The organism is Pseudoxanthomonas beigongshangi, from assembly GCF_016820515.1.
Classification (GTDB): Bacteria; Pseudomonadota; Gammaproteobacteria; order Xanthomonadales; family Xanthomonadaceae; genus Pseudoxanthomonas_A; species Pseudoxanthomonas_A beigongshangi.
In genome coordinates, this window is the sequence record NZ_JADHDV010000007.1 from 113,336 (window position 1) to 171,006 (window position 57,671).

The 57,671-nt window shown below is 65.8% G+C and carries 48 protein-coding genes and 1 riboswitch (2 of these 49 running past the window's edge); of the genes, 27 read left to right on the top strand and 21 right to left on the bottom strand.

Features of this window, described 5'->3' with window-relative positions:
• Positions 1-527: the 3' portion of a TetR/AcrR family transcriptional regulator gene (locus IQ458_RS07310; RefSeq protein ID WP_183643979.1), read on the top strand. It extends 73 nt beyond the left edge of the window; the window shows 527 of its 600 coding nt (coding positions 74-600); the start codon falls outside the window, past its left edge; its stop codon occupies positions 525-527.
• 70 nt (positions 528-597) lie between these two features.
• Here IQ458_RS07310 and IQ458_RS07315 read toward each other — a convergent pair whose 3' ends face one another.
• Both IQ458_RS07315 and IQ458_RS07320 read right to left on the bottom strand, forming a co-directional pair.
• A complete protein-coding gene (locus IQ458_RS07315) occupies positions 598-1,410 on the bottom strand; it encodes a DUF2145 domain-containing protein (RefSeq protein WP_203322371.1) in 813 nt (270 codons plus the stop codon).
• Between the two features lie 4 nt (positions 1,411-1,414).
• Positions 1,415-1,855 carry a hypothetical protein gene (locus IQ458_RS07320; RefSeq protein ID WP_203322372.1) on the bottom strand — a complete coding sequence of 147 codons (441 nt, stop codon included), beginning with the start codon at positions 1,853-1,855 and terminating at the stop codon, positions 1,415-1,417.
• Between the two features lie 108 nt (positions 1,856-1,963).
• Here IQ458_RS07320 and IQ458_RS07325 point away from each other — a divergent pair, with 108 nt between their 5' ends.
• From IQ458_RS07325 to IQ458_RS07375, 11 genes are all read left to right on the top strand, one after another.
• The gene (locus tag IQ458_RS07325; protein ID WP_203322373.1) at positions 1,964-2,707 is read left to right on the top strand and encodes a helix-turn-helix domain-containing protein; all 744 of its coding nucleotides are present in this window, start codon (positions 1,964-1,966) and stop codon (positions 2,705-2,707) included.
• 214 nt (positions 2,708-2,921) lie between these two features.
• The gene (locus IQ458_RS07330) at positions 2,922-4,709 is read left to right on the top strand and encodes a phosphoenolpyruvate carboxykinase (GTP) (protein WP_203322374.1); all 1,788 of its coding nucleotides are present in this window, start codon (positions 2,922-2,924) and stop codon (positions 4,707-4,709) included.
• A gap of 264 nt (positions 4,710-4,973) precedes the next feature.
• On the top strand, positions 4,974-7,985 hold the full coding sequence (locus tag IQ458_RS07335; RefSeq protein WP_183643963.1) for a TonB-dependent receptor: 3,012 nt from the start codon (positions 4,974-4,976) through the stop codon (positions 7,983-7,985).
• A 95-nt stretch (positions 7,986-8,080) separates the two neighbouring features.
• On the top strand, positions 8,081-9,661 hold the full coding sequence (locus IQ458_RS07340) for a tetratricopeptide repeat-containing sulfotransferase family protein (protein WP_203322375.1): 1,581 nt from the start codon (positions 8,081-8,083) through the stop codon (positions 9,659-9,661).
• Between the two features lie 250 nt (positions 9,662-9,911).
• Positions 9,912-12,935, top strand: coding sequence for a TonB-dependent receptor (locus IQ458_RS07345; protein WP_203322376.1), 3,024 nt, complete (start codon positions 9,912-9,914; stop codon positions 12,933-12,935).
• Between the two features lie 252 nt (positions 12,936-13,187).
• Entirely contained in the window at positions 13,188-16,226 is a 3,039-nt protein-coding gene (locus tag IQ458_RS07350) for a TonB-dependent receptor (RefSeq protein ID WP_203322377.1), read from the top strand.
• 342 nt (positions 16,227-16,568) lie between these two features.
• Positions 16,569-19,613: a TonB-dependent receptor gene (locus IQ458_RS07355; protein WP_183643948.1), complete on the top strand. Its 3,045-nt coding sequence runs from the start codon at positions 16,569-16,571 to the stop codon at positions 19,611-19,613.
• 67 nt (positions 19,614-19,680) lie between these two features.
• Positions 19,681-21,252 (top strand): tetratricopeptide repeat-containing sulfotransferase family protein, encoded by a 1,572-nt coding sequence (locus IQ458_RS07360; protein WP_203322378.1) that lies wholly within the window; start codon positions 19,681-19,683, stop codon positions 21,250-21,252.
• A 59-nt stretch (positions 21,253-21,311) separates the two neighbouring features.
• Positions 21,312-21,875, top strand: coding sequence for an RNA polymerase sigma factor (locus IQ458_RS07365; protein WP_183644831.1), 564 nt, complete (start codon positions 21,312-21,314; stop codon positions 21,873-21,875).
• Positions 21,872-22,372: an anti-sigma factor gene (locus IQ458_RS07370; RefSeq protein WP_183643942.1), complete on the top strand. Its 501-nt coding sequence runs from the start codon at positions 21,872-21,874 to the stop codon at positions 22,370-22,372. The genes IQ458_RS07365 and IQ458_RS07370 overlap by 4 nt, the downstream gene beginning before the upstream one ends.
• A 20-nt stretch (positions 22,373-22,392) precedes the next feature.
• Positions 22,393-23,283: a DUF4097 family beta strand repeat-containing protein gene (locus IQ458_RS07375; protein WP_183643939.1), complete on the top strand. Its 891-nt coding sequence runs from the start codon at positions 22,393-22,395 to the stop codon at positions 23,281-23,283.
• 97 nt (positions 23,284-23,380) lie between these two features.
• On the opposite strand, the gene IQ458_RS07380 is transcribed toward IQ458_RS07375, so the two are convergent.
• Both IQ458_RS07380 and hslO read right to left on the bottom strand, forming a co-directional pair.
• Positions 23,381-24,211 (bottom strand): XOO1806 family protein, encoded by an 831-nt coding sequence (locus IQ458_RS07380; RefSeq protein ID WP_203322408.1) that lies wholly within the window; start codon positions 24,209-24,211, stop codon positions 23,381-23,383.
• A gap of 153 nt (positions 24,212-24,364) precedes the next feature.
• A complete protein-coding gene (hslO, locus tag IQ458_RS07385) occupies positions 24,365-25,261 on the bottom strand; it encodes an Hsp33 family molecular chaperone HslO (protein ID WP_328805112.1) in 897 nt (298 codons plus the stop codon).
• A 74-nt stretch (positions 25,262-25,335) separates the two neighbouring features.
• Here hslO and mtgA point away from each other — a divergent pair, with 74 nt between their 5' ends.
• The 3 genes from mtgA to IQ458_RS07400 are packed head-to-tail and all read left to right on the top strand — an operon-like array spanning position 25,336 to position 27,528.
• Positions 25,336-26,109 (top strand): monofunctional biosynthetic peptidoglycan transglycosylase, encoded by a 774-nt coding sequence (gene mtgA / locus IQ458_RS07390; RefSeq protein WP_203322379.1) that lies wholly within the window; start codon positions 25,336-25,338, stop codon positions 26,107-26,109.
• 5 nt (positions 26,110-26,114) lie between these two features.
• On the top strand, positions 26,115-27,140 hold the full coding sequence (locus tag IQ458_RS07395; RefSeq protein ID WP_203322380.1) for a glycosyltransferase family 2 protein: 1,026 nt from the start codon (positions 26,115-26,117) through the stop codon (positions 27,138-27,140).
• A complete protein-coding gene (locus tag IQ458_RS07400; protein WP_141453858.1) occupies positions 27,100-27,528 on the top strand; it encodes a CBS domain-containing protein in 429 nt (142 codons plus the stop codon). Before IQ458_RS07395 ends, IQ458_RS07400 begins: the two co-directional genes overlap by 41 nt.
• Before the next feature lie 3 nt (positions 27,529-27,531).
• Here the strand turns inward: IQ458_RS07400 and IQ458_RS07405 are convergent, their stop codons facing one another.
• The 5 genes from IQ458_RS07405 to IQ458_RS07425 all read right to left on the bottom strand — a co-directional run bounded on the left by IQ458_RS07405 (position 27,532) and on the right by IQ458_RS07425 (position 34,057).
• Positions 27,532-29,475 (bottom strand): AsmA family protein, encoded by a 1,944-nt coding sequence (locus IQ458_RS07405; RefSeq protein WP_203322381.1) that lies wholly within the window; start codon positions 29,473-29,475, stop codon positions 27,532-27,534.
• 86 nt (positions 29,476-29,561) lie between these two features.
• Positions 29,562-30,233, bottom strand: a complete 672-nt coding sequence (gene trhA, locus IQ458_RS07410; RefSeq protein ID WP_183643927.1) for a PAQR family membrane homeostasis protein TrhA — start codon at positions 30,231-30,233, stop codon at positions 29,562-29,564.
• Positions 30,234-30,325: 92 nt separating this feature from the next.
• Complete coding sequence (locus IQ458_RS07415) at positions 30,326-31,930, bottom strand: peptide chain release factor 3 (protein ID WP_203322382.1); 1,605 nt, start codon at positions 31,928-31,930, stop codon at positions 30,326-30,328.
• A gap of 46 nt (positions 31,931-31,976) precedes the next feature.
• A complete protein-coding gene (locus IQ458_RS07420) occupies positions 31,977-32,972 on the bottom strand; it encodes a peptidoglycan DD-metalloendopeptidase family protein (RefSeq protein WP_328805113.1) in 996 nt (331 codons plus the stop codon).
• Positions 32,969-34,057 carry an NHL repeat-containing protein gene (locus IQ458_RS07425; RefSeq protein ID WP_203322383.1) on the bottom strand — a complete coding sequence of 363 codons (1,089 nt, stop codon included), beginning with the start codon at positions 34,055-34,057 and terminating at the stop codon, positions 32,969-32,971. The genes IQ458_RS07420 and IQ458_RS07425 overlap by 4 nt, the downstream gene beginning before the upstream one ends.
• A 112-nt stretch (positions 34,058-34,169) precedes the next feature.
• Positions 34,170-34,288, top strand: a riboswitch (SAM riboswitch).
• Between the two features lie 78 nt (positions 34,289-34,366).
• Between IQ458_RS07425 and metX the strand changes: the two genes are divergently transcribed.
• From metX to IQ458_RS07440, 3 genes are read left to right on the top strand one after another with little or no spacing between them, the layout of a single operon-like run.
• The gene (gene metX / locus IQ458_RS07430; RefSeq protein ID WP_235996654.1) at positions 34,367-35,413 is read left to right on the top strand and encodes a homoserine O-succinyltransferase MetX; all 1,047 of its coding nucleotides are present in this window, start codon (positions 34,367-34,369) and stop codon (positions 35,411-35,413) included.
• Entirely contained in the window at positions 35,410-36,630 is a 1,221-nt protein-coding gene (locus tag IQ458_RS07435; protein WP_192197353.1) for an O-succinylhomoserine (thiol)-lyase, read from the top strand. Before metX ends, IQ458_RS07435 begins: the two co-directional genes overlap by 4 nt.
• Positions 36,627-37,706, top strand: coding sequence for a homoserine dehydrogenase family protein (locus IQ458_RS07440; protein WP_203322384.1), 1,080 nt, complete (start codon positions 36,627-36,629; stop codon positions 37,704-37,706). The genes IQ458_RS07435 and IQ458_RS07440 overlap by 4 nt, the downstream gene beginning before the upstream one ends.
• An 81-nt stretch (positions 37,707-37,787) precedes the next feature.
• Here IQ458_RS07440 and IQ458_RS07445 read toward each other — a convergent pair whose 3' ends face one another.
• On the bottom strand, positions 37,788-39,170 hold the full coding sequence (locus tag IQ458_RS07445) for an L-serine ammonia-lyase (RefSeq protein ID WP_203322385.1): 1,383 nt from the start codon (positions 39,168-39,170) through the stop codon (positions 37,788-37,790).
• Positions 39,171-39,243: 73 nt separating this feature from the next.
• Between IQ458_RS07445 and IQ458_RS07450 the strand changes: the two genes are divergently transcribed.
• Positions 39,244-39,474, top strand: coding sequence for a glutaredoxin family protein (locus tag IQ458_RS07450; RefSeq protein ID WP_183643909.1), 231 nt, complete (start codon positions 39,244-39,246; stop codon positions 39,472-39,474).
• Between the two features lie 315 nt (positions 39,475-39,789).
• Here IQ458_RS07450 and IQ458_RS07455 read toward each other — a convergent pair whose 3' ends face one another.
• The 4 genes from IQ458_RS07455 to IQ458_RS07470 are packed head-to-tail and all read right to left on the bottom strand — an operon-like array spanning position 39,790 to position 42,586.
• On the bottom strand, positions 39,790-40,743 hold the full coding sequence (locus IQ458_RS07455; protein WP_203322386.1) for an alpha/beta hydrolase: 954 nt from the start codon (positions 40,741-40,743) through the stop codon (positions 39,790-39,792).
• 10 nt (positions 40,744-40,753) lie between these two features.
• Positions 40,754-41,317, bottom strand: a complete 564-nt coding sequence (locus IQ458_RS07460; protein ID WP_203322387.1) for a YceI family protein — start codon at positions 41,315-41,317, stop codon at positions 40,754-40,756.
• On the bottom strand, positions 41,314-41,913 hold the full coding sequence (locus IQ458_RS07465) for a cytochrome b (protein WP_203322388.1): 600 nt from the start codon (positions 41,911-41,913) through the stop codon (positions 41,314-41,316). Before IQ458_RS07465 ends, IQ458_RS07460 begins: the two co-directional genes overlap by 4 nt.
• Positions 41,891-42,586, bottom strand: a complete 696-nt coding sequence (locus IQ458_RS07470) for a YceI family protein (protein ID WP_203322389.1) — start codon at positions 42,584-42,586, stop codon at positions 41,891-41,893. The genes IQ458_RS07465 and IQ458_RS07470 overlap by 23 nt, the downstream gene beginning before the upstream one ends.
• Before the next feature lie 107 nt (positions 42,587-42,693).
• On the opposite strand from IQ458_RS07470, the gene IQ458_RS07475 reads away from it, so the two are divergent.
• Both IQ458_RS07475 and IQ458_RS07480 read left to right on the top strand, forming a co-directional pair.
• Positions 42,694-46,236 carry an ATP-binding protein gene (locus tag IQ458_RS07475; RefSeq protein WP_203322390.1) on the top strand — a complete coding sequence of 1,181 codons (3,543 nt, stop codon included), beginning with the start codon at positions 42,694-42,696 and terminating at the stop codon, positions 46,234-46,236.
• A gap of 145 nt (positions 46,237-46,381) precedes the next feature.
• Positions 46,382-47,368: a hypothetical protein gene (locus tag IQ458_RS07480; protein ID WP_203322391.1), complete on the top strand. Its 987-nt coding sequence runs from the start codon at positions 46,382-46,384 to the stop codon at positions 47,366-47,368.
• Between the two features lie 218 nt (positions 47,369-47,586).
• Here the strand turns inward: IQ458_RS07480 and IQ458_RS07485 are convergent, their stop codons facing one another.
• The 4 genes from IQ458_RS07485 to IQ458_RS07500 form a co-directional block, all read right to left on the bottom strand.
• On the bottom strand, positions 47,587-48,234 hold the full coding sequence (locus IQ458_RS07485; RefSeq protein WP_192197362.1) for a hypothetical protein: 648 nt from the start codon (positions 48,232-48,234) through the stop codon (positions 47,587-47,589).
• Between the two features lie 23 nt (positions 48,235-48,257).
• Positions 48,258-49,331 carry a uroporphyrinogen decarboxylase gene (gene hemE, locus IQ458_RS07490; RefSeq protein ID WP_203322392.1) on the bottom strand — a complete coding sequence of 358 codons (1,074 nt, stop codon included), beginning with the start codon at positions 49,329-49,331 and terminating at the stop codon, positions 48,258-48,260.
• Between the two features lie 114 nt (positions 49,332-49,445).
• Complete coding sequence (locus IQ458_RS07495; protein ID WP_183643884.1) at positions 49,446-49,697, bottom strand: WGR domain-containing protein; 252 nt, start codon at positions 49,695-49,697, stop codon at positions 49,446-49,448.
• Positions 49,698-49,726: 29 nt separating this feature from the next.
• Positions 49,727-50,680 (bottom strand): GlxA family transcriptional regulator, encoded by a 954-nt coding sequence (locus IQ458_RS07500; protein ID WP_203322393.1) that lies wholly within the window; start codon positions 50,678-50,680, stop codon positions 49,727-49,729.
• Between the two features lie 93 nt (positions 50,681-50,773).
• On the opposite strand from IQ458_RS07500, the gene IQ458_RS07505 reads away from it, so the two are divergent.
• A complete protein-coding gene (locus IQ458_RS07505) occupies positions 50,774-51,400 on the top strand; it encodes a cysteine hydrolase family protein (protein WP_203322394.1) in 627 nt (208 codons plus the stop codon).
• Between the two features lie 122 nt (positions 51,401-51,522).
• The gene (locus IQ458_RS07510) at positions 51,523-51,834 is read left to right on the top strand and encodes a cupin domain-containing protein (RefSeq protein ID WP_203322395.1); all 312 of its coding nucleotides are present in this window, start codon (positions 51,523-51,525) and stop codon (positions 51,832-51,834) included.
• Positions 51,835-53,095: 1,261 nt separating this feature from the next.
• Here IQ458_RS07510 and aroB read toward each other — a convergent pair.
• Together aroB and IQ458_RS07520 are read right to left on the bottom strand one after the other, a co-directional pair.
• Positions 53,096-54,205, bottom strand: coding sequence for a 3-dehydroquinate synthase (aroB, locus tag IQ458_RS07515; protein ID WP_203322396.1), 1,110 nt, complete (start codon positions 54,203-54,205; stop codon positions 53,096-53,098).
• A complete protein-coding gene (locus tag IQ458_RS07520; protein ID WP_203322397.1) occupies positions 54,202-54,744 on the bottom strand; it encodes a shikimate kinase in 543 nt (180 codons plus the stop codon). Before IQ458_RS07520 ends, aroB begins: the two co-directional genes overlap by 4 nt.
• A gap of 102 nt (positions 54,745-54,846) precedes the next feature.
• Between IQ458_RS07520 and IQ458_RS07525 the strand changes: the two genes are divergently transcribed.
• The gene (locus tag IQ458_RS07525) at positions 54,847-55,050 is read left to right on the top strand and encodes a dodecin family protein (RefSeq protein WP_141453826.1); all 204 of its coding nucleotides are present in this window, start codon (positions 54,847-54,849) and stop codon (positions 55,048-55,050) included.
• 142 nt (positions 55,051-55,192) lie between these two features.
• Here the strand turns inward: IQ458_RS07525 and IQ458_RS07530 are convergent, their stop codons facing one another.
• Positions 55,193-56,008 (bottom strand): kinase, encoded by an 816-nt coding sequence (locus IQ458_RS07530; RefSeq protein WP_203322398.1) that lies wholly within the window; start codon positions 56,006-56,008, stop codon positions 55,193-55,195.
• A 62-nt stretch (positions 56,009-56,070) separates the two neighbouring features.
• Here IQ458_RS07530 and pdxH point away from each other — a divergent pair, with 62 nt between their 5' ends.
• The 3 genes in view from pdxH to IQ458_RS07545 are tightly spaced (at most 3 nt apart) and all read left to right on the top strand, a layout consistent with a single transcriptional unit that may run on beyond the window.
• Positions 56,071-56,673 carry a pyridoxamine 5'-phosphate oxidase gene (gene pdxH / locus IQ458_RS07535; RefSeq protein WP_203322399.1) on the top strand — a complete coding sequence of 201 codons (603 nt, stop codon included), beginning with the start codon at positions 56,071-56,073 and terminating at the stop codon, positions 56,671-56,673.
• On the top strand, positions 56,670-57,125 hold the full coding sequence (aac(6'), locus tag IQ458_RS07540; RefSeq protein ID WP_203322400.1) for an aminoglycoside 6'-N-acetyltransferase: 456 nt from the start codon (positions 56,670-56,672) through the stop codon (positions 57,123-57,125). The genes pdxH and aac(6') overlap by 4 nt, the downstream gene beginning before the upstream one ends.
• Positions 57,126-57,128: 3 nt before the next feature.
• Positions 57,129-57,671 carry the 5' portion of a cobalamin-binding protein gene (locus IQ458_RS07545; RefSeq protein WP_203322401.1) on the top strand. Its footprint extends 252 nt past the window's final position, so the window shows 543 of its 795 coding nt (coding positions 1-543); it begins with the start codon at positions 57,129-57,131; the stop codon falls past the right edge of the window.

Sequence of the window (57,671 nt, forward strand, 5' to 3'; positions counted from 1 at the left end):
CGCAGGCCGCGCTCGATCTCATCGCCGAACAGGGTGTCTCCGCGGTGGCGGTCGAACCCCTGGCGCGTCGTCTCGGCGTGACCAAGGGCAGCTTTTACTGGCACTTTCCTTCCCGCGACGCCTTGTTGCAGGCGGCGCTGGAGCGCTGGGAAGCGGTGGAGCAGGAAAGCGTGTTCGGCAACCTGGAGAAAGTGCCGGATCCGCGCGAGCGCCTGCGCGCGCTGTTCCAACTGGTCGGACACGAGGTCAAACCGCACATCATCTACAGCGAGTTGCTGAAGGCGCTGGATCATCCGGCGGTCCAGCCGGTGATCGATCGTGTGTCGCAGCGTCGACTCGAATACCTGATGGCGTCGTTCCGTCAGGCGGGGCTGGCGCGCCAGGACGCGATCCATCGTGCCCGCCTGACCTATGCCGCGTATGTAGGCTTCCTGCAGCTGTCACTGCAACTGCAGCAGCCACGCATGACCCACGACGAGTTCGAAGCCTATCTGGAACACGTCATCTCCACCCTCATTCCCACCTGAGCGCAGGCGTACCTCGCTCGCGGAAAGCAGGGCGGCGAGCATGAGCGGGCACAAAGCCGCCTCGCGGGAATCATGCGGGACCGGGTGCGCTCATCAATCGGCCATTGCGCCATTCCCGCACGTGCTCGGTGTATCCCGCGCTGTCCAGATAGCGGAAGATCGAGCGTACGGTGACCACGGGATAGTCGCCTGACAGGCGGGTGGCGACCGGATGGTCGGTGAAGTCGACGTTGGCGGTGAACAATCCGCCCAGCACGCGCTTGGTGTACGGAACATGGATGGTATCCGGGATGAAACCATCGCCGCGCGCGAAGGCGTACGCCGTGGCGCGGTCGTATGCCGGCTTGTCGGCGATCGCGCTGGCCATCATTTCGACCAGCCAGGCGGTCGAGTTCTGATAGTTGCGGCCGCCGGGACGCGCGATCAGGTTGTAACGCGGATGGTGCAGGCTGTGGCGCGGCAACTGTTGCAGTCGCCCGGCCAGCCGCTGCGCGAAATCCGGCTTGAACCAGACGATGCGCAGATCCTGGTTGACCAGATCGTCGGAGAAGAAATTCACCAGCCCCTGCGCGTACAGTCCCGAACGATCGCTGCCGCAGTCGTTGAGCAGGTGCACCACCGTCCAGTGTCCCCGGGGATGATCGCGGACGACAAAGCCGGCATGGCTGTAGACCAGACCCTGCTTGGACAGATCCGTACCCACCCGCGCAATCAGTGCCACCGGCGCATCCCTCTGATCCAGCGCGGCGGCGGCCAGCAGCGCGGTCTCCGCCGCCGAGGCGACCTTGGCCGGCGACAGTTGTTGCTCCCGGCAATCGTTGCCGGCGTGGGCCGCCAGCGGCAGGCACAACAGCCACGCGCAGCGCATCAACAGGCGGTTCATCGGCTCAACTCCCGTAGCGATGGCTGTGGATGTGCGGACGGACGCTGTCGTTGGCGATGAAGCACAGCGTCTCGCCGGCAGCGCTCAGCAGCCAGCCGGTGGCAATGGCGGTCACGCTGATCGCGGTTCCCACCGCGATGCCCAGCCGGCGAACCGCTTCCACCGACAGGTAGACCACGAACGAGGCGCCGGCGGCGGTGGCCGACACGGTCACCGCCACACTGCCGCCCACGACGGCGACCCCCGACACCACGGCCGACGCGCCATGCGCCAACGCGTGCACGACGGCCACGGGCACTTCGACGGAAGCGGCGAGGCTGGCCTGCGAGTGCCGGCTGGCGCCATCGGACTGGACGGCGGCCAGGGCGGGAACGGCATCGGCGAACAGTGCGGTCGCCAGCAGCAGGGCACGGAAGTACGGGACGGGGGATTTGGACAGGGTCATCGGCAGGTCTCCTTGCGCAGCGCAAGGTGGGCGCAGACGCCGTCCGGATTCAACTAACTTTGACGAGGTAAGCTTCCGGAGGACGAAAGGTATAGGAATCCGCTACCCATGGCCGTATCCCTCGAACTGGTCGACGCGCTCAAGCGCTGCCTGCGCGGGCAGGGCATGACCTACCGCGATCTGGCGGCGCAGATGAAGATGAGCGAGGCGGCGATCAAGCGCATGTTCTCCCGTCGCGCCATGAGCCTGCAGCGGCTGGAGCAGATCTGCGAGGTCCTGGATGTTGGCCTGGCCGAGCTCAGCGCCGAGGCGTCGCGCGGGCGCAAGCCGATGGTCCAGTTGGAGGCGGCGCAGGAACAGGCGCTGGTGAAGGAGCCCGCGCTGCTGATGGCGCTGTTCCTGACCCTCAATCGATGGCGGCAGGAAGATGTGCTGGAACACTTCGGCTTCACCTCCGCCCAGTGGACCGGCCTGCTGGTGAAACTGGATCGCCTCGGCATCATCGAGCTGATGCCCGGCAACCGCACGCGCACCCTGACCGCGCGCAACTTCCGGTGGCGCGCCGATGGGCCGATGGAACGCTATTTCCGCCACACCCTGCTGACGGATTACTTCGCCGATGCCTTCGACGGCGAGCAGGATGCGTTGCTGCTGCTCAGCGGCAGCCTCAGCATCGAAGGCATCAAGCAATTGCGGCAAAGGCTGGAGGAAGTGGCGCGCGAGTTCGATGCCCTGTTGGCGCGGGATGCGACCCTGCCGGCGTCCGAGCGCATCGGGGTGAGCCTGGTGCTGGCGCAGAAGCCCTGGCTGCTCCAGCTCTTCAACCCCTACCGGCGATCGCGCACCGGCTGAGCCCGCCCCCGGAACTCCTGGCCTGCCGCGAGGGGGAGCCTGCCGGCGCCGCGTCTACATATGTATGTGGACCGCTGCCTCTGACGCCGATTCCGGGAGGCCCGGGCGTGCCCTCCGGGACAAGTCCTGACCTTCCTGAATCCGATTCGGCGTTCTCCTCGTCATCGGGACCGGACATTGGTATCATTTTGGTCTCATTTTTCGAGGGCACGGCATGAACGCAGCGGTCGACGTTTTCAAATCGCAGGACTCCCAGGGGTGCAGGCTGGATGCGCTGAACGCCTGGGTCGCGGAAGTCGCCGCGCTGACCCAGCCCGACCACATCCATTGGTGCGATGGCAGCGATGCCGAAAACGCCGCGCTCATCGCCCGCATGCAGGCCGACGGCACCCTGCTGCCGCTCAACCGCGAAACCGATCCGCACAGCTGGCTGCACCGTTCCAGCCCCAGCGACGTGGCGCGGGTCGAGCATCTGACTTTCGTCTGCACCCCGGAGCGCGACGACGCCGGCCCGAACAACCACTGGATGGCGCCGGCCGAGGCACACGCCAAGATGGACGCGCTGTTCGCCGGCTGCATGCGCGGTCGCACCCTGTACGTGGTGCCGTATTGCATGGGCCCGATCGATTCACCGCTGGCGCGTTGCGGTGTGGAAATCACCGACTCGCCCTACGTGGTCGCCAACATGCGCATCATGACCCGCATGGGCGCGGCGGCACTGGCGCGGATCGAACGCGAGGGCAGCTTCGTCAAGGGCCTGCACTCGATCGGCGAACTGGATCCGGAGCGCCGCTTCATCATGCATTTCCCGGAAGAGTTGACCATCAAGAGCTACGGCTCCGGCTACGGCGGCAACGCGCTGCTCGGCAAGAAGTGCCACGCGCTGCGCATCGCCTCGCACCAGGCACGCCAGGAAGGCTGGCTGGCCGAGCACATGCTGATCGTCGGCATCGAGAACCCGCAGGGCCAGACCCACTATGTCGCCGCCGCGTTCCCTTCCGCCTGCGGCAAGACCAACCTGGCCATGCTGATTCCGCCGGAGGGCTACCGCCAGGCCGGCTGGAAGGTGTGGACCGTCGGCGACGACATCTGCTGGATGCGTCCGGGCGCCGATGGCCGGCTGTACGCCATCAATCCGGAAGCCGGCTTCTTCGGCGTCGCTCCGGGCACCTCGGACAGTTCCAACCCTAACGCGCTGGCCACCATCAGTCACCACACCATCTTCACCAACGTCGCGGTGACCGACGAGCAGGAACCGTGGTGGGAAGGCCTGGACGGACGCACGCCGGCGCTGGACTGGCAGGGACGCCCGTACGATCCCGCCAACGGCCCGGCCGCGCATCCGAACTCGCGCTTCACCGTGTCCGCCCGCCAGTGCCCCAGCTACTCGCCGCGCGCCGAAGATCCGCAGGGCGTCCCGATTTCGGCGATCGTGTTCGGTGGCCGCCGGGCATCGCTGGTTCCGCTGGTGTTCGAAGCCCGCGACTGGCCCCATGGCGTCCTGGTCGGCGCCGCGATGGGGTCGGAAACCACCGCCGCCGCCACCGGCGCGGTTGGCGTGATGCGTCGCGACCCGATGGCGATGAAACCGTTCTGCGGCTACAACTTCGCCGACTACTTCGCCCATTGGCTGTCGTTCGACCAGCCCGGCGCGAAGCTGCCCAAGATTTTCCACGTCAACTGGTTCCGCAAGGGCGACGACGGCAAATTCCTATGGCCGGGTTTCGGCGAGAACCTGCGCGTGCTGGAGTGGATGATCAAGCGGGTGGAAGGGCAGGCGGACGCTGTGGAAACGCCGATCGGCCATCTCCCGCGGCCCGCTGACCTCAATCTCGAAGGCGTGGCGCTTTCGCAGGAAGCCGAGGCCAAGCTGTTCGGCTTCGACCGGGACGGCTGGCGGTCCGAGGTGGAAAGTATCGGGGCCTATCTGGAGGAGTTCGGTGGGAGGATGCCGGGGGCGTTGAAGGGTGAGCAGGAGCGCATTGCCAGCCAGTTGGGTTAAATCTGACCTTCGTCCAACGGAAACGGCTGCTTCTGCAGCCGTTTTCTGTTTCTGGTGGCGCTGAATGCGGGATGCCACAAACGTATTTTTACTTACAGTTCATCAAAATGAATAGGGCAAGTGTTTGATTTATAAGGGCGCATAACTCTTTCTTAATAAAGAAATTTGCGTTACTCTTGGGTTCACAGGCTATGTGAGGCCTGTCACTTCGGATTCCGGCGCCGCGTTGGCACCGGCCGTTTACAACTCAAGAGAGAGAGACAAATGGGTTCCAGTTACTTGTCGAAAGGCATCAAGCGCACGGCCCTGAGCCTGGCCCTGGGTGCCTGCTTCGTGGGTGGGGTACAGGCGCAGTCGAACTCGGCCGGTGCCATCACCGGTCGCGCCGTCGACGGCGACACCATCACCATCGTCAGCCCGGACACCGGATTCACCCGCACCATCAACGTCAGCGGCGACGGCAGCTATCGTTTCTCCGCGCTGCCGACCGGTAAGTACACGATCACCCGCAAGGCTGCGGACGGCGCTTCGTCCAGCCGCGATATCACCGTGACGGTGGGTACGGCCGCGAATGTGGATTTCGCCCGTGCGGCCGCCGCTTCGGGTGGTGCCACCACGTTGGATGCAGTGCAGGTCGTCGGCACCAATGCCATCAACCCGATCGACGTGTCCTCCGTGGAATCCACCACGGTGCTGACCGCTGAACAGATTGCCAAGATTCCGGTTGCCCGCAACATCACTGGCGTCGCGCTGCTGGCTCCCGGCACCATCAAGGGTGATGCCGCGTTCGGAAACCTGGCGTCGTTCGGCGGATCTTCGGTGTCGGAGAACCAGTATTACGTCAACGGCTTCAACATCACCAATACCTTCAAGAACCTCAATTTCGCGCAGATCCCCTTTGAGGCGATCGCCGAGCAGCAGGTCAAGACCGGCGGCTACGGTGCCGAATTCGGTCGTTCCACCGGTGGTGTGATCAACCTGATCACCAAGCGTGGTTCGAACGAGTTCCACGCCGGCGGCAACATCTTCTGGGAACCGGAATCGCTGCGCGAGAGCACGCCGAACCTGTACTACCGCAATGGTCGACTGGTTTCGGATAATTCCAAGGATCTGGGCTGGGCCGCGACCGCTTCGGTCTGGGCCAGCGGCGCGCTGGTGAAGGACAAGCTGTTCGCCTATGCGCTGCTGCAGTATGGCCGCACCGACGAAGCCGCCTATCCGAATGTGCTGAGCGGCGGCAAGAACACCCAGGAAGAGCAGAAGTCGCCGTCCTGGCTGGTCAAGCTGGACTGGAACATCACCGATGACCACCTGCTGGCGCTGACTGCGTTCTCGGACAAGCGCAAGACCAACACCGCGTATTACTACACGACCTTCGAAGGTGATTCGGTCAAGCCGAATCGTGGTACCTATCTGGGCACGCTGCATGAAGAAGATGGCGGCGAGAACTATGCGCTGAAGTACACCGGCTACCTGAGTGAAAATTTCACCTTGACGGCGCTCGCGGGCCACGGTGAATTCTCGCGTTCGAACCACGCCATCCAGGCCGACGGCAGCCGCATCTCCTATGACGGCAATCTCAACAGCGTGGTGGGCGGTTGCCCGATCGTGCGTGACAACCGTCCCAGCGCCCGCAAGGATGCCACCGGCATCTACTCCGGTTGCGACTTTGCGACCTCCCTGAACCGCTCCGATGCCAAGGACACTCGCGACCAGTTCCGCATCGACGCCGAATGGTTGCTGGGCGATCACGTGGTCAAGTTCGGTTACGACCTGGACGACTTCGAGACGGTGGATGGCACTGCGTATTCGGGCAACTACTACTACCAGTACAACAACAACCCGAACACCGGAAACGATTTCGTTCGCCGCATCAACATCCGCCAAGGTTCGACGGTGAAGGTCGAGCAGCGTGCGTTCTATGTGGAAGATACCTGGAACGTCACCGACAATTTCCTGGTCTACGGTGGCTTGCGCTGGGACAGCTTCGAGAACAAGAACGGACTGGGCCAGAGCTACGTCAAGATCGACAATCAGTTCGCTCCCCGCCTTGGCTTCTCGTGGGACGTGAATGGTGATTCGTCCTTCAAGATCTTCGGTAATGCCGGTCGTTTCGCTCTGCCACTGACCGCGAACGTTGCCGTCCGTGGGGCGAGCGCGTCGATCTACGAGATGCAGGACTTCATCTACACGGGTGTCGATCCGGTTACGGGCGTGCCCATCAACATGACGCCGGGTGGCGGCCCGTTGGTGGAACCCTATTATGCGAATGGCGAAACCGGTCAGAACAAGAACCCGGCCTCCATCGCGTCGACCAACCTGAAGCCGATGTATCAGGATGAATTCATCCTCGGCTTCCAGGCCCAGATCACCGAGCACCTGTCCGCCGGTGTTCGCGGTGTCTACCGTGAGCTCAAGCGTGCGATCGACGATACCTGCGACATCCGTCCGATCGAGGATTGGGCTGAAGCGAACGGGTATACGGACGTGGCCGTCGGCAATCCGTCGTTCCCGTACTGCCGCCTGTACAACCCCGGCAGCGATGGCATCTGGAACATCGACGTTGATGGCGACGGCACCACCGAGCGCGTCTCCATCGCCGCGAACGCGTTGGGCCCGGAAGCCAAGCGTACCTACTCCGCACTGGAGTTCTTCTGGGAAGGCGCGTGGGACAAGTTCTTCCTGCAGGGTTCCTACACCTACGGCAAGAGCAAGGGCAACACCGAAGGCGGCGTGAAGTCCGACATCGGCCAGGGTGATACCGGCACCACGCAGGACTTCGACTATCCGGAGCTGATGCTGGGTTCTTTCGGTTACCTGCCGAACGACCGTCGCCACACCCTGAAGATGTTCGGCAACTGGGACATCACGGATGAGTGGTCCGTGGGTGGCAACCTGCTGGTCCAGTCGGGACGTCCGATCAACTGTTTCGGTGTCTACGGCGACGACCCGGTCGGCTACCGCGCGGCGTACTTCTCCTGCGATCCGATTGGCCAGCATGGCGGTACCACCGTCGTGGACCGCGGCACCGCCGGACGCACCTCGTGGACGACGACCTTCGACCTCAATGTCGCCTATCGTCCGGCATTCGCCGACGGCAAGCTTGCCTTCAAGGTCGACGTGTTCAACGTGTTCAACGCGGACAAGGCCATCGCGGTCAACGAGGAAGGCGAGAACGACGCGGGTGACCCGATCGTGCAGACCGAAACCTACAAGACCCCGCTGTCCTGGCAGACCCCGCGCTCGGTCCGCTTCATGGTGCAGTACGACTTCTAAGCAATATCGGGAAGTCAGCGTGAAAGAGACGGCCGCCCTTGGGCGGCCGTCTTGTTTTTGCACTATCCTTTTTGCTTTGCCCCTCGGAGCCCAGTGTGCAAAATCCCGACATCGGTGCCTACGTCCAGCGTGGCCGCCAGGCAATGATGGAACGTCGTTTCGACGATGCACGCGAGATCTACCAGCAGATTCTCGCGCTGGATCCCGCGCAACCGCGTGCTTGGCTGGCGTTGTCCGCGTTGGCCCAGAGCCAAGGCGATTTCCGTGAATCGGTGCGCGCGGTCCGTTCTGCCGTACCTGCCTGGAAGCGAAGCGGAAGCCAGCAGTTCATCACCGAACTGAGCATGCGGTTGCTCGTGCTGGGAGAGTACAAGGAAGCGAGGGATCTCATTTCATCGGCCGACTGGTCCGATCCGATTGTCCTGCGCTACAGCATGGGCCTCGTGCAGTATCTTGGTCTGGCCGAGGCACACCAGGAAGCGTTGGATCTGGCGGACTACGCAATTTCCAAGGCGGGGAACCCGCCGGCGGCGCTCCTGCTGGCTCGCGCAAACGCACTGAGGTATCTGGGACGTATGCAAGAGGCAACGGAAGCCTATGAGCGCTGCATCGCGCTGGATCCCTTGAATGCGGAAGCGCACTGGACGCTCGCGCACCATGCCGTCGACAACACGCCGGGAGGACGGCTACCCCGGATAAGGAAGGCGATATCGCATACTCAGCCATCATCCGAAGATGCCATCTATCTTCACTACGCGTTGTTCAAGGAATTGGATGATGCGGGTAATGTCGAGGACGCCTGGCGGGCATTGCGAACGGGATCCACCATGAAGCGGGCAAGGCTACGGTATGAGGACGCAGCCTGGGCAACCAGCTTCGAAAAGCTCCGGCAGGTCTGCGACAAGGGATTCCTTCATGGGACACAAGCGCCGCAGGAAAATGGGCATTTCCAACACACGCCTATCTTCATCGTAGGCTTGCCGCGCAGCGGAACTACTTTGCTCGAGCGGATGCTTGGCAATCATCCCGGTGTCGTGTCCGCCGGTGAGCTGAATGATTTCCCATCGCAGTTGGCGTGGGAAATCAATGCCTTCATCGGCGAACTGCCTGGACCGGAAGCGCTGAACGCCTACCGCGATTTGAACTATGCGTCGCTGGGGAGCGGCTATCTGCGACGAACGGGTTGGCGCGTGCGGGACGCGGATTTTCTGGTTGACAAGCTGCCTAACAACTTCATCAATGCAGGCTTCATCCACAAGGCGCTGCCCAATGCCAAGATCATCTGTCTCCGGCGCGGTGTGGCGGACAGCTGTTTCTCGACATTCAAGCACCTCTTTTCGGGAACCGCATATCCCTTCAGTTACGACATTGCAGAGATGATCGCGCATTATCGGCGTTTCGATCAGCTGGCGAATCATTGGCAGGAAGTCATGCCGAGTGCGTTTCTCTGCGTGGACTACGAGCGCTTGGTCAACGACACGGATGACGCTCTTCGCCAAGTGTCTGATTTCTGCGGCCTTCAAGACCATGCAGGCCTCGCCGCAGTGGAAAGGAATACCTCGCCTTCGGCGACTGCGAGCACTTCCCAGGTTCGCGACCAGGTGCATACCCGCAACATCGGCAGCTGGTTGCGTTATCAGGAGCACTTGGGCGAGTTGATGGACGCCGTCTCGTGATGGACCGCGCTGATCGTAGGGTGTCCGGTGGACTAGGCGGCCGCGGTCTTTCGCCGCGTAGTCATTACGGCTTTGTTGCTAACTATTTGAAAAATATTGGTTTGTTGTCGTAAAAGTGTAATTTCTGTTCTGCTCCCAAGCGTGAAAGTTACGTTATTCTCGAGTTACCAGGCGTTTATGTTCGGCGTCTGACATTCGGACCGGATCACTTTGTTTCGGTCTTTTTTTGACTTGAGAGAGAGAGCACACGATGACTACCCAGAAGGGACGGAACTTCCTGTCCGTCGGTATCAAGCGGACGGCACTCAGCCTTGCGCTGGGCGCTTGCTTCGTAGGGGCCGTACAAGCGCAAAGCGCGGTCGGTTCCATCTTCGGTGACACCAAGGCGGGGTCGACCGTTACCATCCAGAGCGGCCAGACGGGTGTGACGCGCACCATCACGTCCGACGCGACGGGCCGGTTTACCTTCGGCCAGCTCCCGCCAGGTTCGTACAAAGTGACCTCTGACGGCGTGACCCGCGACGTGGTCGTCAAGGTCGGCACCGGTTCCCCGGTCAGCTTCGCTGCGGCTGCTTCGGGGTCGGCGACGACGCTGGACACCGTGCTCGTGACGGGCAGCGGCGCAATCAACCCTATTGACGTGTCGTCGGTGGAATCCACCACCGTTTTCACGGCTGAACAGATCAATGCACTGCCGGTCGCGCAGAACATCACGGCAGTCGCCTTGCTTGCCCCTGGCACCGTCAAAGGCGACAGCGGTATTGGCAACGGAAACCTGGCTTCGTTCGGTGGTTCGTCGGTGGCCGAGAACGGCTACTACATCAACGGTTTCGACGTCACCAACATCCGTAACTTCATTTCTTATGCGGACCTGCCGTTCCAGGCGATCGCACAGCAGCAGGTGAAAACGGGCGGCTATGGCGCCGAATACGGCCGCTCGCTGGGTGGCGTGATCAACCTGGTCACCAAGCGCGGCAGCAACGAGTGGCATTACGGCGGCGGCGTGTTCTATCAGCCTAGCTGGGGGCGTGACTCCGGCAAGGACGTGATTACCCGCAGTCAGAGCGCGCTGGAGAATGGCGATATCTATTCTGCGTATCGTAGCGACAACGAATACGAAAGCCTCAACTACAATGCGTATGCGAGCGGTCCATTGATCAAGGATCGGCTGTTCTTTTTCGCGTTGGTGGAAGGCCGTGGTGACCAGGACGATGTGTATGGCACCGAAACGTCATACCGCGACCGCAACAACAGCCCGACCGGAATGCTGAAGCTAGATTGGTACATCACCGACGACCACCTGCTCGAATTCACCGGCATCTACAACAAGACCAAGACCAAGCGCACCACCTATAGCTATTCCTCCGGCAAGTACGTCGGCGTCCACCAGGACAAGAATTCCGATCTGGAATTTGAGAATGGCGGCAAGGTCGGCATCCTGAAGTACACCGGTTATCTCACCGACAACTTCACCCTGTCGGCTCAGGCGGGCTACCTGAAGAGCACCGACAACTATCAGACCCCCGAAGGTCTGCCGGGCTCCGAGTGCGTTCGCGCGTTCGACAGCCGCGTTTCCGCCGGTACCACGACCTACATCGGTTGCTGGAATCAGGACCAGACCTTCATCCGCGACGCGGATTTCGGCCCGGACGAAGACGAGCGCAAGGCGTACCGCCTGGACGCGGAATGGCAGCTGGGTGATCACCGCCTGCGCTTCGGTTATGACACCGAAACCTTCACGTCGTCGCATGCTGGCCAGACCTACACCGGCGGCGCCTACTGGCGTCACTTCCGTACCGGCGCCGCTGAAACGCGCCAGGTGAATGGCGTGGCCATCGGTCCGAACACCAACTATGCGCGTCGCTGGGACAGTCGCACCACTTCCGCCGCATATGACGTCGAAAACGTCGCTTACTACGTGGAAGACAGCTGGCAGGTCACCGACAACTTCATGGCCTACTTGGGCCTGCGTTCCGAGCAATTCGAGAACAAGAACGCAGCTGGTGTGGCCTTCGTGAAGTCCGATCACGAAATCGCTCCTCGCCTGGGCTTTGCCTGGGACGTGAACGGTGATTCGACCTTCAAGGTGTTCGGCAATGCGGGTCGCTACTACATCCCGGTCGCAGCCAACACCAACATCCGCGCATCCGGTGGCGAGGTGATCATCGAGGATTACTTCATTTCCACTGGCGTCGACCTGGCAACCGGCCTGCCGGTCGGTCTGGGCGCCCAGATCGGCCCCACCAACGTCAACGGCACGCTGGATCCGCCGAACCCGGCCTCGATCGCCACGACCAACCTGAAGCCGATGTACCAGGACGAATTCATCCTGGGCGGTCAGATTGCCCTGAACGATTCCTGGACCGTGGGCCTGCGCGCCATCATGCGCGAAGTGAAGAGCGGCATGGACGACTACTGCTCGCACCAGCCGTTCCTGTCGTGGGCCGAGGACAACAACAAGCCGGACATCGATCTGGATTCCATCCCGGGTTGCTTCATCATGAATCCGGGTAGCGACGTTAGCCTGGCGTTCGATTCGGACGGCGATGGCGTGGTGGAAGTCAACAACATTTCCTCCAGCTACTTCGGTCTGCCAAAGTACCGCCGCAAGTACAGCGCGATGGAGTTCTTCTGGGAAGGCAGTGGCGGCGACAAGTGGTATGTCCAGGGCTCGTACACCTACGCCAAGAGCAAAGGCAACGTGGAAGGTTATGTCAACTCCACGCTCGAGCAGGACGACGCCGGCCTGACCCAAGACTTCGACCACAAGCTGTTCGAGGATGGTTCGTTCGGCTACCTGCCCAACGACCGCCGCCATACCGTCAAGATGTTCGGTACCTACCGCATCACCGATGAGTGGCGCATCGGCGGCAACCTGTTGATCCAGTCGGGTCGTCCGGTCAACTGCCAGGGCTTCATTCCGTTGGATGACCCGAGCGTGGGCATCGATGCCGGCAACCTGGCGCTGTACAGCGGATCGAGCTTCTACTGCCTGAAGCCCGATGGCGTGACCCGCGAACTGAGCCGCCGCGGTGAGTTTGGCCGCACCCCGTGGATCTGGACCTTCGATGCCTCGGTTGCCTATACGCCGAACTGGGCAGACAAGCGCCTGACCCTGCAGGTCGACGTGTTCAATCTGTTCAACCGCCAGCAGGTCACTGAGTACTCGGAAGGCACGGAAAGCAGCCGTGGCATCTATAATCCGAACTTCCTCAATGACCTGAACTACCAGGCGCCGCGCCAGCTGCGTTTCAGCGTGCGCTACGACTACTGATCCCGTATCAGCGTTCCGCCAAGAACCACTCCTCCCTAGGGAGGAGTGGTTTTTTTTACCCGCTTGAATTCGTATTACGCGACTCAAAAAACAGTAACTAATTGATATAAAAAGAAAAAATAAGAGAAAAGATAATTTCAGTTACGGTTCAGGCTGTGAAAATTGCGTTACTCTCACTGTCAGCCGGCTCATAGAAGCCGGCAATCCTTTTGGCTTCCAAACATTTCTTGGAACAACAGAGAGAGAGAGTCAATGCGTAATCGAAAGTCCAGTCTCGTTCATGCCAGCATCAAGCGGACCGCCCTCAGCCTCGCACTCGGCGCCTGCTTCGTGGGCGGCGTTCACGCGCAGTCCAATACCTCGGGTGCCGTCGTCGGTCAGGCCGCCTCAGGCGATACCATCACCGTCGTCAACCCGAGCACCGGCTTCACCCGCACCATCACGGTCGGTGGAGATGGCTCCTATCGCTTCTCTGCATTGCCAACGGGCAAGTACACGGTGACCCGCAAGGCGGCCGATGGCAGCACCTCGAGCCGCGACATCTCCGTGAACATCGGTACCGCGGCCACGGTGAGCTTCGTCAGCGCCGGCGGCGGCGATGCGACCACCCTGGGTGCGGTTACGGTGACCGGTACCGGTTTCATCAACCCGATCGATGTCTCCTCGGTTGAGTCCACCACCATCCTGACCTCCGAGCAGATCGCCAAGCTGCCGGTGCCGCGCGATATCACCAGCGTCGCATTGCTGGCGCCCGGTACCGTCCGCGGCGACGCCGCGTTCGGCAACCTGGCTTCCTTCGGCGGTGCCTCGGTCGCTGAGAACGCCTACTTCATCAACGGCTTCAACGTCACCAACTCCTTCCGCAACCTCAACTTCGCCCAGGTCCCGTTCGAAGGCATTGCGGAGCAGCAGATCAAGACCGGCGGTTATGGCGCCGAGTTCGGCCGTTCGCTGGGCGGCGTGATCAACCTGGTCACCAAGCGCGGTAGCAATGAGTTCCATGCCGGTGGCAATGTGTTCTACAGCCCCGACAGCATGCGTTCGGCGGTGCCGAATGCCTACCTGCGCAACGGCACCCTGCGTTCTGACAATTCCAAGGATTCCGAGGAGAACGCGACCGTGGCGGTGTGGGCCAGCGGCGCGCTGGTCAAGGACCGCCTGTTCGCTTACGGCTTGCTGCAGTACGGCCGTACCGAAGCCGATTCCTGGGGCAACGTCCTGGCCTTCAACAACACCTACAACGAGACCAAGACGCCGACGTGGCTGGCCAAGTTGGACTGGTACCTGACCGACAACCACGTCCTGGAACTGACCGCGTTCTCGGACAAGACCGAGACGGATTCGGACGTGTACGGCAATACTCCCGGCGTGCTCAATCGCACGGGCAAGATTGGTACCGTGTTCACCGAGAACGGTGGCGAGAATTACGTTCTGAAGTACACGGGTTATCTGACCGACAACTTCACCCTGTCCGCCTTGTACGGTCATGGCGAGTTCTCGCGCTCGGTCCGCATGCGTACGGCAAGTGGCCTGGACGTTTCCTACGGCGGTGACCTGAACGTACCGGCGACCGGCTGCCCGGTGATCGTGGATGCACGTCCCGGCTATCGTCGTGCGCTGACGGGCACTTACGGCAGCACCTGCAACATCAGCGCCAACATCCCCTCGCTGGCCGGCGCCATCGATCGCGTTGACTCGGGCGATACCCGCGACCAGTTCCGTATCGACGCGGAATGGCAGCTGGGTGACCACTTGGTGAAGTTCGGCTTCGACCTGGATGATTACGAGTCCATCGCTGGTACCTCCATCGAAGGCGGTCGTGCATGGCGCTATTCGACGATCGACCCCGATACCGTTGCCAACAGCGGTGACGAAACCGACATCGTGCGCGAGCAGATCGTCAACCAGGGCGCCACGGTCAAAGTCGAGCAGCGGGCGTTCTACATCCAGGACAACTGGAACATCACCGACAACTTCATGGCGTATGTCGGCCTGCGCTGGGACAGCTTCAACAACAAGAACGGTGCCGGCCAGAGCTTCGTCAAGATCGACAACCAGTTCGGCCCGCGCCTGGGCTTCTCCTGGGACGTGAATGGCGACTCGACCTTCAAGATCTTCGGTAATGCCGGTCGCTACGCGCTGCCGCTGACCCCGAGCGTGGCCGTGCGTGGCGCCAGTGCCTCGCTGTTCACCCGTCAGAACTTCAACTACATCACAGTTGACCCGGTGACGGGCGCGCCGATTGATCCGGTGGCCCGTGGTCCGTTGAGCTACATCAACGGCGAATTCGGCGTTGGCAAGAATCCGGCGACCATTGCCGCGAAGAACCTCGATCCGATGTATCAGGACGAGTTCATCCTGGGTTTCCAGGCGCAGCTGACCGACCACTTCTCGCTGGGTGTCCGCGGTATTTATCGTGACCTGAAGCAGGCGATCGACGATACCTGTGACTACTCTCCGATCATGGCGGCCAACGGCTTCGAGCTGACGGATGATGGCTGGGTGAACGCGAACGGCGACGTCGCCAATATCCCGGGTGCGGGTTTCCCGTACTGCCGCATGTTCAACCCGGGCAAGGACGCGGTGTTCGTGACCGATCTGTTGGGCAATGGTCAGCTGACCACCAACACGATCGATGGCGCCCTCCTGAGCCCGAAGGCCAAGCGTACCTATTCCGCGATGGAAGTCTTCTTCGAAGGCAGCTGGGATAACTTCTTCCTGCAGGGTTCGTACACCTACGCCAAGAGCAAGGGCAACACCGAAGGTGGCGTTAAGTCGGATATCGGCCAGGATGACACCAGCGTCACGCAGGATTTCGACTACCTGGAGCTGACCACCGATACCTATGGCTACCTGCCGAACGATCGTCGCCACAGCCTGAAGGTGTTTGGTAACTATCAGTTCAACGAAGAGTGGTCACTGGGTGCGAACCTGCTGATCCAGTCCGGTCGTCCGGTGAACTGCCTGGGCGTTCTGACGCTGCCGGACGGCTCGCTGCACGGCTATGGCGCGTCCTTCATGCGCTGCAATAACGAGGCGGTTCCGCGCGGTACCGCAGGTCGCCTGCCGTGGACCAACTCGGTTGACCTGAATCTGGCCTACCGTCCGTCGTGGGCGGAAGGTCTCCAGTTCAAGGTCGACGTGTTCAATGCGTTCGGCTCGGACAAGTACACCTCGGTGAACGAGATCGGCGAAGACGGCACCACCGGTGCCCGTTCGGAAACCTATCTGCTGCCGGCGTCGTTCCAGGCTCCGCGCTCGGTACGCTTCATGGTCCAATACGACTTCTAATCAAAGTCAGAAAAAATAGAACCACAGAGTTGCTTGAAGGCCACCCCTAGGGGGTGGCCTTCTTTTTTGCATTGCACCATTGAGAATCCAGGTTACGTACTGAATGGCCTTTCACAGAAAGGATGCAAATATTAATTAAAGCGATTTGATGCGTGAGCGGGGCATACCAGGCGTAATTCGGAACAAAAACGACGGATTAATTCGGCTTTGTACGTGACTGATGAAGAACGAAACGGCCAGCGCTTTTAAAACCTTAAATAAGCGTTATTCTCGCCGCGCCAGATGTACGTGGCATGGGTTGGGTAGGCCAAGTCTTTAATTCATCTTCGCGGAGAGAGAAGCATGGTTGCCAAAACGAATATCAGCAAAATGCGTATGAAAAGAACCACGCTCGCACTTGCCCTCGGCTTGTGCGTCGTGGGTGGGGTCAATGCGCAGTCAAATACCGCCGGCGCGATCGCGGGACGAGCCAACGCCGGGGACACCATAACCGTTACCAACCCGAACACCGGTTTCTCGAGAACGATCACGGTGGGGTCGGATGGGCTCTATCGCTTCTCGGCGCTTCCAACCGGCCAGTACACAGTCACCAGCAGCGCGGGAGGTTCCCGTAATGTTTCGGTCAACGTGGGCGTGGCAGCCAATGCGGACTTCGTTAGCCGCGGGGACGGAAGTGCCACGACGCTGGACGCGGTGACCGTGGTCGGAAGTGGCTTCGTCAACCCGATCGACGTTACGTCGGTGGAATCGACCACCATCCTGACTTCGGAGCAGATCGCGCGTATTCCTGTTCCGCGAGATACCACCAGTGTCGCGCTTCTTGCACCGGGCACGGTGCGTGGCGATGCGGCGTTCGGCAACCTGGCTTCGTTCGGCGGTGCATCGGTTGCGGAAAACCAGTACTTCGTCAACGGCTTCAATATCACCAATTCGTTCCGAAGCCTGAATTTCTCACAGGTTCCTTTCGAAGCGATACAGGAACAGCAGATCAAGACGGGCGGTTATGGCGCTGAGTTTGGCCGATCGCTGGGCGGCGTGGTCAACCAGATCACCAAACGTGGTACCAATGAGTTTCATGCGGGTGCCAACGTCTTCTATACGCCGGAAAGCCTGACTTCCAATCCGCGCAACGTCTATCTGACTAACGGAACGCTGCGCGCAGACAACTCACGCGATGAAACCTGGAACGCAACCACCGCGGTTTGGGCCAGTGGCGCGCTGATAAAAGACAGGCTCTTTGCGTATGGCCTGGTCCAGTATGGTCGTACCGAGGCCGAGGCATGGGGCAATATCCTGGCTTCGACCAATACCAGCACGACAACCAAGAATCCGAACTGGTTGTTGAAGATGGATTGGAACATTACCGATAACAGTTTGCTGGAATTCACTGCTTTCTCCGACAAGCAAAAGCAGGATGCCGATACCTATCTCAATACCGTGGGGAGGGTGGATCGAAAGAACTACATCGGAACACTGCACAGCGAGCAAGGCGGCGAGAACTACGTGCTGAAGTACACCGGGTACTTCACCGACAATTTCACATTGTCCGCTCTCGCCGGACACGGTGAATTTTCGCGTAGTCAAAGCATCAAGACGGCGAGCGGGGAGAACGTCAGCTACAACGGCAACCTCAACCAGCCCGTCGGTGGTTGCCCGTTCATTCTCGATGTCCGCCCGGCCTATCGGCGTGCAGCTACCGGTGGGGCATACAGCAGCCAATGCAACATCGGCGCAGGCGCTTTGCTGCAGGCTGAAAATTCAAAGGACACCCGTGATCAGTTCCGTCTGGACGCCGAATGGCAGTTGGGCGATCACCTGTTGCGCTTTGGTTATGATCTGGACGACTACGAGTCCGTGGCGGGCCAGGCAAATGAGGGCGGCCGCCTCTGGCGCTACTCGACGGTCGATCCCACCCCGGGCGTGGACGGTGCGAACTCCGGCGATGAGTTCGATATTGTCCGTGAGCAAATCACCACGTCGGGAGCAAAGCTGAAGGTCAAGCAGCGCGCGTTCTATCTGCAGGATAGCTGGAACATTACCGACAACTTCATCGCCTATCTTGGTGTTCGCTGGGACAGCTTTGAGAACTTGAACGGTAGCGGACAGACATATGTCAAGATCGACAACCAGTTCGGCCCACGCCTGGGTTTCTCTTGGGACGTGAATGGCGACTCGACCTTCAAGCTGTTCGCCAATGCCGGTCGCTATGCACTCCCGTTGACGCCGAGCGTTGCCTTGCGTGGCGCGAGCGCATCCTTGTTCACGCGGCAGAACTTCAACTTCACGGGTGTTGACCCCGTCACGGGTGCGCCGCTGGGATTGACTCCGCGCGGAACCACCGGCCCTGCTTTCATCAATGGCGAAGATGGCCGCGGAAAGAACCCCGCGACGATTGCATCGAAGACGCTGGATCCGCAGTACCAGGATGAATACATCATTGGTTTCCAGGCCGCATTGACCGAGAACCTGACGTTGGGCGCTCGCGGTATTTTTCGTGAGTTGAAGCAGGCGATCGATGACAACTGCGACTACACGGCGATTCTGGAATACGCGGAAGCCAACGGCCTGGATCCGGTGATCCCGAATCCCGGCTTCCCTTATTGCCGCATGTTCAATCCGGGTGAGGATGCGGTGTTCGTGACTGACATCGAAGCCGACGGCACCCTGCGCACCATCACCATCCCCGGCGACCGTCTCAGCCCCAAGGCAAAGCGTACCTATTCGGCCCTGGAAATTTTCGCCGACGGCAATTGGGAAAAGTTCTTCCTGCAGGGTTCCTATACCTATGCGAAGAGCAAGGGCAACACCGAGGGTGGCGTGAAGTCGGATATCGGTCAGGCGGACACGAACGTGACGCAGGACTTCGACTACATCGAGTTGACGGAAAATACCTATGGCTACCTGCCGAACGATCGCAGGCATAGCCTGAAGCTGTTCGGCAACTACCAGATCACCGAAGAGTGGTCGGTGGGCGGCAACTTGCTGATCCAGTCGGGTCGTCCGTACAACTGCATTGGCGTCCTCGATCGTGACCCGAACCGTGCAGCCGGCGACCCGCCGAGCCTGCCGGCGCCGGACGGTACCTACAATCCGCACCCATACGGAGCCTCGTTCTTCCGCTGCAACAATATTCCTGTGCCGCGTGGTACTGCGGGGCGGTTGCCTTGGACCAGTACATTCGATTTGAACGTGGCCTATCGGCCATCGTTCGCCAAGGGGCTGCAGGTCAAGGTCGATGTATTCAACCTGTTTGACACGCAGAAAGTGGTGGCGGTGAACGAAATTGCCGAAGATCAGGCATCCGGCCTGCCCGTTGAAACATACCTGGCGCCTGTGACGTTCCAGGCACCGCGTTCGGTCCGCTTCATGATTCAGTACGACTTCTAAGGTCTTCAGGCCTTTCTCAAACAGGAGGCGGCCACCTCGGGGTGGCCGCCTTTTGTATGATCAAGGCATGAATCCATCGATTTCCGAGTTATCCCAGCGTGCCGAACAACTGGCCGGACAGGGCAATTGGCATGCGGCGCGGGAAGCCTACAAGGCGATTCTCGCGCGGCAGCCCGGACATGCAGGGGCATTGACCCAGCTTTCATATGTCGAATCCCTGCAAGGTCACTACCGGGCTGCGCGGGAATATGCATTGGGCGCGGCTGCGGCGAAGCCCAGAGAACTTCCGGTGCTGGCCGAACTCGCCAAGCGCCTGCGCACCTTCAACGAGGCCGAGGTCTTGCAGGACTGCCTGCGTGGGCTGGGTGGCCTGGATCGGGTTCCGATCCCCTTGCTGCTGGCCTTTGCCGCCCAGCTGAGCTACCTCAATCGGCAGGAAGATGCCCTGCGGCTGCTGGACGAAGCCAAGCGCGCGGATCCGGATTATCCGCCGACGCTGATGGCGCGCGCGCAGATCCTGACCTATCTGGGTCGGTTCCAGGCGGCAGAACAAGACCTCCAGTACTGCCTGCGGCGCGCACCGGAAATCGCCCAGGCCTGGTGGCTGGTCTCCCGCCTGCGCAAGCAGAGCAAGGATACGAACCATGTGGAGCGGTTGCGCCGCCTGCTGGCCGCGCCGGGCAAGCGCCCGGACGAGGTGGCGCTGCTGGCCTATGCGCTGCACAAAGAGTTGGACGACATTGGTGATTTCGCCGGCGCGGGCGAGGCATTGACGCTGGCCTGCCGGGCCAAGCGGTCGACACTGAAATATCAGAGCGAGGAATCGCGGCGGCTGGTGGATGCGCTGATCGCGCTTCCCACGGGAACGGGCGATATGCGGACGCCAGGCGAATCCGATGCGGGACGCGTGCCGATCTTCATCGTCGGCATGCACCGCTCCGGGACCACCCTGCTGGAGCAGTTGCTGGACGGGCATGGCGACATCCACGGTGTCGGCGAGTTGTACGACTTCACCAGTCAGATGCGCTGGGCGACCGACTACCACTGCCGAGGCGTCATCGACGAGATGCTGGTGCGGAAGGCGGCGGCGGGCGTGGACTATGCCGCGGTGGGGCAGGGCTATCTGCAGAAAATGGAATGGCGGCTGGGGAAGGAGCGCTTCTTCACCGACAAGCTGCCCTCCAACTTCCTCAACATCGGCTTCATCTGCCAGGCGTTGCCGCAGGCGAAGATCCTGCATATGGTCCGCGACCCGGTGGAGACCTGTTTCTCCAATCTGCGCGAGCTGTTCTCCGACGCCAATCCTTATTCCTACGACCAGGACGAACTGGCGTACTACCATCGGCAGTACGAGCGCCTGATGGCGCATTGGCGCCAGGCTTACCCCGGCCGGGTGCTGGACGTGGACTATGGCCGGCTGACCCGCGATACCGAGACGGTGCTGCGGGAAGTGGCCGATTTCTGCGGCTTCGAATTCGAGCCGGGCATGCTGGCGCTGCAGGAGCGGACCCGCGGGGTCGCGACGGCCAGCGCCGTGCAGGTGCGTGACCGGGTGGTCGCGCTGGAACGGCCCAAGTGGGCGCCCTACGAGGACTACCTGCAGCCGCTGATTCGCGGTCTGAGGGCGGAAACGGCTTAAACCTTTCCCGTCGGTGGCACATCCAAAGGGATATGCTGAACGCCGCCGTGACCGACCTGATGACCGACACGACCGCCCTGGCGGCCGCCGAGACCGACAATGGCCTGGTCCGGGCCGCCGTCGGCGGCGACATGCGCGCCTTCGAAGCAATTTACCGCCGGCATGCCAGCCGCATCCATGGCGTCATCCAGCGCCTGGTCGGTGGCCAGGGCGTGCGTGCGGATGACCTGACCCAGGAAGCCTTCGTGCGTGCCTGGCAGGCACTGCCAAAGTTCCGTTTCGAAAGCGCTTTCAGCACCTGGCTGCACCGGTTGGCGGTCAATACCGCGCTGATGGAACTGCGCTCGCGCCGGTCGCAGCCGCTGTTCGATGAAGACGAGGACCGCCTGGACGATCTGGGCATGGCCGATTCCGCGGGCCACCAGACCGCGCTCTCGCTGGATCTGGAACGGGCGGTGGCGACGCTGCCGCCACGCGCGCGCGCGGTGTTGGTGCTGTACGACGTGGAAGGCTGGAAACATGAGGAAATCGCCAGCGAACTGGGCATGGCGGTTGGCAGTTCCAAGGCGCAACTGCATCGCGCCCGGCAGCTGCTGCGCGAAAGATTGGGAGTAGAAGCATGAACGAAGAAAACGATCGCCTGCGCTGGCAGTTGAAGGGCCTGCGCCAGGATGTTCCACCGTCCCGCGACCTGTGGCCGGGGATCGCCGCCCGCATTGCGGAGCTGCCGCAGCCGTCCACCGGGTCTTCGGCAGGCCGGGAACGAGTTGCCAGCCTGCCTTTGCGCGCGCGCCGGCTGGTGCCCTGGGCGATGGCGGCCTCCGTCCTGTTGACCGTGGGCTTCCTGTGGCAGGCCACGCATCTGACATCGCCCCAGGAGGAGCCCCTGATCAGGCAGGAAGCGGTGCAGCTGACCCGCGACTACCAGGGAGCGCTGGCGCAGATCCAGGGAGCAGAGGCCCATCCGGAACTGGGGGGCGCCCTGCAGGAGCTCGATCGCAGCGCCGAGGAAATCCTTGCCGCGCTGGACCGCGCACCCAACACGCGCTTCCTGCTCGAGCAGTTGCGCCGCACCTATGCCAAGCGCCTGGCGTTGACCCAGCGCGCAATGATGAGTTGACCAAGGAGCCTCCCATGTACATGTTCAGAACTTCCGTGCTGCTGCTGTCGCTGGTCATGGCATGTCCGGCACTGGCCGGTACGCCCATCAACGAGAGTCGCCCGCTGGACCCGCGCGGGCGCGTGGACGTCAGCAACCTCAAGGGGCGGATCCAGGTCCGCACCTGGGACCGGCCCGAGGTCAAAATCACCGGTACCCTGGGGGCCGGGGTCGAAAAGCTGGAGATCGACGGCGGCGGCGAACACCTGAATGTCTCAGTCGAGTACCCGAATGGCGGTGGCTGGGGGGAGCGCCGCAGCGAACCGACCGATCTGCAGCTCATGGTGCCGCTGCGCGCGGACCTCGAGATTGATTCGGTGTCGGCCGACGTCGATGTCGAGGGCGTGGCGGCGGGTTCGCTGTCGATCGAAGCGGTCAGCGGCCAGGTGGTGGCGATCGGCGCGCCGCGGAGCGCGGACATCAGTTCGGTCAGCGGCGATGTCCGCCTGACCCTCAACAGCGCGGAAGTCGATGCCCAGACCGTCAGCGGCAGCCTGACCCTCAATGGGCGCCTGAATGGCGAGGTCACCGTTGAGAGTGTCTCCGGCAACGTCAATGTCGCCGTCAAGGATGAGCGCCTGCGCGAATTCAAGGCCAATACGGTCAGTGGCGATCTCCGGGTCAGTACCGGTGTGGCGCCCAAGGCGGAGTTCCACATGGAGACGGTCAGCGGCAACGTGCTGTTGATCGTGCCCAAGAACCTTTCGGCCTCGGTCCGGGGTGAAACCTTCAGTGGCGATCTGCGTGCGCCGGGGGTGAAGGTCGAGCGTGGCGCCGGGCCGGGCGCCAGTTTCCAGACCCGCTACGGCAGCGGCGATGGCGACATCAGCCTGGAGACCTTCTCCGGCAATGCGGAGCTCCGCTTCGAGTAAGCCGCATCGGTATCCGGAAAGCAGAAAGGCCGCGGAAATCGCGGCCTTTCCTGTATCCGGGTTTTGTTGCGAGGAACCGTTCCGGGAGCCCGTTGAATCAGAGATCCTGCTCGTAGCGCACGTAGGGCACCGTGCCTTCGTCAGCCTTGTCGTTGCTCAGCGAGAACGGATTCTTGCCGCGGCTGATGACGTTTTCCGCGCCCACGGTCAACTGGCCGCTCCACGGGGTTCGCCAGGTGAAGCCCAGGCCCAGGCCTTCCCACTTGCCTGGCTGGCCCGGCACATCGATGACGCGGCCGATGATGTTGGCACTGAAGGGACCGTAGCCGCCGCCAACCGTGAAGGTCTTGCTGTTCCAGTGACCGGCGATCGCCGGCAGGTCCGACGCCGGCACCAGGCGGGCGCGGGCGACCGCGCCGCCGATGGAGACGAAGCCTTCGCGTCCGATGTTCTTCTCGCCGAACACCGCCAAATCGTTCTGTTCGACGCGTCCGCCGGAAACCTTGCCACCGGACAGCCAGACGGGAAGGGTGTCGCGACCGGTGCCGGCCGACAGGCCGAGACGGCCGCCGGGACGGCTGAGGGTCGCACCGGCGCTGATGCGCTGGCCGTTGGCTTCATCGCTGTCCAGTGCCGCCAGCATGCAGTGGCTGGCCAGGCTGCCGATGTTGCCGACGATGCCGCTCTGCCGGTTGCACACCAGGCCCAGCGAATCGCCGGCTTCCAGGCCGAAGGCCGCGCTCAGCGTGTTGCTGCCGAAACGCCAGCGCGCGCCCGCGGAGGCTTCGCCGGTGGGCTCGAGCAGCAGCACGGCTTCGACTTTGCCGTTGGCGTTGTTCAGGATAGGGAGTGCGGTCGGCGCGGCGCGCTCGGCCTTCTTCTGCTTGGTCTGCGCAGCCGCGCCCGTCGCCACGCCAAGGGCGAGCAGAACGGCTAACGGTAGTCGCAGATGACGCAGTTTCATGGCTCGCTTCAGACCCCGATCGTTGACGCGGAGTTCCCCTCCCGAAGGGGAACTGATGCTATGCCGTTTATGTTTCTTTAACAAGTCCCCAGGACCCGCCTGCTTCCAAAAATAACGCTACTGGAGCCTGGCCGGGGCCTCGATTCCGACCGGCGGTTGGACAAAAAGTTCCGCGATCTGATTGGTATTGAATTGGTATTTTTGACCGCAGAACTCGCAGCGGACTTCCGCCGTCCCGTCCACCAGCGCGGCGTGGGCTTCTTCTTCCCCCAGCGACTGCAGCATGGCCGCGACCCGATCACGGGAACAGGAGCAGCCAAAGCGCAGTGGCCGTTCGGCCATCCGTTCGGGAGCTTCCTCATGGAACAGGCGGTGGACCAGCAGATGAGGAGCGGTGGCCAGCAGTTCGTCCTCGGACAGGGTGTCGAACAGCGCGCCGACCCGGTGCCAGCCGTCGGCGTCGCCCTCGTCGCCGGGCAGCTTCTGCAGCATCAGGCCGGCGGCGCGTTCGCCGTCGCTGGCCAGCAGCAGGCGGGTTGGCAACTGCTCCGACTGGCGGAAGTAGTCCTCGAAGGCCCCGGCCAGCGATTCGGCGTCCAGCGACACCAGGCTCTGGTAGCGCTGCGGCTCGCGCGGGTCCAGGCCCGGGTTCTCGATGGTGATGGCCAGCAGGGCGTCCTCGCCGAGGTCGCGCAGGTCGCGCGGGGCGTCGTGGCCGTCCTCGAGTTGGGCGATGCCGCGCAGCGTGCCCGCCGCCGTGCATTCGGCGAACAGGGTGCGCAACGACGCGCGGCTGCGCAGCTGGATGGAGAGGCGGCCATCCACCTTGGTGTGTCCGGTGAACAGCACCGCCGCCGCGCTGGCTTCGCCCAGCAATGCCGCGGCGGCGGGCGGATAGGCCTGGTGCGAAAGCAGTTCGCGCCACGACTGATCCAGGTGCACGGTCACGCCGCGCACGCCGGCCTTGGGCAGCAGGAAACGGATCTGGGTGTCGTTGTCGGGGCTGGGGTTCACGAGGACTCCGGGATGCGGGAAAACCGGCCGCATCGGCATAATGCGGCATTGCGATGGCAAAGGATGGTGTGACGATGGGGGCGAATCCGGCCTTCCTCAAGACGGCGGGCCAGGAAGGGGGCGGGAAACCGATCCGCCGCCGCCGCCGCTGGGGCCGATGGCTGTTGGCGCTGCCGTTCCTGTTCGCGGCGGCGAGCGTCCTGCAGGTCGTGGTCCTGCGCTTCGTCGACCCGCCGCTGTCGGCCTTCATGGTCGCGCGCCAGATCGAAGCCTGGTCCGAGGGCGACTGGGGTTTCCGCATCCAGCATGCCTGGCGGGATCTGGACAGGATTGCACCGAGCCTGCCGCTGTCCGTGGTGGCGGCCGAGGATCAGAACTTCGCCGGGCACAACGGTTTCGATTTCAAGGCCATCGAGAAGGCGCGCGCGAGCAATGCCAAGGGGCGCCGGCTGCGCGGCGCCAGCACCCTCAGCCAGCAGGTCGCCAAGAACCTGTTCCTGTGGCAGGGCAGCAGCCGGCCTTCGCGCTGGGTACGCAAGGGATTCGAGGTCTGGTACACCTTGCTGATCGAGACCTTCTGGCCGAAGTCGCGTATTCTGGAAATGCACGTGAACATCGCCGAGTTCGGCGATGGCGTCTATGGCGCACAAGCTGCTGCCCGCCGTTATTGGGGCAAGGACGCATCACGATTGTCGCCGGCCGAGAGCGCGCGGCTGGCAGCCGTGCTGCCGGCACCGCGCCGTTACAACGCACGCAGCCCGGGACCTTATGTGCAGCGCCGGGCCAACTGGATCCAGCGTCAGGTGAGGCAGATCGGCGGCGTGGCCTATCTTGAGCAATTGGATTGAGTGGCATGAGCGATGAACTGCTGACCGTAGTAATTGCGGCGCGTAACGAAGCCGAGGCGCTGCCGCGGCTGCATCCCCGTATTACGGCGACGCTCGACGGGATCGCCAGTGTCCAGTGGCGTGTTCTCTATATCGATGACGGCAGCACGGATGACACCTGGAACGTCATGCAGCGTCTGGCGACCGAGGATGGGCGAGTGTCGCTGTTGAGGCTCTCGCGCAACTTCGGCAAGGAGGCGGCGCTTACCGCTGGACTGGATCAGGTGGTCAAGGGTGCTGCCGTCATCCTTGATGCTGATGGACAGGATCCACCGGAACTGATTCCCCGCTTCGTGGAACTGTGGCGACAGGGCTATGACAACGTTCACGGTACCCGCATCGCTCGCGAAGGAGAAGGCTGGCCCAAACGCTTGACCGCGCACCTGTTCTACCGCGTCATCGGCCGGCTCTCCAAGACGCCCATCCCGGCCGACACCGGTGATTTCCGCCTGCTGTCGCCGCGCGCGCTGGAGGCGTTGCGCGGGTTGCGTGAGCGCCACCGCTTCATGAAGGGGCTGTTCGGCTGGGTGGGCTACCGCCAGACCGCCATCGCCTACCGGCGCGAGCCGCGGCTGGCGGGCGACACCAACTTCGGTTTCTGGAAGCTGTGGAACTTCGCCCTGGAGGGCATCACCAGCTTCTCCACCGCGCCCCTGCGGGCGGCGACCTACCTGGGTGTACTGACCGCACTGCTGGCGTTCCTGGCCGCGCTGTGGGTGGTGGTCAAGGCGATGCTGTGGGGCGACCCGGTGGCCGGCTGGCCGACGATGATGGCGGTCATCCTGTTCCTGGGCGGCGTGCAACTGGTCGCGCTGGGCATCATCGGCGAGTACCTGGGCCGGCTTTACGAGGAGTCCAAGCAGCGCCCGCTGTACTTGGTCGATGTATGGCAACCCGGCGCCGCAGGAGTATCCTTGGGCCAGCCCTCTCGACCATCCGATGGAGGCAGTCATGCGCACGGTTCGCCAGTTGTTGGGGGCCAAGAGCCCTGAGGTTTTCGCGGTTTCCCCGGACGATTCGGTACTCGACGCCATCAAGCTGATGGCGCAGAAAAGCGTGGGCGCGGTGCTGGCCATGCAGGGAGCCAGACTGTGCGGAATCGTTTCCGAGCGTGACTACGCACGCAAGGTGGTGCTGCAGGGGCGTTCCTCGGCCAACACGCCGGTGCGCGACATCATGACCGGGCGGGTGATCACCGTCGGCCCGGACGACACGGTCGATCGCTGCATGCAGATCGTCACCGAACACCGCATCCGCCACCTGCCGGTGCTGGAAGGCGATCGCGTGGCCGGCGTGATCTCGATCGGCGATCTGGTCAAGGCGGTGATCGAGGACCAGCAACTGGAACTGGACCAACTGCAGCGCTACATCGCCAGCTGACGCTCAACGCGCGTACTGGCCGCCGCAGCCGGCGTCCTTGCCCGGACCCAGTTCCAGGGTGGCCAGCAGCGCGGCCGGCGGCGCGATGCTGCCCAGCGCCAGCGCGGTCGCGCCGCGCAGGCCCAGGCGCTTGAAGTCGGGACGGAACGAGGGATCCCGGAAGGTGCCCTGCACCACCAGCGGAGAACGCAGGGCCAGGATGCTGCGGTCCTTCGGTCGCGGCCGCAGTTCCAGATCCAGGGTTTCCTCCTTCAGGCTGATATCGCCCTTGCCGACGATCAGCGTGTCGGTGGTATCGAAGGCCAGCGTGCGCGCGTGCATCACGCCGTCCTGCACGGCGAAGTCGCCGAACGCGCAGCGTACCGGAACGGTCTTGTCCCTGGTCAGCAGGAACTTCAGCGACTCGGCGACGTCCAGTCCGGCGAGTTCCATCAGCAGGTTGCTGATCCGGCCCTGGCCCATGCCGATCGCGATGTCGCCGTCGGCGCTGCCGAGGATGCGCGCGACCGAGTTGCCGGTGCCGGTGATGGCGACATCGCCGCCGATGCGGCCGATGGCCGTGCGGGTGATTTCGGCATCCGGGAACAACCGCGCCAGGTTCAGCCGGCGCAGCGAGATGTCGGCGCGGGTACGGATGGTGTCGGTGCGCGCATCCATGCGGATGTTCGAGCGGATGTCGCCTTCGGCGACGCCGAAGTTGAGCGGATCCAGGTGCAGCAGGCCGCCGTCCAGGCGCAGGTGCGCGTCCATGTCGTCCAGAGGCAGTTTCGGCGCGTTGATGCGATGTGCCTTCCAGCGCACGTCCGCATCCATCGCGCGCAGCTTGGCCAACTGGTAGGGCGTGTCAGGAAGCACGCGCGCATCGGCGCGCTGCTCGGCCGCTTCGGCCTTTTGTTCGGCGTTGCTGGTTTCCGCGCCACCGGTCTGCGGCGCCGCGCCCACGAAGCCCGCCAGGTCATCGAAGTCGAGGCGTCGCGAGACCAGATCCGCTTTCAGCAATGGACGCGCGCGGCCGACCGTCACGCTGGCCGAACCGCCAAGATCGCTGTCGCCGACCTGACCGGTGAAGCCGTCGTAGCGCCAGGTATTGCCGTCGCGGGTGAAGCGTCCGTCCAATCGGTATGGGGGCGTGGGTGGGATGGCGATGCCGAGCAGCGGATACAGATCCTGCATGTCGCGGCCGGCCAATTGCAGCTTCAGATCGAAGCCGCGCAGGCGCAGTGGATCCAGCAGGCTGCCACGGGCGTGGGCGCGGGTGGCGCCGGCCTGCGCGCGCAGGTCGATGCGATAGGGTTGGCTGGCATCGCGCAGCGCCAGCGGCGAGGCGGCCTGTCCCTGCAGCCGGAAGGGCTCGCCGCTCCAATGGCCGCCTCCATCGATGGCCACCGATGGCGCATTTTCCTTGCCGGGCGACGCCACGCTGTTCAACCGGATATCGATGTCGGTTTTTTCCGGCGCGTCGAGATAGCGCAGGCGACCGTCGCGGACCCAGAGGCGATGGAAGCGCAGATCCGTCTCGCCGGAAGCCCCGAAGTCCCAGTTGCCCTTGTCACCCGGTCCGGTTTCCAGGCGCAGGGTGGGTTCGATCAGGCGGATCTCGGGAATGCGGACCTGTCCCCGCAGCAGCGGCCAGATTTCGATGTCCAGTTCCGCCCGCCGCGCCGCCGCCATGGTCGGTTCCCGCGACCATGCCGCGTTGCCGAAACGCAGCGCGTCGCCGCGCACGGTGGTGACGCGCCCAAGGTCCACGTCCAGGTTGCCGCCAATGCGGAATTCGCGGCCGGTACGGGCCTGGACCTGCCGTTCGAGCGGACCCTTGAACCAGTTCCAGTCGAACAAGGCGATCAGCACGGCCACGAGCGCCACCAGCAGCGCGAGGACCATGCCCGTGCGGCGTGAGGGCCGGGGCCAGCGGAATGGCGTCTTGCGGGCAGGGACGCGATTCATGCGTCCACTTAGCCAGCGCGGTTGTTCAGGCCATGCGAAAGCCGGGTCAAGCCGGGTTTCGCGTGTTCAGCCGGCGTGCGGCGCGCTCAGCCGCCGGCCAGGCGCGGCCGCAGGACCTGTTCGGTGACCGCGATGTAGTGGCAGACGCTGCCGGCGATCACGAACAGGTGCCAGATCGCGTGCGAATAGCGGATCGACTCGCGATGGTAGAAATAGGTGCCCAGGGTGTAGAAGAGGCCGCCTGCCAGCAGCCAGCCCAGGGTCCAGGCATCGAGCGAGGTCAGCATCGGCTTGATGGCCACCATCACCAGCCAGCCCATGGCGATGTAGATCAGCGTGGACAGCAGCTTGAAGCGGCCGGTGTAGAACAGCTTGAAGATCACCCCGCCCACCGCCAGCGTCCAGATCGCCGCGAACAGGCTCCAGCCCCAGGGACCGCGCAGGCCGATGAGGGTGAACGGCGTGTAGGTGCCGGCGATCAACAGGTAGATCGCGCAGTGATCGAACACCTTCAGGCGGCCCTTGGCGACCGGGTGCTGGATGGCGTGGTAAAGCGTGGAAGCCGTGTACAGCAGCAGCAGGGTCACGCCGAACACGATCGACGCGCCGAGTTGCCAACCGTCGCCGTAGATGGCGGCCAGGGTGATCAGCACCGCGCCACCGGCCAGGGCGGCCATCGCGCCCAGGCCATGGGTCAGGGCGCTGGCGATCTCGTCACGGATGTGCGCGGCGCGCGGATGGGAGTGTTCGGCGGTCATGCGCGGACGTTACCGCAATGCAGCAAGCGCTGCATCCATACGCCGCCCGTGTCTTCAGCATGGAGCCGGAAAACACGGGCGGCGCGCGGCGATCAATCCACCGCGGCGGCGTGCGCGTGTTCGCGGGTGGCCAGGAACTGCACGGCCGGCGCGCGTTCCTGCGCCAGTTGCAGGTTGACCCGCGTCGGCGCGAGGTAGACCAGTTGCCCGGCGGCGTCGACGGCCAGGTTCATCGCGTTCTTGTCGCGGAACTCTTCCAGCTTCTTCGCGTCGTCGCAGCGGATCCAGCGGGCGGTGGCGACGCTGACGTTCTCGAAGCTCGCGTCCACGCCGTACTCGTCCTTCAGGCGGTAGGCGACCACGTCGAACTGCAGCATGCCGACCGCGCCGAGGATGAGGTCGTTGCTCATCAGCGGGCGGAAGAACTGGGTCGCGCCTTCCTCGCTGAGCTGGGCCAGGCCCTTCTGCAACTGCTTGAGCTTGAGCGGATCCCGCAGGCGCGCGCGGCGGAACAGTTCCGGCGCGAAGTTGGGGATGCCGGTGAAGCCCAGCGATTCGCCCTCGGTGAAGGTGTCGCCGATCGAGATGGTGCCGTGGTTGTGGATGCCGATGACATCGCCCGGCCAGGCCTCGGCGGCGATCTCGCGATCGCTGGCCATGAAGGTCAGTGCGTTGGCCAGCTTGATGTCCTTGCCGCTGCGCACGTGGAAGGCCTTCATGCCGGCTTCGAAACGACCCGAGCACACGCGCATGAAGGCGACGCGATCGCGGTGCTGCGGATCCATGTTGGCCTGGATCTTGAAGACGAAGCCGGTCAGCTTGTTCTCGGTCGGTTGCACGTTGCGGCCGGTGGTGGCGCGGGCCTGTGGCGAGGGCGCGTGCTCGACGAAGAAGTCCAGCAGCGGCTGCACGCCGAAGTTGTTCACCGCCGAACCGAAGAACACCGGGGTCTGCCGGCCTTCGCGATAGGCCTGCAGATCGAAGGAATGCGAGGCGCCCTGCACCAGTTCCAGTTCGTCGCGCAGGCTGGCCAGCATCTCGGCGCCGATGCGCGCTTCCAGCTGCGGATCGTCCAGCGAGGCGAAGATGGTCGAATCCTGGCGGGTGAAGTTGCGGCCCTGCTCGTACAGGTGGACCTCGCCGGTCAGCAGGTGTACCACGCCCTTCAGGCGGCTGCCCATGCCGATCGGCCAGGTCACCGGCGCGCACTGGATGCCGAGCACGCGCTCGACTTCGTCCAGCAGTTCGATCGGCTCGCGGCCTTCGCGGTCGAGCTTGTTGATGAAGGTCATGATGGGGGTGTCGCGCAGGCGGCACACTTCCATCAGCTTGATGGTCCGCTCTTCCACGCCCTTGGCCACGTCGATGACCATCAGCGCCGAGTCCACTGCGGTCAGCACGCGGTAGGTGTCTTCGCCGAAGTCGGCGTGGCCGGGCGTGTCCAGCAAATTGACGATCTTGCCTTCGTACGGGAACTGCATGACCGAGGAGGTGACCGAGATGCCACGCTCCTTTTCCAGCGCCATCCAGTCGGAGGTGGCGTGGCGGGCGGCCTTGCGGCCCTTGACCGAACCGGCCATCTGGATCGCGCCGCCGAACAGCAGCAGCTTTTCGGTCAGCGTGGTCTTGCCGGCGTCAGGGTGGGAGATGATGGCGAAGGTGCGGCGGCGCGCGGCTTCGGTGGCGACTTCGGACATGGCAAGGGCGCCCGCGCGGGCGCTGGGAGACGGGGAAAGTCGCGAATTATAGCGGGTTGGCCCGGTCCGCCGGGGCGGCGCCGGCGGGCGGGTCGATGGGACCGGATCCGGCGTGCTGGCTGGCGAACTGGAGTTGGCCCAGCGGGCCGAACATCCTGAACGGAATGGATTCCAGCGCCATGCCGCGGTTCACCTGGACCACGAAATGCAGGTGCGGGGCGGTGCTGAACCCGGTGTTGCCGGACAGCCCGATGCGCTGCCCCTTGCGCACGTACTGGCCCTCGCGCACCTGCACGCCTTCCGGCTTGAGATGCGCGTAGACGGCCATGCTGCCGTCGCCGTGGACGATGCGGATGAAATTGGCGCGGCCGCCGAATCGTTCGCGGTTCAGGCCGGCCTTGTCGAAGTCGGACTCCACCTGCATGACCATGCCCTCGCGCGCGGCGAGGATCGGCGTGCCCACCGGGACCGCGAAGTCGATGGCGTACAGGTTCTGCGCGTCGTTGTGGCTGAATCCGCCGCCCGGGCCCTGGTCCACCCGCACCCGCCCGTATTCGAAGGGCAGGCGGTATTCGTAATCCTGGCCGTGCGCGGCGGGATCACCCGGCAGGGAGTCCAGCGCCAGTTCGAAATCGCCGCCACGCAGGGGATCGCGCATCGAAATGCTGGCGACCAGGACGCTGCTGCGCGCCGGCACCACCGCGGTCGCCGGCAGCGCCGGCTGGGCGGCGACGTTGCTGTTGCGCTTGAAACCCAGGCGCACCTCGACCGGCCCGTGCAGCAGGTTGTCCGCCCACGCCTGGTAGCGCAGGCCGCTGCGTTCCAGCCGCAGCCGCACTTGCGCGCTGGGGGCGTTGTGGAAGCGCAGCACGTCCACGCTGGCATCCACCAGTTCGCCGGCCTCCGGCGGTTTGTCGCCGTACTGGGTATAGCCGTGCTTGTCCTTCCAGCGGTACAGCCGCGCCGCCTCGCCGGGGACGGCGCCAGCGAGCAGCGTGGCGGCGGCGAGGCAGAGCAGGGACGTGCGCAGGGCGGGGTTCACGGCAGGCAGTCGTTTCCGAGGTTCAGGGCGCGCGCGACGTCACGCAGGTCGAACGCGGCCAGTGATTGATCATTGTGCAGGGCGAACAGCGCACCGGCCGGGAAGCGCCGGGTCGATGCCGCGTACAGGGTCTCACCATCGGTGTTGCTGACCTGTTCACCGCGGAAGATACCGCGCGGTGCCAGGCTGGTGCGATCGAACACGCGGAACAGGGTGGGGGTGAGCTGGTCCACCGCGATCCAGTAGCCGCGATCGACCGCGCAGGGCCACAGCGCGATGCCCTCGGCGTCCGCGTCGAACGCGGGAAGGCTGAGTCCGCGGTACCGCCCGGACAGGGTGTAGTCGCGCAGGGTCGAACCCACTCGGCGGTCCTCGTCCGCGATCAGCAGCCGGTCGTGCAGGGGATCCCCGGCGATGGATTCGACCATGCGCAACGCGCCGGCCTCGTCGGTCGCACCGAAGCTTCCCAGCAGGCGCCACCGCACGCTTCCGTCCCCGTCTTCCTCGACGCGGAAATGCTTGATGCGCTGGTCGAGCTCGCTGAGCGGCGGCAGCTTGCCGGTGCGGAAGTCGGCCATGAAGCTGTCGGTGACGAACAGATCCAGCTGGCCGGGTCCGGTTTCGTCCAGCCAGAGCCCGTAGGGCACCTTCAGCGCGTCCTGGCCGATCTGCGCCACCGGGGTGAATCCGGGCAGGCGCATCACCTGCACCCGGTGGTTGTCGCGTTCGGCGACGAACAGCAGGTCGCCGAACACGGCGATGCCGTTGGGCCGGTTGAACTGTCCCGGTGCCTGGCCCGGGCCGCCGACCGTGCGCAGGCGTTCGCCGGTGTCGCCGTCGTACACCGCTAGGCGGTGGCTGGATTTGGCGGTGGCGATCAGCCAGACCCGTCCGTCTTCGGTCGGCCAGGCGGCCAGCGAGTCCAGTTCGTCTTCCGGGACCGGGGCGGAGACCCAGGCTTCGGGGACGATGACGTCGGCGGCGGTGGTCGGCGTCGGTGCGGGAGGGCGGGAGGTGTGGTGGCTCTGGGTGGCGCAACCGGCCAGCAGGGCCAGGGCGCCCGCAAACAGGTATTTCCGGGTCATGGCGGGATTATGCGGCATGGGTCACGGAGCCGGGAGGGGGCATCCCGGAAGATCCATCGCTCCATCCGCATAAAGCGATTGACATCGGGAAAAACCGCTGGCAAAGTGCCGGTCACCATCGAGACCGGCAGAGGGACAGGCCCGAAGAAGCCGGGGCAACCAGCGATGCGCAAGCGTCGTGGTCGGTGCCAAATCCTGCGGGGACCTTTGCGTCTGCCCGAAAGATGGTTCGTACCGTGCCTCTGCACGGCGAACGCGAGCTCCGCGAAAGCTCGATGGCCGCAAGTCCCCTCTTCACCGGACACCGCCATGAGCTTCGCCACCGCCGCCGCGTCTTCCCTGTCTTCCGTGCCCGCGTCCTGTACGGCCGATGCCGTTCTCCTTGTCCAGGACGGCATCACCGCCCGCCGTGGCGAAATCGCGCTGGAACTGGACATGCGCCACGCGGGCCGGCACCTGATCCGGCTGCGCTATGAACTGTCGGGCGCGGTGGACGCGCCGGTGGTGTTCGTCGCCGGCGGCATCTCCGCGCACCGGCACCTGGCCGCCAGCGCCACGTTCGCGGAAAAGGGCTGGTTGAACGATCTGGTCGGCACCGGCCGCGCGCTGGATCCGGCACACCGCTGCCTGCTGGCGATCGATTTCATCGGCGCCGACGGCAAGCTCGACGCGCCCATCGACACCGCCGACCAGGCCGAGGCGATCGTCAAGCTGCTGGACGCGCTGGGCATCCGCCAGCTGCATGCCTTCGTCGGCTATTCCTATGGCGCGCTGGTCGGCCTGCAACTGGCGGTGCGCCATCCGGCCCGGCTGGCAAAGCTGGTGGCGGTCAGCGGCGCGCACCGCGCCCATCCGTATGCCGCCGCCTGGCGCGCGCTGCAACGTCGCGCGGTCAGCCTGGGCCAGTTGCAGTGCGCCGACGCGGCAGGCCTTTCGCTGGCGCGCCAGTTCGCCATGCTCAGCTACCGCACGCCGGAAGAATTCGAGGAGCGCTTCGACGCCGCCGCCGAGATCGTGCATGGCCGCGTGCGTTGCGCCGCCGAGGACTACCTGGACGCCGCCGGCGCGCAGTACGTGGCGCGCACCCCGGTCACCGCCTACCTGCGCCTGTCCGAATCCATCGATCTGCACCGCATCGATCCGGCCGCCGTGCGCGTGCCTACCACGGTGGTCGCGGTCGAGGGTGACCGGCTGGTGCCGCTGTCCGATTCCGTGGCCCTGGTCGAGGGGCTGGGCACGCGGGGCAACCTGCGCGTGCTGCGCTCGCCCTATGGCCACGACGCCTTCCTGAAAGAAACCGATCGCATCGACGCGATCCTCAGCACTGCCCTGCGCGGCAACGGAGAAAACGCATGAGCCAGTTCGACGCCGCCGGCGACAACCCCTGTCGTCCCGCCACCGCCGCCGTCCGCGCCGGCATCGACCGCGATACCGCCTACGGCGCGGTGACGCCGCCCATCGTGCTGTCGTCGAACTTCAGCTTCGACGGCTTCGGCAACAAGCGTGAGTACGACTACACCCGCAGCGGCAACCCGACCCGGGATCTGCTGGGCGAGGCACTGGCCGAACTGGAAGGCGGCGTTGGCGGCGTGATCACCTCCACCGGCATGGGCGCGATCAACCTTGTCCTCAACGCGCTGCTGCAGCCGGGCGATCGCCTGGTGGTGCCGCATGACGCGTACGGCGGCAGCTGGCGCCTGTTCAACGCGCTGGCGAAGAAGGGCCACTTCGAGCTGATCACCGCCGACCTGACCGATCCGCGCTCGCTGGCCGACGCACTGGCGCAGTCGCCGCGGCTGGTGCTGATCGAGACGCCCTCCAACCCGTTGCTGCGGATCACCGACCTGCGCTTCGTCATCGATGCCGCGCACAAGGCCGGCGCATTGACCGTGGTCGACAACACCTTCCTGTCGCCGGCCTTGCAGAAGCCGATCGAGTTCGGTGCGGATCTGGTGGTGCATTCGACCACCAAGTACATCAATGGCCACAGCGACGTGGTCGGCGGCGCGGTGGTCGCGCGCGATCCGGAAGTGCACCAGCAACTGGTGTGGTGGGCCAACGCGCTGGGCCTGACTGGTTCGCCGTTCGACAGCTTCCTGACCCTGCGCGGCCTGCGCACGCTGGATGCGCGCCTGCGCGTGCACCAGGAGAACGCCGACGCCATTGCCAGCCTGCTGGACGGGCATCCGGCGGTATCGAAGGTGTACTTCCCCGGCCTGGCCTCGCATCCGGGGCATGCGCTGGCGGCGCGCCAGCAGAAGGGCTTCGGCGCGATGCTGAGCGTGGAATTGCATGGCGGCGAAGCGGCCGTGCGTGCGTTCGTGGAAGGCCTGCGATATTTCACCCTGGCCGAATCGCTGGGAGGGGTGGAGAGCCTGGTAGCGCACCCGGCTTCGATGACGCATGCGGCGATGACCGCCGAAGCGCGTGCCAAGGCGGGCATTTCCGATGGCCTGCTGCGCCTGTCGGTTGGTATCGAGGCCACCGAGGATCTGCTGGCCGATCTGTCCGCCGGCCTGGCGCGCGCGCAGCGCGCCGCCGCGGAGGCCGATCGAAAACTCGCCGACGCATGAGCGCAGTCGTCCAGCTTCCGGCGGCGCGCCGCCGGCCGTCGCCGCGCCTGGCGCTGCTGGGCACCGGCGTGGTCGGCAGCGCATTCGTGGATCGCTACGGTCGTCTGAGCGAGCGCATCGAGGGCCTGCCCGAGTTCGCCTGGCTGGCCAACTCGCGCAGCGTGCAGGCCTGCGCCGCCGCGCCTGCCGATGCGCTGGATGCCGCCCGCGCCGCGCCGGCGCGCGATGCGGAACTGCCACCGTGGGCGGAAGCCGAATCGCTGCGCGACGGCGACATCATCGTCGACGCCACCGCCAGCGACGCGGTGGCCGACTGGCATGCCGAGTGGCTGGCGCGCGGCATCCACGTGGTCACTGCCAACAAGCTGGGCAACGGCGGCGCGCTGGTGCGTGCACAGGCCATCCAGCGCGCGCGCCGGGATTCGGGCGCGCACTACGGCGACAGCGCCACGGTCGGCGCGGGCCTGCCGCTGCTGCGCAGCCTGCGCGCGCTGGTCGCCGGCGGCGATCGCATCCATCGGGTGGAAGGCGTGCTGTCCGGTTCGCTGGCGTGGCTGTTCAATCATTACGACGGCATGCGGCCGTTCTCCGGCTTCGTGCGCCAGGCGCGCGAGGCCGGCTACACCGAACCGGATCCGCGCATCGATCTGTCCGGCGAGGACGTGCGCCGCAAGCTGCTGATCCTGGCGCGGGCGGCCGGTCTGCCGTTGCAGTCGGAAGACGTGAAGGTCGAGTCGCTGGTGCCGGCGGCATTGGCAACGCTGACGATCGCCGAGCTGGACGAGGCGCTTGGCCAGTTCGACGCGCCGCTGGGCGCGCATTTCCGCGAGGCCTACCGCAACGGCGAAAAGCTGCGTTTCCTGGGGCGTTTCGACGCCGAAGGCGCCAGCGTCGGACTGCGCACGCTGGCCGCGGATCATCCGCTGTGCGGCGGTGGCGGCACCGACAATCGGGTCGCGATCTTCAGCGATCGCTATCCGGACCAGCCGCTGGTGGTGCAGGGCCCCGGCGCGGGCGCGGAAGTGACCGCGGCCGCGTTGCTGGATGACGTATTGGCGATCACCGCCAACCCGTAGAGCCGAGCTTGCCCGGCTGGCGGGGAGGTTGCGGAGAAAGGGCAGCGGAGCAAGCTCCGCTCTACGGGCCGCCGGGTTCCGTCAGCACTCGATGACGTTGACGGCCAGGCCGCCGCGGCTGGTTTCCTTGTACTTGTCCTGCATGTCGCGGCCGGTGTCGCGCATGGTCTTGATGACCTTGTCCAGTGACACCTTGTGCTTGCCGTCGCCGCGCATCGCCATGCGGCTGGCATTGATTGCCTTCACCGCACCCATCGCGTTGCGCTCGATGCAGGGAATCTGCACCAGTCCGCCGATCGGATCGCAGGTCAGGCCCAGGTTGTGTTCCATGCCGATTTCGGCGGCGTTCTCGATCTGGCTGGGCGAACCGCCGAGCGCGGCGACCAGGCCGCCGGCGGCCATCGAGCAGGCCACGCCGACCTCGCCCTGGCAGCCGACCTCGGCGCCGGAGATGCTGGCGTTTTCCTTGTAGAGGATGCCGATGGCGGCGGCGGTGAGCAGGAAGTCGAAGATCCGCTGTTCGCTGGAGCCGGGGCAGAACCGGTCGAAGTAGTGCATGACCGACGGGATGATGCCGGCCGCGCCGTTGGTGGGCGCGGTGACCACGCGTCCGCCGGCGGCGTTTTCCTCGTTGACCGCCAGCGCGTACAGGTTGACCCAGTCCAGCGTGGTCAACGGGTCGCGCATGTTGGCTTCCGGCTTGCTGGCCAGTTCGCGGTGCAGGGTGGGGGCGCGTCGCGAGACGTGCAGGCCGCCGGGCAGGGTGCCTTCCTCGCGGATGCCGCGGGTCACGCAGGCCTGCATCGCGCTCCAGATCGCCCGCAGTCCTTCGCGGATCTCGTCCTCGCCGCGCCAGCACTTCTCGTTCTCGAACATCAGCTGGGCGATGCTCAGTCCGCTGCGCTGGCACTGCGCCAGCAGCTCGTCGCCGCTCTTGAACGGATACGGCAGCGGGGTCTCGTCGGCGACGATGCGATCCACCGCCGCGTCGTCCTGGTTGACCACGAAGCCGCCGCCGACCGAGTAGTAATCGCGGGTCGCGATGACCTCGTCGCTGGCGTCGTAGGCGGTGAAGCGCATGCCGTTGGTGTGGTAGGGCAGCTTCTGCCGCTTGTTCATCAGCAGGTCGCGCTTCTCGTCGAAGGCGATCGCGTGGGTGCCGCCCAGTTGCAGGGTCTTGCTGCCGCGGATGCGTTCCAGTGCCGGCGGGATGATGTCCGGGTCGATTTCGTTCGGATAGTGGCCTTCCAGGCCCATCAGCACGGCCTTGTCGGTACCGTGGCCGCGCCCGGTCAGGGCCAGCGAGCCGAACACTTCGGCGCGGATCCGCGCGACGTCGCGCAGGCGGCCGGGTTCCTCCAGCCAGCGCGCGACGAACCGCGCCGCCGCCCGCATGGGGCCGACGGTGTGGGAGGAACTCGGCCCGATGCCGATCTTGAAGAGGTCGAAGGTGCTGACTGCCATGGCGCGTATTCTATGCCGTCGCCGGTGAAAGCCGCTCCCGCGACGCAACAGATCGGATCCGGAGATCGCACCCTTGTCCCCAGCCCTGACCCTCTACCAGCGCGACGACTGCCATCTGTGCGACCTGGCCCTGGCCGTACTGGCCGAGGCGCGGGTGCCGGAATTCGAGAGCGCGTTCATTGACGGCGACGACGATCTGGAGGCGCGCTACGGCGTACGGGTACCCGTCCTGCGCCGCGCGGACGGGACCGAACTGGACTGGCCGTTCGATGCGGCGGGGCTGGCGCGCTTCCTCGCCGGTTGAGGGAGTTGGCGGCGATGCTGTCGTACGGGCGCGGACGATCGCGAAGGATGGGGGAGTAGTACCTCGTCTTCGAGGGTGAACAGCTGCGCATAGTTCAGGTGCAGGCGCGGGACCTCACGTCGAATCCGGCCAGGTCGTCCGCTGCACGTATCCACGATATGGCCGCTGTTCTGGCCGGTTCCGGCGTGGCGGCACTGGTGGTCATCCGACGGGGACCGTGCCTCGCCGTCGCGCAGGTCGATTGCGCCCACGGGTCCTCCCCGCAACAGGAAGCCCGCGCCATGGCGCGGGTTTCCTGTTGCCTGACGAGTCGGGTCAGGGTGCCGTCGGATCGTGGCGGGATGCGGAGCCGGGCATCGAAGCAGGTGAAGCGTGGCGCGCGGTCTGCTGCGAGGACGGACCGGACAACTGGTGTTCGAGAAAGCCGACCACCCGCTTCTCGTACTCATCGGGGGCGTGCGCGAGGAAATCCACGTGCGCGGCATTCGGCAGCAACCAGAATGCCTTGGCATTCTTGGCGCGTTCGAACAGGGCGCGCGACTCGGCGGGCAGGGTATGCCGGTCGCGGCCACCGGCCACGACCAGTACGGGCGCATCCAGTTTCCCGATCCGGTCCAGGGGCGACAGTTCATCGACGGTCACGCCGATCCGCCATTGCGTCTGCAGGGTCAGCAGCGGCGCCAGCAATTCCGCCATGCCATCGCCGAGGCGCATGGCGATACGGTTGCGGACGGCCTGGCGCGCGTTCGAATAGACCGCTTCCAGCACCACCGCATCGAATCCGGCGGGTTGCGGCGCCAGCAATATCGAGGCGCCGCCGAGGGATACGCCGATGGCGGCCAGGCGACTGCCGGGAACACGTTGCCTCATCCAGTCCCGCGCGGCGACAACACCGCGAGACGCGCGCGCGCCCAGCGTGATCGCATCGCCCTGGCTCTCGCCATGTGCCTGCAAATCGACCAGCAGGACCGGATAGCCATGACGATGCAGCAGGCGGGCGCGTCCCAGCATCGCGCGCCGATCCGCGCGGATGCCATGCAGCAGGAGTACGGCGGGCCGCGCCGTGGTTCCGGTCACCCACCATCCACGCAGCGGCGGCGCGTCGGGGACCGGAATGGTTACCGCTTCAATGGGCAGATCAGCGGGCGCGTCACCCATGGCGGCCAGGCGCGGGGCCAACAGCTCGCCACCCACGAACCAGGCCGCCAGGACGGTCGCGAAGCAGAGCAACGCGACCGCCAGCGAGGCGCGCAGGATGACGCGCCGCATGGGAGCATGCTTACTTCGCCGGCTTCAGCACCACCTTGGTGCTGATGGCGACATCGTTCGGGATGGTCTTGGTGTCGGCCCACTCGCCGCCGCCGACGCCGAAGTCCAGGCGCTTGACCGTGGCCTTGCCGGCCAGCACCGGCTGCGCGCCCGGGGTCCAGGTGAAGGTCAGGGTGACCGGCTTGCTGACGCCACGCAGGCTCAGGCTGCCGTCGGCGGCGTACTGGTTGCCGCCCAGCGCGCGGAATTTGGTCGCGGTGTAGCGGGCCTGGGCGAACTTGGCGACGTTGAAGAAGTCGCCGGTCTGCAGCGTGCTGTCGCGATCGTCGTTGCCGGTATTAGTGCCGGCGAGCTGGATGGTCACGTCCAGCTTCGAGGTGGCCAGGTTGGCCGGATCGAAACTCAGCGTCGTGTTGAAGCCGCCAAATTTGCCGGTGAAGGTTTCGCCCTGGTAATTGCTGGCGAACACCAGCGTGGAGCCCGGCGCCTGCACGTAGTCGGCGGCGAACGCGGGCAGGGCGGCGGCCAGCAGCAGGCCGGCGGCGATGAAGCGGGTGCGGGGGAGACGGATCATGGTGCGGTGTCCTCGGGGGGGGGCGCGGTGGGGGAGGCGATGGCCGGGCGACGGCGACCCGGCAGCATCCGCCGCAGGGTGTCGTCGTTCTGGAACAGGTGGTGGTAGAACGCGGCGCCCGCATGCAGCAGCACCACGACCACCAGCACCCAGAACATCGATTCGTGCAGGGTTTCGGCCAACTCGTGCAGCTCCGGATTGCGGGCGGTGATGGCCGGCAGGTTGACCAGCTTGAACCATTGCAGCGGATAGCCCGCCGAGGAGTTCAGCACCCAGCCCGACAACGGCATGGCGAACATCAGCCCGTACAGCGCCACGTGGGTGAGCGAGGCGATGCGCTGCTGCCAGCCGGGCGTGCCGGGGATCGCCAGCGGCGCGCCGGCGTACACGCGCCAGACAAGGCGCAGCGTCACCAGCGCCAGGATGGTCAGGCCGATCGACTTGTGCAGCGCATAGATGTTGATCTTGCGCGGTCCGTTGGGCAGCTCGCCCATGGTCAGGCCGATGTAGGCGATGACCAGCAGCAGGACGACGATCAGCCAGTGCAGCGTCTGGCTGACGACGCCCCAGCGTTCAGGGGTGTTCTTCAGGGTCATTGAGGGTGGGCTCCCGAGGGGTGGCTGGGATGGTGGCCGCGTCGGCGGCCGCTTCTTCGCTATCGTCGACCTTGCCCGTCCGTGTGGCTTCGGCCTCGATGCGGAGTTCGACGGAATCGCCAATCACCGACTTCCATGCGGTGATGCCGAAATCCGAGCGTTGCAGCGTGGTGGTGGCGGAAAAACCGGCCGTGCGGCGGAACGGCGGCAGCGGATGGCGCTTGAGCGCATTGAGTCTGACGTCCAGGCACAGCTCGCGATCGGCGCCATGCAGGGACAGGGTGCCGCAGACCGAGGCGTGGTCCGCTCCGGCCGGTTCAATCCGGTTGGAAACGAAACGCGCTTCGGGGAAGCGCTCGGCATCCAGCAGGTTGCCGGCCAGCACCGCCCGGTTCCACTTCTCGTCGCCGAAATCCGTGCGTGCCAGCGGTACCGTGACATCGAGCCGCGCGGTGCTCCAGTCCTCGGGATCGAACACCAGCGTGCCCGTGCTGCCGGAGATCGTGCCGATGGCCTTGGAGAAGCCGGCATGCTCCACCGCGAGCATGATCCGCGTGTGGACCGGATCCAGCGCGTACGCCACCGGACCCGCCGCCCAGGCAGGGCATGCGCAGGCGAGCAGCGCGAGCAGGGCGCTGGTCCGGGCACGGCGATATGGGCGCGTTGGAGTCATGAACGGGGATTCTAGGCGGGCCCGGCTGAAGATACCCCGCTTGCGCCTGCAACGGTCCGTTGCGACGATTCGGGCCGGGGAACCACGGCAGAACAGGACACGACGGCATGGGATGGCGGATCTGGATGTTGGCGGCATGGCTGGCCTGCGCGACAGTGCAGGCGGGCGTGCCGGAGATTCCGCGTTTCCGGATGATGACGGTGGCCGACGGATTGCCGTCCACCACCATCCCCGCCATGGCCCGCGACCGCGCCGGCTACCTGTGGCTGGCCACCTGGGATGGCGTGGCCCGCTATGACGGCGTGAACTTCAAGGTGTGGCGGCATGATCCGGATGATCCGGCCTCGCTGCCCGGCAACGTCGTCCAGGCGCTGCACGTGGATGGCCTCGACCGGGTCTGGGTCGCCACCGAGAACGGCGGCCTCAGCATGATGGGACCCGAGCGCCGCGGATTCCGCCATTTCCGCAGGGCCCAGTATCCGCAGATGGGCAGCGACGATGCATTCGCCATCGCCAGCCACGGTGGCGAGGTCTGGTTCGGCACCTTCGGCGGCGGCCTGCATCGGATCGGCACCGACGGTCGCGTACAGCGCTTCAACGCGGTGGAAGGCGATCCGGCCAGCCTGCCGTCCGACAACGTGCTGTCGCTGGCCTTCGATCCGACCGGCCAGTTGTGGATCGGCACCATGAGCGGCCTGGTCCGGTACGACGGCAAGCGCATGCTGCGCGAAGCCCTGCCCGGCGGGGAGTCGCTGATCATCTATTCGGTCACCGTCGACGGCGATTCGATCTGGGCGGGCACATCGTCCGGCATGTATCGCTGGCGTCGCCAGGGCGGTTGGAGCACGCCGCCATGGTCGCCGATGTTCGAACGACCCAACGCGGTGATGGCGATGGCCGCCGATGGGCACGGCGAATACTGGCTGGCAAGCCAGGGCGGGCTCTGGCATACCGACGGCGATCGCGCGCCCGCGCCGATCGCGCAGGACAGCCAGGGCGTGGGCGTCGGCCGCGTGTTGCAGACGTTGCTGATGCAACCCGATGGCGGTCTCTGGGTGCCGGTGCCGACGCGCGGCGTCGCCTACCTGCGCTCGGACTGGCGGCGGATCGCGTCGTTCACGCCCACGCAGGGCCTGGGAGGCGGGCTGTATCGCGGCCTGGCCACCTCGGCCACCGGTACCGGCGTGTGGCTGGTCAGCAGCATCGGCGGGGTCGAGCGACTGGACACGGCCAGCGGCGAGGTGGAGCCGTTGGGCGTGCACGCGCAGCGGTTGAAGGAACTGCGCTTCACCTCGGTGCTGGAGGATCGCGAGGGACGCCTCTGGCTCGGCCATCGCAACGGCATCATCCGCATCGATCCGCGCAGCGGCGAGAAGCGCGAATGGTCGAATGCCGAAGGCCCGGATCAGGTGCCCGACGGCACGTCGGTGGACTGGCTGGTGCAGACCGGCGACGGCACGCTGTGGCTGGCGACCCAGATGGGGTCGCTGCAGCACCGGGATGGCGCGACCGGGCAGGTCATCGACAGTCTGGCCCGCTCGGAACAGGACAGCGAGCCGAGCGAGATCGAAACGATGCTCGCCGGCCCCGACGGCCAGTTGTGGACGGCGAGCAATCGCGGCATCGAGCGCTGGGATCCCGGCCAGCACCGGTTCGTCACCGTCATCGGCGCGGGCGTGGAGCGGGTGCTGTCCTTCGCCTTCGTCGCGCCCGACGAATTGTGGCTGCATCGGCTCTCCGGCCTGGAGCACTGGCGGCAGCGGGAAGGCCGATGGGTACAGGTGCGGCAGATCGCGCCCCGACAGGGATTGCCGGCGCTGGAATCGACCGGCATGACCATCGATCCGGAAAAGCGGGTGTGGCTGGCGACCCGCCGCGGCCTGTTCCGGATCGAGGCACCCGATGATCAGGCGCCGGTGCGGGTGCGCAATTTCGGCGTGCGCGATGGCCTGATGAGCCAGGAATTCAACGACCGCGGCCTGCTGATGGCGGGCGGCGGCCTGTTGGCCGGCAGCACCGCCGATGGTTCGGTGATGCTGCTGGACACGGCGTTGCCGGATCCGCCGCCGCTCACCCCGCACCTGCTGCTGGCCGGATTGCAGGTGAACCAGCGCGACCGCACCGTGCAGTTGCCGATGAATGGCGGCTTCGAACTGCTGCCCGATGACCATGACCTGCAGGTCAGCCTGCGCCTGCTCAGCTACGAGGATCCGCTGGCGCATCGTTACCGTTCCTGGCTGGAAGGCTTCGATCAGGGCTGGGTCGAACAGGGCGCCAGCGGCGAGCGTTCGTTTTCGAACCTGCGTCCCGGCCACTATCGCCTGCGCCTGCAGGCGTTCGACGCGGCGGGCAACGCTTCGGGGGAAAAGCAGCTTTCGTTCGAAGTGCTGCCGCCCTGGTACCGCAGCGTCTGGGGCATCAGCCTGTTGACCGCGGCCGGCGCCTTGCTGCTGGCGCTGCTGGCCGCCGCCTACCGGCGCCGGGTGCGTCGTCGCACCGAATGGCAGCTCAACGAACACAAGCGCGAAGTGGCCGAACAGGCTTCACTGGCCAAGACCCGCTTCCTCGCCACCCTCGGCCATGAAGTGCGCACGCCGATGACCGGCGTCCTGGGCATGAGCGAACTGCTGCTGGCGACGCCACTGACCGACACCCAGCGCCATTACACCAACGCCATCCAGCGCGCCGGTTCGCACCTGCTGCGGCTGGTCAACGACGCACTGGACCTGGCCCGCATCGAGGCCGGCAAGCTGGACATGGATGCGCAGGAAGTCGATCTGCGCGCGTTGATCCGCGAGGTCATCGACATGACCGCGCCGATGGCCGAGAAGCGCGGGCTGTCGTTCTCCGACGAATGCGACGAGGACGTGCCTTCGCACGTGATCGTCGATCCGATGCGGATGCGGCAGATCCTGCTCAACCTGCTAGGCAACGCCATCAAGTTCACCGAGCGCGGCGGGGTGGGCCTGCGCGTGCTCCCGTTGCACCCGCAGGGCGTGCGCTTCGAAGTCAGCGACACCGGGCCGGGCATCAACGCCGAACAACAGGCGCGCCTGTTCCAGCGTTTCGAACAGGGCGATGGCGCGCGCACCACCTCGCGCTACGGCGGCAGCGGACTGGGCCTGGCGATCTGCCAGGAACTGGCGGTCGCGATGGGCGGCAGCATCCGGGTCGAAAGCCGACCGGGCCTGGGCACCCGCTTCATCGTGGAACTGCCGCTTCCGCACGTCGTGCCGGCGGCGGCCGGCACGCCGCGGGCGGCGGTGTCGGCGCAGGCGCGGCGGATCCTGCTGGTGGAAGACGACATCACCGTGGCCGAAGTGATCGCCGGACTGCTGCGCGCGCGCGGACATCATGTCGTGCATGCCGCGCACGGACTGGCGGCGCTGGGCGAAACCGCCGGGCAATCGTTCGACGTCGCCCTGCTGGATCTCGATCTGCCGGGACTGGACGGGCTGGCATTGGCGCGGCAACTGCGCCTGGGCGGCTTCAACGCGCCGCTGATCGCCATCACCGCCCGCGCCGACGCCGAGGCCGAACCACAGGCGCGCGCGGCCGGCTTCGACGACTTCCTGCGAAAACCGGTCACCGGCGACATGCTGGCCGATGGGATCCTGCGTGTCTGTGACGGGCGGGCGGACGGCACATGAACGGCCGGTCGGGCCGGCAGTAGCGGAGGTGAATGATGCGCAAGCGAGACAGCGGAAGGAGCGGCGACATGGGGCGGCAAGGAGTCGCGTCCTTCTCCCGTGATGTCGACCACGGTGATCGCGCGCGCGCCGGAGCCGCTTCGCCATGAGCGGCGGATTCCGTGCCCGGAACGGCCGTCGCCTGTCGTGGTGGTTGTTGCTGTTCGCCACGCCCACGGTGATGGCAGGCGAACCGGACACGCCGCGGAAGGATGAAGCTGCACCGTTCCTGGGCGGCTTCCTGACCGAAACGCGAATCCTGTATCCGCTGAAGCTCGAAGCCTGGGAGGCACTCGGGGAACATCGTTTCGAACTTGCCGAACTCGGCGCTTCGGTCCGCTACCAGGATCCGTCCCGGGAAGATCGCTGGCTGGACGCCTACTTCTATCCCGCCGGCGTGCTGCCGCCGGATCGCCTGCGCAAGGACGTCCAGCAGACGGTGGACGAAATCAGCAGCCTGGCCGGGCGCGCGAACAGTTACGAGCGGGTCGGGATGGGAACCCTGCGACCGTTCGTCATCACGCTGGGCAAGGGCAAGGAGAAGCGGGACCTGGAAGCCTATTCGGTGTCGATGCAGCTCCGGCGCAAGGGAAAGGGCTACCACTCGGCGATGGTGATGCTGGTGCACGACATGTACTACATCAAGACCCGCATGACGGTGGAGGAGGATCAGCTCGAGCAGGAGCAGATCCGGACCCTGCTGGAACAGAGCACCACTGGACTTGTTCGTGCCCTGCGCGTGTCCAACACCGGCAAGTGCTGGAATCCCGCGCCCATCGTGGCGGCGACGGCGCCACTGGAACTCGGGCGGCCGGGCATGGTGGCCAGTGCCGACAAGGACGGCGTGATCTGGGGCGTGGCGTATGCGGATCGGATCGAGGTGCTGGATCCGCAGACTCCCCAGGCCCGCGTCCTACAGGTGGTGGCGGGGAACGCAATCGGTCGCATCGGACCCGGTTGCAAACCGCCGGAAGACATGAATCCGGCAGTACCGGAAGACATGCGCGAACTACGCTTCGAGTACAGCGCGCCGAAAGACGACACCGACGGCACCGCGCCGCGCCTGCGGGGACAGCGTACGGGCGCGGGGTGACAGTGGGGGGGAGGTATGTGCGTGCGTTTGCTGTCAGCCGTTGTGTTCCTGCAAAACATCAGTCCGACAAGACCACCCGATCAACCCCCTTTGAAAAAGGGGGCGGGCACCCGCGAAGCGGGTGACGGGGGATTTGCTTTTTGCGCCCAAAGCAAAATCCCCCTCAATCCCCCTTTTTCAAAGGGGGAGGCAAAAGCCTAGCCTTCCCCAATCCCCGCCTAATCAGCCCACCCTTCCGCGTAGATCGTCCGCGATGCATCGTCCGGATCCGCATGAATCCAGATGCCGCTGATTTCGTCCACGCGCAGGTACAGCGCGCCTTCGCTTTCTTCCATCGTGCATTCGGGCGCGCCTTCGCGTTCCTGGCGCGTATGGCGCTTCACGCAATCTGCTTCCAGCTGCGCGCGCAGATCGGCGGCGACCTGCGCGTAGGGTTCGGCCAGTACGTACTGGTGATCGCCCCAGAGTTCGGAATCCATCCGCCGGATCTCGCTCACCGTGTGGCCGGCCAGCCAGACCCGGCCGGGCTTGAGGAACGCGGTCGCGGTCAGCGCCATCAGCGCGGTCTCGCCCTCGGGCGCTTCCATCGGCTGGCAATCCAGGTGAATGCGATCCACCGCCTCGCGCCAGGGATAGGGCAGTTCGTCCACGCGGCGCGCGCGCACGGCCTCGCAGCCGGGCGTGCGCGGCAGGCCGTTGTCGTCCAGCGGCGGCGGCAGGCCGGTGTCCTGCACCAGCATCGGGAAGTCGTCGCCACGCACTTCGATCGTCACCGGTGCGCGTTCGTCGGCCAGCGCCGCGGAGGCGGCCAGGCCGGTGGTCATCAGGACGAGGGCGAGGGAAAGCGCGTGGGGGCGGCCGTCCATTGCGGGCTCCGGAAAAGTCGCGCCTACCGGGCGCTGAACTCGTGCACGGCATCCACCAGCACGGCAACGTGCTCGGGATTCATGTCGGGCGACATGCCGTGGCCGAGGTTGAAGACGTGGCCGTCGCGGCTGCCGTCCGCACCCGCGGCGTAGCTGTCCAGGGTCGCCTTCACCTGCGCGCGGATCGCGTCCGGCGAACCGTACAGCACGGCCGGGTCCAGGTTGCCCTGCAGCGCCACCTTGCCGGCGGTGCGGCGGCGCGCGTCGGCCAGTTCGATCAGCCAGTCCACGCCCACGCCTTCGGCGCCGCTGTCGGCCAGCGCTTCCAGGTGCGCGGCGTTGCCCTTGCCGAACAGGATCAGCGGCGTGCGATCCGCGCCCTCGCCACGTTCCAGTTCACGCGCGATGCGGGTCAGGTAAGGCAGCGAGAACTCACGGTACATCGCCGGCGACAGCACGCCTCCCCAGGTGTCGAACACCTGCAGCGCCTGCGCGCCGGCCGCGCGCTGCGCCGACAGGTAGGCGATCACCGCGTCGGTGTTCACCGACAGCAGCCTGTGCAGGGTGGCCGGATCGTTCAGCGCCATTGCCTTGATGCGCGCGTAATCCTTGCTGCCGCCGCCTTCGACCATGTAGCAGGCCAGCGTCCACGGGCTGCCGGAGAAACCGATCAGCGGCACCTGTCCGTCCAGTTCGCGGCGGATCAGGCGCACCGCGTCCATCACGTAGCGCAGTTCGGTCTCCATGTCGGGCACGGCCAGCTTTTCCGCATCGGCGGCGGTGCGCACGGTGCGTTCGAACTTCGGGCCTTCGCCTTCGACGAAGTACAGGCCCAGGCCCATCGCGTCGGGCACGGTCAGGATGTCGGAAAACAGGATCGCCGCGTCCAGCTTGAAACGGCGCAGCGGTTGCAGGGTGACCTCGCAGGCGATCTCCGGATTTTTCGCCATGCCCAGGAAGCTGCCGGCGGCGGCGCGGGTGGCGCGGTACTCCGGCAGGTAGCGGCCGGCCTGGCGCATCAGCCAGACGGGCGTGCAGTCGACGGGTTCGCGCTTGAGCGCGCGCAGCAGGCGATCATTCTTCAGGGAGCTGGACATCATGTTCCTTGTGGGGGAATCCGGCAGTGGTTTCGCCGGGTGGAAAAAGAGGCGTGGCGCGGGCGACGCATGCGGACCTTCAGGCGGCGCGGACGGCGGCCGCCGCGGAGAGGCTCACGGCTGTGGCGCTCCCTGCGTGAAGGTGATCTGGTAGCCACGCTTGAGGTGGGTGTCGCGCGCTTTCTCGAAGGCCGCGTCGGCCTCGGATTGCAGCAGGTACTGCTCGCGCTTGAGTTGCGCGCGCCCGCCGATCTGTCCGCTTTCGCGCAGCAGCTCCCAGCCGCCGAACAGGTCCGGTTGCAGGGTCAGCTGGACGTAGCGGGGAGCTTCGCCCGTCTCGGGGCGTTGCTGGAGGAAGACGCGCATGGGGCGGATTGTAGCGAAGCGGCGGCCGTTCAGCCGCCGCGGAAGCTGCGCCGGTAGGCCGAGGGCGAGGTGCCCAGGGCGGCGGCGAACCGCTGGCGCAGGGAGACGGCGCTGCCGAAACCGGCCTCGGCGGCGATGTGGTCCAGCGGCCGGTCGGTGGTTTCCAGCAGCCGCTGCGCCCGCGCCAGCCGCTGGTGGGCCAGCCAGTCGCCGACGCTGGTGCCGATGGCCCGGCGGAACCGGCGGGTGAAGGTGCGCCGGCTCATCAGCGCCCGGTCGGCCAGTTCGTCCACCCCCAGCCGCTGGTCCAGGTGCGCCAGCGCCCAGGCCAGTACCGCGCGCAGGCGGTCGTCGCCCGGATCGGCCGGCAGCGGCTGCTCGATGTACTGGGTCTGGCCGCCCTGGCGATGCGGCGCCACCACCAGCCGGCGGGCGATCCGGTTGGCGACCTCGGCGCCGTGATGGCGACGGACCAGATGCAGGCAGCAATCGATGCCGGCGGCGGTGCCGGCCGAGGTCAGCAGTTCGCCATCGTCCAGGTACAGCACGTCCGGCTCCAGCCGCACCTTCGGGTAGCGGCGGGCGAAGGTGTCCAGCGCGGCCCAGTGGGTGGTGGCCGGACGCCCGTCCAGCAGCCCGGCGTCGGCCAGCACGAAGGTGCCCAGGCACAGGCCCACCAGCCGGGCGCCGTCCGCATGGGCCCGGCGCAGGGCCTGGCACAGCGCCTCCGGCGCCGGTTCGTCCTGGTCCCGCCAGGACGGGACGACCACGGTATCGGCGCCTTCCAGCCCTTCCAGCCCGTACTCCGGTTGCAGGGCGAAGCCGGCGTCGGTGCGCAGCGGACCCGGCTCCACCGCGCAGACCCGCAGGTCGAAGTCGGGCAGGCCCGGCGCCGGCCGCGACTCGAACACCAGGCAGGGCACCGACAGGTGGAAGGGGCTGATGCGGTCAAAGGCGACCACGGCGATGCAGTGCAGGGACATGGCCCGATTCTATCGAAAGATGCGCTTCGGGCCACTCGTGGCGTTCCGGCCCGCTGCCCAGAATGCCGCCACACCCCACCGGAACCGACCGCCATGACCTCCCCCCGTCGCGCCCTCATCGTCATCGACGTCCAGAACGAGTACTTCACCGGCGGCCTGCCCATCGAGCACCCGCCGGTCGGCGAATCCCTGCCCAACCTGCTGCGGGCGATGGACGCCGCCCACGCGGCCGGCATCCCGGTCATCGTGGTCCAGCACACCGCCCCGGCCGGCGCGCCGGTGTTCGCGCCCGGCACCGCGACCTGGGAACTGCATCCGGACGTGGCCGGCCGGCCGCGCGATCACTACATCGAGAAATCACTCGCCAGCGCGTTCACCGGCACCGATCTGGCCGACTGGCTGGCCACGCGCGGCATCGATACGCTCGCCGTGGTCGGCTATATGACCCACAACTGCGACGCCTCGACAATCTACGAAGGCGCGCATCGCGGCCTGCGGATGGAATTCCTGCACGACGCCACCGGCGCGCTGCCCTACGCCAACGCGGCCGGTTCGGCCAGCGCCGAGGAAATCCACCGCGTCTTCAGCGTGGTCTTCCACAGCAACTTCGCCGCCGTGGCTTCCACCGCCGAATGGATCGCCGCGCTCGACGCGCAGGCACCGCTGCCGATCGACAACGTGCCGCAATCCAACCTGCGCGCCCGCGAAGCCGTGGCCTGATCCCCAACCTGTGGGAGCGACGTCAGTCGCGATGGGGCTTTCCCGCGATCTTCATCGCGACTGACGTCGCTCCCACAAGGAAGCGATCGGATCTCGATATTACTTGCCTCCACGGAGCTCCCATGAACCTCATCCGCAGCCGCGACTACACCGCCGATCGTGCCTGGGACGCGCTCGACATCGCCCATCTGGACGGCACCAGCGTTCGCCTGCACTGGACCGACCAGCCATACCGCTGGCACGTCAACGACGGCCAGGAGGTGTTCGCGGTGATGGACGGCCGCGTGCGCATGCATTGGCGCGAGCACGGTGTCGAACACTCGGCGGTACTGGAATCCGGCGACATGTTCCATGCGCAAACCGGCACCGAGCACCGGGCCGAACCGCTCGGCGTGGCGCGAATCCTGGTGATTGAACGCGAAGGCAGCGTGTAGCCGTCGGATGCGCAGGTACCGGCAGCGCCCAGCTTTTGCCCCTTCCCCCGCCTGCGGGGGAAGGTCGGGATGGGGGCCGCTTCCAGCGGCGTGGGAACACCGGGACGTTCGCCCCCACCCCAGCCCTCCCCCGCAGGCGGGGGAGGGAGCCAAGTCGGTGGGTCGTTCGTGTTCCATGCGGACACCGGTACCGGGCATCGGGCCGAACCGCTCGGCGTGGCGCGAATCCTGGTGATTGAACGCGAAGGCAGCGTGTAGCCGTCGAACGCGCAGCTACCGGCAGCGCCTAGCTTTTGCCCCTTCCCCCGCGCGCGGGGGAAGGTCGGGATGGGGGCCGCTTCCAGCAGCGCGGGAACACCGGAACGTTCGCCCCCATCCCAGCCCTCCCCCGCAGGCGGGGAAGGGTGTGGAATTCGTGTACGTGCGCGCTACGCAACCTGTAGGAGCGACTTCAGTCGCGATGGGGCTTTCCCGTGATCTTCATCGCGACTGACGTCGCTCCCACAAGGGAGGAGGAATTCAACCTCCCCCGAGCACCCTCAACATTTGCGCCTCATCCACATCCGGCAGCACCNCCAAGTCGGTGGGTCGTTCGTGTTCCATGCGGACACCGGTACCGGGCATCGGGCCGAACCGCTCGGCGTGGCGCGAATCCTGGTGATTGAACGCGAAGGCAGCGTGTAGCCGTCGAACGCGCAGCTACCGGCAGCGCCTAGCTTTTGCCCCTTCCCCCGCGCGCGGGGGAAGGTCGGGATGGGGGCCGCTTCCAGCAGCGCGGGAACACCGGAACGTTCGCCCCCATCCCAGCCCTCCCCCGCAGGCGGGGAAGGGTGTGGAATTCGTGTACGTGCGCGCTACGCAACCTGTAGGAGCGACTTCAGTCGCGATGGGGCTTTCCCGTGATCTTCATCGCGACTGACGTCGCTCCCACAAGGGAGGAGGAATTCAACCTCCCCCGAGCACCCTCAACATTTGCGCCTCATCCACATCCGGCAGCACCTCGGCGCGACCGACGGGCACCCGCAGCGCCAGGCTTTTGCCCCTTCCCCCGCCTGCGGGGGAAGGTCGGGATGGGGGCCGCTTCCAGCAGCGCGGGAACACCGGGACGTTCGCCCCCACCCCAGCCCTCCCCCGCACGCGGGGGAGGGGGCCGAATCCGTGTACACGCCGAACGCTACTTGTAGGAGCGACGTCAGTCGCGATGGGGCTTTCCCGCGATCTCCATCGCGACTGACGTCGCCCCCCACAAGGATGGGGAAGTTCAGCCTCCCCCGAGGACCCGCAACACCTGCGCCTCGTCCACGTCCGGCACCACCTCGGCGCGGCCGATGCCACGCCACAGCACCAGCCGCAGGCGGCCGGCCTGGTTCTTCTTGTCCAACCGCATCCGCGCCAGCAAAGCTTCCGGCGCCAGTCCGGTCGGAATGGCGATCGGCAGGCCGTACGCATGCAGCAACGCAATCAACCGTTCTGTATCGGCATCGCCTGAAAGGCCCAGCATCGCCGACAGCCGCGCCGCCAGCACCATGCCCACCGCCACCGCTTCGCCGTGGTTGAGGTTGTCGTTGTCCGGGCTGCCGTAGCCCTGTTCGGTCTCGATGGCGTGGCCGAAGGTGTGGCCCAGGTTGAGCAGCGCGCGCTCGCCGCGCTCCAGCGGATCCCGTTCGACGATTTCCGCCTTGTGCTCGCAACTGCGCGCGATCGCCTGTGCCAGAACGGTCGGATCGCTTTCCAGCAGCGCGTCGCGTTCGGCCTCCAGCCACTGGAAGAACAGCGGGTCGCGGATCGCGCCGTACTTGATCACCTCGGCCAGGCCGGCGCGCAGTTCGCGCGGCGGCAGCGTGCGCAGCGCGTCGGTGTCGGCGAACACCGCGCGCGGCGGATGGAACGCGCCGACCAGGTTCTTGCCCTGCGGAATGTCCACCGCGGTCTTGCCGCCCACCGAGGAATCCACCATCGACAGCAGAGTGGTCGGCAACTGCACGCAGTCCACGCCGCGCATCCAGCAGGCGGCTGCGAATCCGGCCAGATCGCCGACCACGCCGCCGCCCAGCGCGAACACGCAGGCGTCGCGGGTCGCGCCCAGAGTGGCCAGCGCGTCGATGGCGTGGCCGAAATGCGCCAGCGTCTTGGAGGCTTCGCCGGCCGGCAGGATGAAAGTGCCGATGCCCAGTTCCGGGCGCGCGGCGTGCAGCGCTTCGCGTACTGCCGCCGCATACAGCGGCGCCACCGTCGAATCGCTGACCAGCAGCACGTGGCGGCCGCGCACATGGCGGGCCAGGGCGGCGCCATCGGCCAGCAGGCCGGGACCGATGGTGATCGTGTAGGGAGTGTCGCCGCCGACGGCGACGGTGCGGAAAAGCGGATTCATGCGGGGGTCTCTTGCCGCCGCCAGTGCGTGGCCAGCAGGTGGCACAGGCGCAGGGTGGCCTCGGGCGGCATCAGGTGATCGGTATCGAGGGTGAGATCGGCGACTTCGGCATACAGCGGCGTGCGGGTGCGCGCCATTTCCTCCAGCACCTGCTCGCGATCCGGGCGTTGCAGCAGCGGGCGGTTGGTGCAGCGGGCCAGGCGCTTGAGCTGTGCCGGCACGCTCACGCCCAGGTGGACGACGAAACCGCGCCGGCCCAGCAGGGCGCGGTTGTCGGCCGACAACACCGCGCCGCCGCCGGTGGAGATCAACCGGCCTTCGCCGGCCAGCAGATCGCGCAGCACCTCGGTCTCGCGTTCGCGGAAACCGGCCTCGCCGGCATGCTCGAAAATTTCCGGGATGGTGGCGCCCGCCCGCTCGACGATGGCCTGGTCGGCATCGATGAACACCAGCCCGAACCGCTCGGCGACACGCTTGCCGATCGAGGTTTTGCCGGCGCCCATCGGGCCGACCAGGACGAGGTTGGGGGCGGGATTCATCGCCGGGGATGCTAGCACCCGTGGCGGGCCCTTAACACGCGCTGGCCTAGGGTGGACACCCCGGCGGATGCCCGCCCAGCCACAGCAAAAGGAAGAAACGCCATGTCTGTCGCCAAGATCATCGAAATCAACGCCGCCTCCAAGACCAGCATGGAAGACGCGGTGAAGGTCGGCTTGAAGAAGACCTCCGAGACGGTCAAGGGCATCAAGGGCGCTTGGGTCAACGAGATCAAGGTGGTGACCGACGACGCCGGCAACGTCACCGAATGGCGCGTCAATTTGCGCATCAGCTTCGTGGTGGCGTAACCCCACAACAACCCTCCCTGTGGGAGCGACGTAAGTCGCGATGGGGCTTTCCCAGGGTGTCAGTCGCGATGAGGCTTTCCCGCGGCGGCTATCGCGACTTACGTCGCTCCCACAAGGAGGAAGGAAGGAGGAGGGGGAGGCTTCACCGAGGCCGTCGGCGCTCATCCAGCGCCAGCGTCCGATCGGCCAGATCCGGCAGCGTGCGCAGCGCCTGCCGGCTGACCCGCTCGAAGAACTGCACAAACCTCGCCACGCCGGCGTCGTCCATCGACGCGACGTCCGGCCGCGCCCGCGCCAGCTCCCGCTCCTGCTGCGCGCGCCAGCCGGCGACCACCTCGAAGCCCGGCGGTTGCAGGAACCACAGGCGATCGAATCGCCGCCACAGCGCCGGATAGTCGCGGCGCAGCGCGTCGTTGCAATACCGCCGCCAGCGGCCATTGCCGTCCTGCTCGCGCTCCAGCGCGTTCAGTGGCTCGCGCAGCGCGTCGTCCCGCTCGGCCGGCGTGCCGAGGAACCAGCCCTCGAAGATCACCAGATCCGCCACCTCCAGCCGTTCCCACGCCGACTCGGGCGCACGGTCGTCCGCCAACTTGTCGAAGCGCGGCAACGTCGCCGGCCGCCCCGCGCGCAGCGCATCCAGCAGATCGCAGGCCAGTCCCACGTCGTGCGTGCCGGGCGGACCGCGGGTGGCGAGCAGGGGATGCACCTCGCGCGCCAGTTGCCCGCGTTCGGCGCGGGTCAGGTAGACATCGTCGATGGACAGCACCGCCGGATGCCGACCGCGCGCCCGCGCCAGCGCGTCGATCTGTGCCGCGAACGTGGACTTGCCGGAACCCTGCAAACCGCTGATCGCCAGCACCGGCACGGCCGCGCGCACCGACAGCGCCGCCGCCAGCGCGGCCTCGACCCATTCGGATGCGAAGCCCTCGCCGTTGCCGGGATGCGTGGATGCGGACATCGCGCGACAATAGCGCATGACCGCCGCGCGCCGCGCGGCACCCTCGACCTGCCGGGTGCGCAATGACCGATCTGTATGCCGAAGCCCTGACCACGTTCGCCGGACTCTACGAGGAAGCCCAGGCTTCCCCGCGCGAACTGGAAGCCAATGCCATGACCGTGGCCACCGCCACCCCAGACGGCCACCCGTCCGCGCGCACCGTGCTGCTGAAGGCCTTCGACGAACGCGGCTTCGTGTTCTACACCCACCTGCACAGCCACAAGGGCCGCGAGCTGGAAACCAATCCGCGCGCGGCGCTGCTGTTCCTGTGGCGCAGCCTGCGCGATGCCGGCATCCAGGTGCGCATCGAAGGCGCGGCGGAGCAGGTCGACGCGGCCGAGGCCGACGCCTACTTCGCCTCGCGCCCGCGCATGAGCCAGATCGGCGCCTGGGCCTCCCACCAATCGGAAACGCTGGCCTCGGCCGAGGCTTTCGACCAGCGCATCGCCGAAACCGAAGCGCGCTTCGCCGGCCAGGACGTGCCGCGCCCCAGCGGCTGGAGCGGTTTCCGGGTGGTGCCGGAGGCGTTCGAGTTCTGGTACGGCGCGCAGTTCCGCCTGCACGAACGCTGGCGCTACGAGCGCGACGCCGCCGGCCAGTGGACCAAGCGGATGCTGTTCCCGTGAGCGAGGGGTGGCGCATCCGCCAGGCGCAACCCCGCGACACCGCCGGCTGGGCGCGCCTGCGCCAGGATCTGTGGCCGATGGACGAACCCGGCCAGCAGGCCGCCGACATCCTGGATTTCCTGGCCGGCGACGCGGCCGGCTTCCTGGCCACCGATGCGGACGGGCAGGTGATCGCCTTCGCCGAGGCCAGCCTGCGGCACGACTACGTCAACGGCACCGAGGCCTCCCCGGTCGGCTTCCTGGAGGGCTGGTACGTGGATCCGGCCTGGCGCGGCCGTGGCATCGGCCGCGCGCTGGTGCGGGCGGTGGAAGCGTGGACGCGCGAACAGGGATGCAGCGAACTGGCATCCGACGCGCTGCTCGACAACCGCGACAGCCAGGCCGCGCACGCCGCCTGCGGCTTCGAGGAAACCGAGCGCGTGGTGTATTTCCGCAAGCGCCTGGACGACTGACGCATGGGCCCGCAACGCATCGTCTGCCTGACCGAGGAACCCACCGAAACGCTGTACGCGCTCGGCGAGCAGCACCGCATCGTCGGCATCAGCGGCTTCACCGTGCGGCCGCCGCAGGCGCGCCGCGAGAAACCCAAGGTCAGCGCGTTCACCAGCGCCAAGATCGGCGAGATCATGGCGCTCAAGCCGGATCTGGCCATCGGTTTCTCCGACATCCAGTCCGAAATCGCCGCCGAGCTGATCAAGCAGGGCGTGGAAGTGTGGATCGCCAACCACCGCAGCGTTGACGGCATCCTCGACTACATCCGCCGGCTGGGCGCGCTGGTCGGCGCGAGCGACAAGGCCGACGCCTACGCGCGCGGCATCGAGGATGGCCTGCGCACCATCGAGCAGGCCGCCGCCGCGCTGCCGCGCCGACCGCGCGTGTACTTCGAGGAATGGGACGAGCCGATCATCACCGGCATCCGCTGGGTCGCCGAGATCGTGCGCATCGCCGGTGGCGACGACGTGTTTCCGGAACTGTCGATCGAACCGCTGGCGAAGCAG

Coding starts and splice junctions, on each gene's coding strand:
- IQ458_RS07315 (WP_203322371.1), bottom strand. CDS start 1,410: ATGAACCGCCTGTTGATGCGCTGCGCGTGGCTGTTGTGCCTGCCGCTG.
- IQ458_RS07320 (WP_203322372.1), bottom strand. CDS start 1,855: ATGACCCTGTCCAAATCCCCCGTCCCGTACTTCCGTGCCCTGCTGCTG.
- IQ458_RS07325 (WP_203322373.1), top strand. CDS start 1,964: ATGGCCGTATCCCTCGAACTGGTCGACGCGCTCAAGCGCTGCCTGCGC.
- IQ458_RS07330 (WP_203322374.1), top strand. CDS start 2,922: ATGAACGCAGCGGTCGACGTTTTCAAATCGCAGGACTCCCAGGGGTGC.
- IQ458_RS07335 (WP_183643963.1), top strand. CDS start 4,974: ATGGGTTCCAGTTACTTGTCGAAAGGCATCAAGCGCACGGCCCTGAGC.
- IQ458_RS07345 (WP_203322376.1), top strand. CDS start 9,912: ATGACTACCCAGAAGGGACGGAACTTCCTGTCCGTCGGTATCAAGCGG.
- IQ458_RS07350 (WP_203322377.1), top strand. CDS start 13,188: ATGCGTAATCGAAAGTCCAGTCTCGTTCATGCCAGCATCAAGCGGACC.
- IQ458_RS07355 (WP_183643948.1), top strand. CDS start 16,569: ATGGTTGCCAAAACGAATATCAGCAAAATGCGTATGAAAAGAACCACG.
- IQ458_RS07360 (WP_203322378.1), top strand. CDS start 19,681: ATGAATCCATCGATTTCCGAGTTATCCCAGCGTGCCGAACAACTGGCC.
- IQ458_RS07365 (WP_183644831.1), top strand. CDS start 21,312: ATGACCGACACGACCGCCCTGGCGGCCGCCGAGACCGACAATGGCCTG.
- IQ458_RS07370 (WP_183643942.1), top strand. CDS start 21,872: ATGAACGAAGAAAACGATCGCCTGCGCTGGCAGTTGAAGGGCCTGCGC.
- IQ458_RS07375 (WP_183643939.1), top strand. CDS start 22,393: ATGTTCAGAACTTCCGTGCTGCTGCTGTCGCTGGTCATGGCATGTCCG.
- mtgA (WP_203322379.1), top strand. CDS start 25,336: ATGGGGGCGAATCCGGCCTTCCTCAAGACGGCGGGCCAGGAAGGGGGC.
- IQ458_RS07395 (WP_203322380.1), top strand. CDS start 26,115: ATGAGCGATGAACTGCTGACCGTAGTAATTGCGGCGCGTAACGAAGCC.
- IQ458_RS07400 (WP_141453858.1), top strand. CDS start 27,100: ATGCGCACGGTTCGCCAGTTGTTGGGGGCCAAGAGCCCTGAGGTTTTC.
- IQ458_RS07405 (WP_203322381.1), bottom strand. CDS start 29,475: ATGAATCGCGTCCCTGCCCGCAAGACGCCATTCCGCTGGCCCCGGCCC.
- trhA (WP_183643927.1), bottom strand. CDS start 30,233: ATGACCGCCGAACACTCCCATCCGCGCGCCGCGCACATCCGTGACGAG.
- IQ458_RS07415 (WP_203322382.1), bottom strand. CDS start 31,930: ATGTCCGAAGTCGCCACCGAAGCCGCGCGCCGCCGCACCTTCGCCATC.
- IQ458_RS07425 (WP_203322383.1), bottom strand. CDS start 34,057: ATGACCCGGAAATACCTGTTTGCGGGCGCCCTGGCCCTGCTGGCCGGT.
- metX (WP_235996654.1), top strand. CDS start 34,367: ATGAGCTTCGCCACCGCCGCCGCGTCTTCCCTGTCTTCCGTGCCCGCG.
- IQ458_RS07435 (WP_192197353.1), top strand. CDS start 35,410: ATGAGCCAGTTCGACGCCGCCGGCGACAACCCCTGTCGTCCCGCCACC.
- IQ458_RS07440 (WP_203322384.1), top strand. CDS start 36,627: ATGAGCGCAGTCGTCCAGCTTCCGGCGGCGCGCCGCCGGCCGTCGCCG.
- IQ458_RS07445 (WP_203322385.1), bottom strand. CDS start 39,170: ATGGCAGTCAGCACCTTCGACCTCTTCAAGATCGGCATCGGGCCGAGT.
- IQ458_RS07455 (WP_203322386.1), bottom strand. CDS start 40,743: ATGCGGCGCGTCATCCTGCGCGCCTCGCTGGCGGTCGCGTTGCTCTGC.
- IQ458_RS07460 (WP_203322387.1), bottom strand. CDS start 41,317: ATGATCCGTCTCCCCCGCACCCGCTTCATCGCCGCCGGCCTGCTGCTG.
- IQ458_RS07465 (WP_203322388.1), bottom strand. CDS start 41,913: ATGACCCTGAAGAACACCCCTGAACGCTGGGGCGTCGTCAGCCAGACG.
- IQ458_RS07470 (WP_203322389.1), bottom strand. CDS start 42,586: ATGACTCCAACGCGCCCATATCGCCGTGCCCGGACCAGCGCCCTGCTC.
- IQ458_RS07475 (WP_203322390.1), top strand. CDS start 42,694: ATGGGATGGCGGATCTGGATGTTGGCGGCATGGCTGGCCTGCGCGACA.
- IQ458_RS07480 (WP_203322391.1), top strand. CDS start 46,382: ATGAGCGGCGGATTCCGTGCCCGGAACGGCCGTCGCCTGTCGTGGTGG.
- IQ458_RS07485 (WP_192197362.1), bottom strand. CDS start 48,234: ATGGACGGCCGCCCCCACGCGCTTTCCCTCGCCCTCGTCCTGATGACC.
- hemE (WP_203322392.1), bottom strand. CDS start 49,331: ATGTCCAGCTCCCTGAAGAATGATCGCCTGCTGCGCGCGCTCAAGCGC.
- IQ458_RS07495 (WP_183643884.1), bottom strand. CDS start 49,697: ATGCGCGTCTTCCTCCAGCAACGCCCCGAGACGGGCGAAGCTCCCCGC.
- IQ458_RS07500 (WP_203322393.1), bottom strand. CDS start 50,680: ATGTCCCTGCACTGCATCGCCGTGGTCGCCTTTGACCGCATCAGCCCC.
- IQ458_RS07505 (WP_203322394.1), top strand. CDS start 50,774: ATGACCTCCCCCCGTCGCGCCCTCATCGTCATCGACGTCCAGAACGAG.
- IQ458_RS07510 (WP_203322395.1), top strand. CDS start 51,523: ATGAACCTCATCCGCAGCCGCGACTACACCGCCGATCGTGCCTGGGAC.
- aroB (WP_203322396.1), bottom strand. CDS start 54,205: ATGAATCCGCTTTTCCGCACCGTCGCCGTCGGCGGCGACACTCCCTAC.
- IQ458_RS07520 (WP_203322397.1), bottom strand. CDS start 54,744: ATGAATCCCGCCCCCAACCTCGTCCTGGTCGGCCCGATGGGCGCCGGC.
- IQ458_RS07525 (WP_141453826.1), top strand. CDS start 54,847: ATGTCTGTCGCCAAGATCATCGAAATCAACGCCGCCTCCAAGACCAGC.
- IQ458_RS07530 (WP_203322398.1), bottom strand. CDS start 56,008: ATGTCCGCATCCACGCATCCCGGCAACGGCGAGGGCTTCGCATCCGAA.
- pdxH (WP_203322399.1), top strand. CDS start 56,071: ATGACCGATCTGTATGCCGAAGCCCTGACCACGTTCGCCGGACTCTAC.